Origin of the sequence: Planomicrobium stackebrandtii, assembly GCF_030814955.1 — a bacterium.
Taxonomy (GTDB): domain Bacteria; phylum Bacillota; class Bacilli; order Bacillales_A; family Planococcaceae; genus Planococcus; species Planococcus stackebrandtii.
This window is the reverse complement of the sequence record NZ_JAUSWB010000003.1, coordinates 173,015-230,685: the sequence shown is the minus strand read 5'-3', so window position 1 is coordinate 230,685 and position 57,671 is coordinate 173,015. Positions and strand designations below refer to the sequence as shown.

General features: G+C 45.6%; 55 protein-coding genes and 1 pseudogene (2 of these 56 running past the window's edge). 13 read left to right on the top strand and 43 right to left on the bottom strand.

Annotated elements, in window-relative coordinates; translation table 11 throughout:
- The 9 genes from QOZ98_RS07170 to QOZ98_RS07130 all read right to left on the bottom strand — a co-directional run.
- Positions 1 to 470, bottom strand: partial view of a 2-hydroxycarboxylate transporter family protein gene (locus tag QOZ98_RS07170; RefSeq protein WP_308786798.1) — the 5' portion only. It extends 841 nt beyond the left edge of the window; the window shows 470 of its 1,311 coding nt (coding positions 1-470); the start codon lies at positions 468 to 470; its stop codon lies beyond the left edge, outside the window.
- A gap of 163 nt (positions 471 to 633) precedes the next feature.
- Positions 634 to 1,350, bottom strand: coding sequence for a response regulator (locus QOZ98_RS07165; protein ID WP_308786797.1), 717 nt, complete (start codon positions 1,348 to 1,350; stop codon positions 634 to 636).
- A complete protein-coding gene (dcuS, locus tag QOZ98_RS07160; RefSeq protein ID WP_308786796.1) occupies positions 1,347 to 2,951 on the bottom strand; it encodes a DcuS/MalK family sensor histidine kinase in 1,605 nt (534 codons plus the stop codon). The genes QOZ98_RS07165 and dcuS overlap by 4 nt, the downstream gene beginning before the upstream one ends.
- Before the next feature lie 259 nt (positions 2,952 to 3,210).
- On the bottom strand, positions 3,211 to 4,209 hold the full coding sequence (locus QOZ98_RS07155) for an SPFH domain-containing protein (RefSeq protein WP_308786945.1): 999 nt from the start codon (positions 4,207 to 4,209) through the stop codon (positions 3,211 to 3,213).
- A 32-nt stretch (positions 4,210 to 4,241) separates the two neighbouring features.
- Positions 4,242 to 5,021: a TPM domain-containing protein gene (locus QOZ98_RS07150; protein WP_308786795.1), complete on the bottom strand. Its 780-nt coding sequence runs from the start codon at positions 5,019 to 5,021 to the stop codon at positions 4,242 to 4,244.
- The gene (locus tag QOZ98_RS07145) at positions 5,018 to 6,046 is read right to left on the bottom strand and encodes a TFIIB-type zinc ribbon-containing protein (protein WP_308786794.1); all 1,029 of its coding nucleotides are present in this window, start codon (positions 6,044 to 6,046) and stop codon (positions 5,018 to 5,020) included. The genes QOZ98_RS07150 and QOZ98_RS07145 overlap by 4 nt, the downstream gene beginning before the upstream one ends.
- A gap of 48 nt (positions 6,047 to 6,094) precedes the next feature.
- A complete protein-coding gene (locus QOZ98_RS07140; protein WP_308786944.1) occupies positions 6,095 to 6,811 on the bottom strand; it encodes a PspA/IM30 family protein in 717 nt (238 codons plus the stop codon).
- Positions 6,812 to 7,004: 193 nt separating this feature from the next.
- Positions 7,005 to 8,204: an acyl-CoA dehydrogenase family protein gene (locus QOZ98_RS07135; protein ID WP_308786793.1), complete on the bottom strand. Its 1,200-nt coding sequence runs from the start codon at positions 8,202 to 8,204 to the stop codon at positions 7,005 to 7,007.
- 170 nt (positions 8,205 to 8,374) lie between these two features.
- Positions 8,375 to 8,578 carry a hypothetical protein gene (locus QOZ98_RS07130; RefSeq protein WP_308786792.1) on the bottom strand — a complete coding sequence of 68 codons (204 nt, stop codon included), beginning with the start codon at positions 8,576 to 8,578 and terminating at the stop codon, positions 8,375 to 8,377.
- Positions 8,579 to 8,760: 182 nt separating this feature from the next.
- Between QOZ98_RS07130 and QOZ98_RS07125 the strand changes: the two genes are divergently transcribed.
- The 4 genes and pseudogenes from QOZ98_RS07125 (at position 8,761) to QOZ98_RS07110 (ending at position 11,303) form a co-directional block, all read left to right on the top strand.
- Positions 8,761 to 9,135 (top strand): GntR family transcriptional regulator, encoded by a 375-nt coding sequence (locus QOZ98_RS07125; protein ID WP_308786791.1) that lies wholly within the window; start codon positions 8,761 to 8,763, stop codon positions 9,133 to 9,135.
- Entirely contained in the window at positions 9,135 to 10,007 is an 873-nt protein-coding gene (locus QOZ98_RS07120; protein WP_308786790.1) for an ABC transporter ATP-binding protein, read from the top strand. Before QOZ98_RS07125 ends, QOZ98_RS07120 begins: the two co-directional genes overlap by 1 nt.
- A 1-nt stretch (position 10,008) precedes the next feature.
- A complete protein-coding gene (locus QOZ98_RS07115) occupies positions 10,009 to 10,728 on the top strand; it encodes a hypothetical protein (protein ID WP_308786789.1) in 720 nt (239 codons plus the stop codon).
- A gap of 184 nt (positions 10,729 to 10,912) precedes the next feature.
- Positions 10,913 to 11,303, top strand: a pseudogene (locus tag QOZ98_RS07110) (hypothetical protein).
- 67 nt (positions 11,304 to 11,370) lie between these two features.
- Here QOZ98_RS07110 and QOZ98_RS07105 read toward each other — a convergent pair.
- Positions 11,371 to 11,967 (bottom strand): TetR/AcrR family transcriptional regulator, encoded by a 597-nt coding sequence (locus QOZ98_RS07105; RefSeq protein WP_308786788.1) that lies wholly within the window; start codon positions 11,965 to 11,967, stop codon positions 11,371 to 11,373.
- A 156-nt stretch (positions 11,968 to 12,123) separates the two neighbouring features.
- Between QOZ98_RS07105 and QOZ98_RS07100 the strand changes: the two genes are divergently transcribed.
- Entirely contained in the window at positions 12,124 to 12,906 is a 783-nt protein-coding gene (locus tag QOZ98_RS07100; RefSeq protein ID WP_308786787.1) for an SDR family oxidoreductase, read from the top strand.
- Positions 12,907 to 13,152: 246 nt separating this feature from the next.
- Here QOZ98_RS07100 and QOZ98_RS07095 read toward each other — a convergent pair whose 3' ends face one another.
- From QOZ98_RS07095 to QOZ98_RS07060, 8 genes are all read right to left on the bottom strand, one after another.
- Positions 13,153 to 14,214, bottom strand: coding sequence for an aldose epimerase family protein (locus QOZ98_RS07095; RefSeq protein ID WP_308786786.1), 1,062 nt, complete (start codon positions 14,212 to 14,214; stop codon positions 13,153 to 13,155).
- Positions 14,215 to 14,266: 52 nt separating this feature from the next.
- A complete protein-coding gene (locus QOZ98_RS07090) occupies positions 14,267 to 15,406 on the bottom strand; it encodes an ROK family transcriptional regulator (RefSeq protein ID WP_308786785.1) in 1,140 nt (379 codons plus the stop codon).
- A 238-nt stretch (positions 15,407 to 15,644) separates the two neighbouring features.
- Positions 15,645 to 17,411: a glycoside hydrolase family 2 protein gene (locus QOZ98_RS07085; protein ID WP_308786784.1), complete on the bottom strand. Its 1,767-nt coding sequence runs from the start codon at positions 17,409 to 17,411 to the stop codon at positions 15,645 to 15,647.
- A 22-nt stretch (positions 17,412 to 17,433) separates the two neighbouring features.
- The gene (locus tag QOZ98_RS07080; RefSeq protein ID WP_142828157.1) at positions 17,434 to 18,267 is read right to left on the bottom strand and encodes a carbohydrate ABC transporter permease; all 834 of its coding nucleotides are present in this window, start codon (positions 18,265 to 18,267) and stop codon (positions 17,434 to 17,436) included.
- Positions 18,267 to 19,196: a carbohydrate ABC transporter permease gene (locus QOZ98_RS07075; protein ID WP_308786783.1), complete on the bottom strand. Its 930-nt coding sequence runs from the start codon at positions 19,194 to 19,196 to the stop codon at positions 18,267 to 18,269. Before QOZ98_RS07075 ends, QOZ98_RS07080 begins: the two co-directional genes overlap by 1 nt.
- A gap of 124 nt (positions 19,197 to 19,320) precedes the next feature.
- Complete coding sequence (locus tag QOZ98_RS07070) at positions 19,321 to 20,598, bottom strand: ABC transporter substrate-binding protein (protein WP_308786782.1); 1,278 nt, start codon at positions 20,596 to 20,598, stop codon at positions 19,321 to 19,323.
- Positions 20,599 to 20,643: 45 nt separating this feature from the next.
- Positions 20,644 to 21,639, bottom strand: coding sequence for a family 43 glycosylhydrolase (locus tag QOZ98_RS07065; RefSeq protein ID WP_308786781.1), 996 nt, complete (start codon positions 21,637 to 21,639; stop codon positions 20,644 to 20,646).
- A gap of 217 nt (positions 21,640 to 21,856) precedes the next feature.
- Positions 21,857 to 22,777, bottom strand: coding sequence for an ArsR/SmtB family transcription factor (locus tag QOZ98_RS07060; protein ID WP_308786780.1), 921 nt, complete (start codon positions 22,775 to 22,777; stop codon positions 21,857 to 21,859).
- 301 nt (positions 22,778 to 23,078) lie between these two features.
- Between QOZ98_RS07060 and QOZ98_RS07055 the strand changes: the two genes are divergently transcribed.
- The 4 genes from QOZ98_RS07055 to QOZ98_RS07040 all read left to right on the top strand — a co-directional run bounded on the left by QOZ98_RS07055 (position 23,079) and on the right by QOZ98_RS07040 (position 27,438).
- Positions 23,079 to 24,257 (top strand): galactokinase, encoded by a 1,179-nt coding sequence (locus QOZ98_RS07055; RefSeq protein ID WP_308786779.1) that lies wholly within the window; start codon positions 23,079 to 23,081, stop codon positions 24,255 to 24,257.
- A gap of 2 nt (positions 24,258 to 24,259) precedes the next feature.
- Complete coding sequence (galE, locus tag QOZ98_RS07050; protein ID WP_308786778.1) at positions 24,260 to 25,255, top strand: UDP-glucose 4-epimerase GalE; 996 nt, start codon at positions 24,260 to 24,262, stop codon at positions 25,253 to 25,255.
- A gap of 2 nt (positions 25,256 to 25,257) precedes the next feature.
- Positions 25,258 to 26,736 (top strand): UDP-glucose--hexose-1-phosphate uridylyltransferase, encoded by a 1,479-nt coding sequence (gene galT / locus QOZ98_RS07045; RefSeq protein ID WP_308786777.1) that lies wholly within the window; start codon positions 25,258 to 25,260, stop codon positions 26,734 to 26,736.
- Positions 26,737 to 26,874: 138 nt separating this feature from the next.
- Entirely contained in the window at positions 26,875 to 27,438 is a 564-nt protein-coding gene (locus tag QOZ98_RS07040) for a DUF4256 domain-containing protein (protein ID WP_308786776.1), read from the top strand.
- 106 nt (positions 27,439 to 27,544) lie between these two features.
- On the opposite strand, the gene QOZ98_RS07035 is transcribed toward QOZ98_RS07040, so the two are convergent.
- The 8 genes from QOZ98_RS07035 to QOZ98_RS07000 all read right to left on the bottom strand — a co-directional run bounded on the left by QOZ98_RS07035 (position 27,545) and on the right by QOZ98_RS07000 (position 37,741).
- Positions 27,545 to 28,357, bottom strand: a complete 813-nt coding sequence (locus tag QOZ98_RS07035; protein ID WP_308786775.1) for an alpha/beta hydrolase — start codon at positions 28,355 to 28,357, stop codon at positions 27,545 to 27,547.
- Positions 28,358 to 28,558: 201 nt separating this feature from the next.
- Positions 28,559 to 30,499 carry an LTA synthase family protein gene (locus QOZ98_RS07030; protein ID WP_308786774.1) on the bottom strand — a complete coding sequence of 647 codons (1,941 nt, stop codon included), beginning with the start codon at positions 30,497 to 30,499 and terminating at the stop codon, positions 28,559 to 28,561.
- A gap of 287 nt (positions 30,500 to 30,786) precedes the next feature.
- Positions 30,787 to 31,149 (bottom strand): hypothetical protein, encoded by a 363-nt coding sequence (locus tag QOZ98_RS07025; protein ID WP_308786773.1) that lies wholly within the window; start codon positions 31,147 to 31,149, stop codon positions 30,787 to 30,789.
- 40 nt (positions 31,150 to 31,189) lie between these two features.
- Positions 31,190 to 31,783: a hypothetical protein gene (locus QOZ98_RS07020; RefSeq protein WP_308786772.1), complete on the bottom strand. Its 594-nt coding sequence runs from the start codon at positions 31,781 to 31,783 to the stop codon at positions 31,190 to 31,192.
- A 259-nt stretch (positions 31,784 to 32,042) separates the two neighbouring features.
- Positions 32,043 to 32,558 (bottom strand): hypothetical protein, encoded by a 516-nt coding sequence (locus QOZ98_RS07015; protein WP_308786771.1) that lies wholly within the window; start codon positions 32,556 to 32,558, stop codon positions 32,043 to 32,045.
- Between the two features lie 101 nt (positions 32,559 to 32,659).
- A complete protein-coding gene (locus QOZ98_RS07010) occupies positions 32,660 to 33,022 on the bottom strand; it encodes a hypothetical protein (RefSeq protein ID WP_308786770.1) in 363 nt (120 codons plus the stop codon).
- Positions 33,023 to 33,204: 182 nt separating this feature from the next.
- Entirely contained in the window at positions 33,205 to 33,963 is a 759-nt protein-coding gene (locus QOZ98_RS07005; RefSeq protein WP_308786769.1) for a hypothetical protein, read from the bottom strand.
- Between the two features lie 4 nt (positions 33,964 to 33,967).
- A complete protein-coding gene (locus QOZ98_RS07000; RefSeq protein ID WP_308786768.1) occupies positions 33,968 to 37,741 on the bottom strand; it encodes an AAA domain-containing protein in 3,774 nt (1,257 codons plus the stop codon).
- A 259-nt stretch (positions 37,742 to 38,000) separates the two neighbouring features.
- On the opposite strand from QOZ98_RS07000, the gene QOZ98_RS06995 reads away from it, so the two are divergent.
- The gene (locus QOZ98_RS06995; RefSeq protein ID WP_308786767.1) at positions 38,001 to 39,869 is read left to right on the top strand and encodes an SEC-C metal-binding domain-containing protein; all 1,869 of its coding nucleotides are present in this window, start codon (positions 38,001 to 38,003) and stop codon (positions 39,867 to 39,869) included.
- Between the two features lie 133 nt (positions 39,870 to 40,002).
- On the opposite strand, the gene QOZ98_RS06990 is transcribed toward QOZ98_RS06995, so the two are convergent.
- From QOZ98_RS06990 to QOZ98_RS06935, 12 genes are all read right to left on the bottom strand, one after another.
- Entirely contained in the window at positions 40,003 to 40,260 is a 258-nt protein-coding gene (locus QOZ98_RS06990; protein ID WP_308786766.1) for a Txe/YoeB family addiction module toxin, read from the bottom strand.
- A complete protein-coding gene (locus QOZ98_RS06985; RefSeq protein WP_308786765.1) occupies positions 40,261 to 40,518 on the bottom strand; it encodes a type II toxin-antitoxin system Phd/YefM family antitoxin in 258 nt (85 codons plus the stop codon).
- A gap of 165 nt (positions 40,519 to 40,683) precedes the next feature.
- On the bottom strand, positions 40,684 to 41,964 hold the full coding sequence (locus tag QOZ98_RS06980) for an SMI1/KNR4 family protein (protein WP_308786764.1): 1,281 nt from the start codon (positions 41,962 to 41,964) through the stop codon (positions 40,684 to 40,686).
- A 16-nt stretch (positions 41,965 to 41,980) separates the two neighbouring features.
- Positions 41,981 to 42,424, bottom strand: coding sequence for a hypothetical protein (locus tag QOZ98_RS06975; RefSeq protein WP_308786763.1), 444 nt, complete (start codon positions 42,422 to 42,424; stop codon positions 41,981 to 41,983).
- Between the two features lie 244 nt (positions 42,425 to 42,668).
- Positions 42,669 to 43,133 (bottom strand): hypothetical protein, encoded by a 465-nt coding sequence (locus QOZ98_RS06970; protein ID WP_308786762.1) that lies wholly within the window; start codon positions 43,131 to 43,133, stop codon positions 42,669 to 42,671.
- 50 nt (positions 43,134 to 43,183) lie between these two features.
- The gene (locus QOZ98_RS06965) at positions 43,184 to 43,738 is read right to left on the bottom strand and encodes a restriction endonuclease (protein ID WP_308786761.1); all 555 of its coding nucleotides are present in this window, start codon (positions 43,736 to 43,738) and stop codon (positions 43,184 to 43,186) included.
- A gap of 94 nt (positions 43,739 to 43,832) precedes the next feature.
- Entirely contained in the window at positions 43,833 to 44,087 is a 255-nt protein-coding gene (locus QOZ98_RS06960) for a hypothetical protein (protein WP_308786760.1), read from the bottom strand.
- A gap of 229 nt (positions 44,088 to 44,316) precedes the next feature.
- On the bottom strand, positions 44,317 to 45,726 hold the full coding sequence (xylE, locus tag QOZ98_RS06955; RefSeq protein WP_308786759.1) for a D-xylose transporter XylE: 1,410 nt from the start codon (positions 45,724 to 45,726) through the stop codon (positions 44,317 to 44,319).
- A gap of 249 nt (positions 45,727 to 45,975) precedes the next feature.
- Positions 45,976 to 46,965, bottom strand: a complete 990-nt coding sequence (locus QOZ98_RS06950) for an Ltp family lipoprotein (RefSeq protein ID WP_308786758.1) — start codon at positions 46,963 to 46,965, stop codon at positions 45,976 to 45,978.
- Positions 46,966 to 47,290: 325 nt separating this feature from the next.
- Positions 47,291 to 48,796, bottom strand: coding sequence for a phytoene desaturase family protein (locus tag QOZ98_RS06945; RefSeq protein WP_308786757.1), 1,506 nt, complete (start codon positions 48,794 to 48,796; stop codon positions 47,291 to 47,293).
- A gap of 275 nt (positions 48,797 to 49,071) precedes the next feature.
- Positions 49,072 to 50,421 (bottom strand): GntP family permease, encoded by a 1,350-nt coding sequence (locus tag QOZ98_RS06940; protein WP_308786756.1) that lies wholly within the window; start codon positions 50,419 to 50,421, stop codon positions 49,072 to 49,074.
- Position 50,422: 1 nt separating this feature from the next.
- Positions 50,423 to 51,565: a glycerate kinase gene (locus QOZ98_RS06935; RefSeq protein WP_308786755.1), complete on the bottom strand. Its 1,143-nt coding sequence runs from the start codon at positions 51,563 to 51,565 to the stop codon at positions 50,423 to 50,425.
- Between the two features lie 132 nt (positions 51,566 to 51,697).
- On the opposite strand from QOZ98_RS06935, the gene QOZ98_RS06930 reads away from it, so the two are divergent.
- On the top strand, positions 51,698 to 52,774 hold the full coding sequence (locus QOZ98_RS06930) for a CdaR family transcriptional regulator (protein ID WP_308786754.1): 1,077 nt from the start codon (positions 51,698 to 51,700) through the stop codon (positions 52,772 to 52,774).
- An 84-nt stretch (positions 52,775 to 52,858) separates the two neighbouring features.
- Here the strand turns inward: QOZ98_RS06930 and QOZ98_RS06925 are convergent, their stop codons facing one another.
- Positions 52,859 to 53,443 carry a TetR/AcrR family transcriptional regulator gene (locus QOZ98_RS06925; protein ID WP_308786753.1) on the bottom strand — a complete coding sequence of 195 codons (585 nt, stop codon included), beginning with the start codon at positions 53,441 to 53,443 and terminating at the stop codon, positions 52,859 to 52,861.
- Positions 53,444 to 53,455: 12 nt separating this feature from the next.
- Positions 53,456 to 53,878 (bottom strand): VOC family protein, encoded by a 423-nt coding sequence (locus QOZ98_RS06920; RefSeq protein ID WP_308786752.1) that lies wholly within the window; start codon positions 53,876 to 53,878, stop codon positions 53,456 to 53,458.
- 186 nt (positions 53,879 to 54,064) lie between these two features.
- Here QOZ98_RS06920 and QOZ98_RS06915 point away from each other — a divergent pair, with 186 nt between their 5' ends.
- Entirely contained in the window at positions 54,065 to 54,574 is a 510-nt protein-coding gene (locus tag QOZ98_RS06915; protein ID WP_308786751.1) for a glycine/sarcosine/betaine reductase selenoprotein B family protein, read from the top strand.
- 15 nt (positions 54,575 to 54,589) lie between these two features.
- Positions 54,590 to 54,829 carry a hypothetical protein gene (locus QOZ98_RS06910; protein ID WP_308786750.1) on the top strand — a complete coding sequence of 80 codons (240 nt, stop codon included), beginning with the start codon at positions 54,590 to 54,592 and terminating at the stop codon, positions 54,827 to 54,829.
- A 132-nt stretch (positions 54,830 to 54,961) separates the two neighbouring features.
- On the opposite strand, the gene QOZ98_RS06905 is transcribed toward QOZ98_RS06910, so the two are convergent.
- The 3 genes from QOZ98_RS06905 to nadX form a co-directional block, all read right to left on the bottom strand.
- Entirely contained in the window at positions 54,962 to 56,176 is a 1,215-nt protein-coding gene (locus QOZ98_RS06905) for an amidohydrolase (RefSeq protein WP_308786749.1), read from the bottom strand.
- A 265-nt stretch (positions 56,177 to 56,441) separates the two neighbouring features.
- On the bottom strand, positions 56,442 to 57,419 hold the full coding sequence (locus QOZ98_RS06900; RefSeq protein ID WP_308786748.1) for an alpha/beta hydrolase: 978 nt from the start codon (positions 57,417 to 57,419) through the stop codon (positions 56,442 to 56,444).
- A gap of 37 nt (positions 57,420 to 57,456) precedes the next feature.
- Positions 57,457 to 57,671, bottom strand: partial view of an aspartate dehydrogenase gene (gene nadX, locus QOZ98_RS06895; protein WP_308786747.1) — the end only. Its footprint extends 565 nt past the window's final position; 215 of the gene's 780 nt are visible here — the last part of the coding sequence; the start codon falls outside the window, past its right edge — the gene reads right to left on this strand; its stop codon occupies positions 57,457 to 57,459.

Sequence of the window (57,671 nt, the reverse complement as noted above, 5' to 3'; positions counted from 1 at the left end):
ACGACTGCTCCTGCAACTGCCGCAAGCAAAGGCAATGCGTAACGGACGCCCGCTTTCACAAGCACTTTCGACTCCATACCCAAAATACTGCCGGTAATCAACGCAGCGATATAGAAGTTCAAAAAGTCACCATCTTGCATAAATTCCGTAATAATCGTCGAGGTGGTTTCCGGCATCAAGCCGCTATAGACCATATAGGCTGAACCGAATATAGCCACAATCGCACCGCCGCCTAAAAATGTGCGGACAATCGGGGTATGGTCTCCGATCCATCCGAGCAGTTCACCGAGGACCATGATGATCAATAGTGCTCCAATCATCCCTGCAGGCAAGTTATCTGTATACATCGCATAGAGGGCGATTGCTGCAAAAATACCAAACCATAAAATTGGGACATTAAAAATCGAGAACGTACCTAAGTTTTTTTTCATCGGCACATCTGCCGGCACTTTTCGTTTTGTTTCTTCCATTTTTTCAGCTCCATCCCGTTTTCTTTTCTTTATGATTGACGGCTATCAAAGGAAAGCGCTTTCAATCTGTTGATACCAATCATAGTTAAATAGTCAGAAAACGGATACCTTATGAAAGTATTGAACTTATTGTAATTAAAAAAAGCAGCCGGAGTGGCTGCTTCTACACATACGGTGTTATGCGGGATTGGTTGTCTTCTTTAACGAGATAGCGATAAATGGGACGCCCGATACCGTAAACAAGATTTTCCTCGAGATAGCCGATTTCGGTCAGGAATTTCAAGTACTTTCTCACGGATACTCTTGATATCTGGCTGATTTCCGCGATATCTTCTGTCGAAAACGTATTCGTTTCTAACTGTAATATCACTTCAACGATTTTTTTCAACGTCGTTTTTGTCAGTCCTTTCGGTACTGCACCAAAGTTTTCGGTTTCTTGAACAGGCTCACCCTTTTTTTGAAGCATCCGGTCAAGCTCCTGCTGATCCACTTTTTCCTTATCATCAAGGCCATAATATTGGTTTTTGTATTGCAGCAACGCTTCCTGGAAGCGGCTGAACTCAAACGGCTTGATTAAATAATCGACTGCCCCAAGCCTCAGTGCCTGCTGGATCTGACTGATTTTAGAAGCGGCTGTAATGAGGATGACGTCCAGATCCTTTTTTTCTTCCCGGAGCTGCCGCAAAAAATCCAGGCCGTTCATGCCGGGCATGTGGATATCAAGCAGCAGCAAGTCCACTTTTTCCGCAGCCAGCAGCTCGAGGGCTCCCACCGCATCGGCCGCGTGCCCGGTCACGGAAAAGCCATCCACCTTTGCAACATATTGGCGATTCAGTTCTGCCACCATCGGGTCATCTTCTACGATCAGCACCTTAATCATTGTTTTTCACCTCCCGCTTCATAGGGAACAACGATGGAAAACACGGCTCCATCCCGTTCCGATACAATGTCAATTGAGCCTTCCAGTTTTTCGACACTATTTTTCACCAAGTATAGGCCGAATCCTCGGTCGTTGCCTTTTTTAGAAGAAAAGCCTTTGGAAAAAATAGACGTTTGCATTTCTGTAGGAATGCCCGGTCCTGAATCCGCTGCAGTCAGCTCCAGCAACTCATCAATATAGGAAAAATGAACGGAGATAATCCGCTTTTCCATGCCCGACACACTATCAATCGCATTGTCGATAATATTGCCGAGAATTGTGATGAGTTCATGTGTAACAGCCGGATCTTTGGGCCGCGGAATCTCTGTTTTGCATTGGATAACAAGTTCAACATGCGCTTCTCTTGCATAGCTGATTTTCCCAATGATAAATCCCGAAAGAACCGGATCTTTTATGTGCTGTGTGACAGCCCCGACTTCATGGGCCTGATGATCGGTAAGCTTGGCAATAAATTGCTTTACCTGCCCATACTCTTCGAGCTTGATCATGCCGAGCAGTACATGCAGCTGATTCATAAATTCATGGGATTGCGCACGCAGCGTATCGGCATATAACTGGACGCCTGTCAGCTGTTCCGCCAGCTGATTCACTTCTGTCTTATCGCGGAATGTGGCAATCGCTCCAATTACGTGATCATTAACCACCAGCGGTACGCGGTTTGAAATGACAGAAACACCGTTGAAACTTTGTTCCTTATCTAATTCCGGCTGCCTTTGATCCAGCATCCGCTCCAGCATAGCGCCTGGCAAAAACTCGTTGATATCCATGCCGATTGGTTCTTTGGCCATCAATCCTGCCTGATGAAAAATCCGCCTCGCCGATTTGTTGACCAGCACAATCTTCGCATCCGCATCAATTGCAATAACCCCTTCATAGACAGACTGCAGCATTTGGTTCCGCTCTTCATGGATGCGGGCAATGGCATACGGCTCCAACCCAAACAGGCTTTTCTTAATATACCAGGCCAGCCAGAAAGCGCCGATAATGCCGACCAACAAGCCGATGGCAGAGCCAGTCAGGATCTTCAGCAGGCTCTGGTCGATGGAAGATTGGACCTCATCGAGGGAAATTCCGACCGCTACTGCACCAATCTGATTTTCCTCTGCGTCCAGGATAGGCGTAAAAGAACGCAGGGATTTTCCGAGCGTCCCTTCAGCACGCGATGTGTAGTCTTCGCCCAACAGCACCTGCTTTTCATCTGCGCCAACAAAAGGCTGTCCGATTTGTTGAGGATCCGGATGGGATTTCCGCAAACCTTCCATATCCATGACAACAATAAACAGTACGTCTGTCGCTTCCTGAATAGTTGACGTGTACTCTTGTATCTCTGTCTCTAGCTCAGTCCGCAGCAAGCCGTTTTGAACTATTTGTGATTCTGCAACCGTGCGTGAAAGAGTAACTGCTTTTTCTTCTAGTTGGCTTTCTATATTTTCGCTTGTCATATCAGTAATGAGAAGAATTGTGATTGACAGGGAAATCAATACTACAAGACAGATAAAGAAGATGATGATCGAACTCAATTTAAAGCGTGATAAATTCATTCACTGCCGCTCCGTTCCTGTTAATGCTCGCTAGTTCGGCTGTACCTGAAAACTAAATCCCTCTATCGGCCTAAAGCCGAGCCGAACCCTTCTGCTATTCTACTATATAAGAAGGATGAAAAAAGCAGATTTTGAAACCGCTGAAAAGGAACGAGGCAGAAAGAAGTTAAAGTTCTGCAAGCATGGTGTCCACATTTTGCTATATTACTCAAAAAACCGCTGCCAGGATTTTCATCCCGGCAGCGGTTTTCCTATCTATTTATCCAAGCTTCTGTCCACAATTCGGGCAGAACTTGGCGCCTTCGTTTTTTTGGCCGCAGTTTGGGCAGAATTTCGGCACCGTCTTTTCGCTGCCGTCGGATTGAGCAGCTGAATCGCCCGAACCTGCACCGGCTGTGTTTTCCTGACTGCCTGCACTTGATTCTTTTTGGTCGTCCATCATTTCTTTGGCGATGTTCATGCCCATCATCATGCCGGCCATGTCGGAAGCTGTGTTGGATCCGGATGATTTGCCCATGGCATCGGCTACTGACATCTGCTGGTACTTCGCCACGTCGCCGACCATGCCGTGCGACGCGCTTTTGTTGATCATATCCTGGATTTCTTTCGGATAGTTGAAGCTCATGACCTGGAAGCCCGTAACTTTCATACCGTCATCCATGAGCTGCATATTCAAATCATCCTGGATGCCTTGGCCAATTTCGTGCGCGTTGGCCTGCAGATTGAACATATCCTTACCTTCTTTTGTGATCCAACGCATCAACAGCTGGTCCAAAATTGCCGTGATGCGGATTTTTACATCATCCACAACGTAGCTGTTCCGGACACCCGCAATTTTATCAATCAAGCCAACATAATCGCTGACCTTGAACTGAAAGGTGCCGTTTGCGCGAATCGGCATGCCGCCTGGCAGCTGGGGCGCCGGGATGTTGATCGGATTCTGCGTCCCCCATTTGACCGTGAATTCTTTGGTGTTCACAAACAGCACTTCCACACGCATGCCGCTGTTAAAACCAAAGCGGAATCCTTTCAGCGTCGACAGGAACGGCACAATTTCCGATTCAATGTCGTACTCGCCTTCGTCTTCAAAAATCCCTTCAACCTTGCCGTTGTTGATAAAAATGGCATCCTGCCCAGGACGAATAATTAGCCGGCTGCCTTTTTTGACTTCGTTGTTGGTCCATTTCCAGAAAATCATGTCTTCCCTGAACTCTTCCCATTCCACTACATCTGCAAATTGACTGCTGAAAAAACCCATTCTGTCCATTCCCTCCTTTGGTCTAATCCAATCTAGAATTTACGGCCACCGCCGCTAAATGAGCGTCCGCCTCCTGTGCTTCCGCCGCCTCCAAAGCCTCCGCCTCCGCCGCTTTTCTTCGGAACCTTACGGCGTGATATGGTTTTATTGCGGAACTGGTCGAGCTTACTGGTCACTTTTGTGTGATCGTCGTCAAAATAGGTTGTGGGAGTCGTGGTCACACGTCCACCTGAATTATAGAGCATGAAACCGACAATGCCTGCGCCCAACAGCAATGCAATCGCCACTTGGAACCAGGTTTTAAAGAAAATGTTTTCCGGATTGACACCGGGACGGAATTCCATGTAGCGGCTCGAAGTTGTCACCGTCTCATGGAAAGCACCCGCGTAGTCGCCCCGCTGCATTTCCGGAATGATCCGGTCCAGCACCAGATCTACACGCTGGTTATCCAGTGTCCTTTCCGCTGTTCCAAAACCCGCCAGATAAACATCACGCGTTGCGATATTCATCGACAGCAAAACGGCATTTTCCTGATTGTTCTCCTCGGCCCAAGTATCATAAAAATCGCCCATATCATCCTGGATGTAAAGCGATTGTTCATCTGCAGTAGTCCAAAACAGAAAGTCCGTTCCGTGCTTCCGGCTATGTTCCGCTGCGACAGCTTCCAATTCTGCAATTTCCGATTCACTCAGCAGATCGGCGTTGTCGTAAACGCGCTGATCCACAGCAGCCGACACGGTAAACCCGCCGAGTCCACTAAAAACCAACAGGATAGAAATCATTAACAGCCATTTCACTTGAATATCCCTCACCACAGAACACCTCCTACAGCGAATGAAATCACTTTCATCACTGCAAAAGTTGAAGCGGCAATGCCGGTAAACCAGGCAGCCACTTTAAAGGGACTGATTGGCGGCTTGCCAACCACTTTTCCCGTTTGGCCGTTCATCGCAAAAGTGTGTTCCTTATTTTCAAAATCGTAATAAACCATCCACACCGGAAACAAGGTGTAGTAGACATTTTTTTTATTCGTTTGGATCTGTTTGTTCGTGTAGCTGACAGTCGAGTAGCCGGAAACGGTGCTGCTTATGTACGAATCGATATACGGCACAATCTTGGATTCGATTCGTGAGAACAGCGCCTCGTCGTCATAGTCGTATTTTTCGGCGAGATAGCCCGCCAAGTAAGGCATTCTAAAATCTTTCAGTTCCTCATAATTATAAGGCTCGAGCTTGTCCATCAGTTCATCGTCCATTTTTTCAGAGGCATCTGCGGGTACTTTCAAATAGCTGAGATCCATTTGCCGGCGAACATCATAAAAATCAGTCTCTGTGTAGATTGTATCGCCTCGCGTATAGCTGCGCACCCTCGTCGCAAGTGCTGCCACGTCCGCTGTTCCATCAATGTCATACAGCCAAAATGGCACATACATGCCCGTCATTTTTTTGATCCGGTCGCCGCTCGTAAAACCTCTCGGCGTTAGCCGTCCGTTTTTTGTCCATTTCTGAAAAGCGGCGACCGCTTCTTCTTTGCTGATGGTGAAGGGAATCACTTTGGCAGGAGCCAAGTCACCGCTCAGCCGGTCCGCTATCAGCACTGGCGCCCCGCAGAAGCTGCAATGGGTTGCAGTGGTTTCCGCTTCAGTCAGAATGACGGCTCCACAGTTTTCGCAATGGTATTCTTTTGCTTCACCCGGGTCGAACTTCCGCAGGATATTGGTTTCTGGAAATGTCTCAATTTCATCCTGCCTGCCGCAACTTGGACAGGACAGGTGGCCAGACTCGCTGTCAAACGACATGTCCGCACCGCAGTTCGGACACTTATACTGAATGACCATTCCATTCGCCTCCTTTCAGCTTAAAGGAAACTGTTCGTACAGGAGCCGTCATTCATTTTTGCCCAACTGGCTTTTTAATGCTTCCAGTTCGTCGTCCACGTTGATGCCCGCTTTCAGGGATTCCAGGTCGTCATCGACAGAAGAACCGCTGTCGTATTTTGAAGCAAGGTCTTTGATGTCCGTTCCTGAACTTTTGTTCAACTCCGACATCGCGATGGCTTCATCCAGCTCCTGGTTGATTTTCTGCTCCATTTTGTCGAAAGCGGAAATCCGCTCGCCAGCTCCGTCCACAGAAGAAGCGAAATCGTTCATGCGTTTTTGCGTCTTTGCTACAGACGCTTTGCCTTTTAGCTCAGAACGGCGGGATTCAAGTTCACCGATATCCGATTCCAGCTTATCGTGCATTTGGCGCATCTGTTGCGTATTGGCCGCCGAAAGTTCCACTGCAGTTTGTTTGTCTGTCAGTTTTTCGGAAAGCTCTGCCTTGCGCTGCAGGAATTTCCGTGCGTCGTCTTCGTTGCCGGCTTCCAACGCTTTTACCGCATAGCGCTGCATGTCGCCAATTTCGTTTTCAAATTCTTCAAGCTCCCGGCGTTCCCGTTTTTCAGCTGCCATAATCGCTGCAGTTTCTGATTTCACTTTTCCCAGGTCGCTGTTCAAATCACGCAAATACTGGTCAATCATCTTTTCCGGATCTTCTGCCTTGTCCAATAAAGCGTTAATGTTGCTTGTCATAATGTCTTTGAATCGTTTTAAAATTTCCATCATCATTCTCCTCTTTTTGTGGTTTTTGCGGGACTGCCGAGCAGCCGCTCTTTCTTAATGAAAGAATTACCCTATAACTGCAGAGATTAAGCATACAACCCAATCAAAATCCCTGCTGTTGCATATGCAAGATGAAAAGATTTCTCCAATACAGTGTATCCCATTATGCACTTTAGGTAATATTTTGAAAAAACTATTCGGTTTGCTGTTCCCATGCCGGTAATGTTTTCGGCAACGCTTTGTCTTCCTTGTAGCCGAGTACATATTCCGCTTGCATAATGGTATGGATTTCCCGCGTCCCTTCATAGATGACCGGCGCTTTGGAATTGCGCAAGTAGCGGCTGACCGGGTATTCATCCGAATAGCCATAGGCACCGTGGATCTGGAAAGCGTCGTCTGCTGCCTGATTGGCAAAATCACACGCCTGCCATTTTGCCAGGGACGTTTCCCTCGTGTTGCGCTTTCCCTGGTTTTTCAGTTCACCGGCACGGTAAACAAGCAGCCGGCTCATCTGAAAGCCCGCTTCCATATTTGCGATCATTTGCTGGACCAGCTGATGCCGACCAATTTCCTTGCCGAACGTCTGGCGTTCATGGCAATAGCTGATGCTTGCTTCTAGGCATGCCATAATCTGCCCAACCGCTCCGGCAGCAACCGTGAATCGGCCGTTATCCAGCGCCGACATTGCGATTTTGAATCCTTCGCCTTCTTGACCCAGCAAATTCTCTGCCGGGACTTGGACGTCCTCAAAAAACAACTCACCGGTATTGCCTGCCCGTATGCCGTGCTTGCCTTTGATGGCCTTGGAAGAAAAACCTGGCCATTTGCGCTCTACAATAAAAGCGGAAATTGCCCCGTGCTTTTGCGACTGCTCACCCGTGTAGGCAAAGACCAGGAAATGATCCGCCACGTCGCTGAGAGAAATCCAGGTTTTCTGTCCGTTGAGCACATAATGGTCGCCCATTCTTACAGCTGTCGTCTTCATCGCCGCCACATCAGATCCTGCTCCAGGTTCTGTTAAACCGAAAGCTCCGATCTTCTCGCCCTTTGCCTGAGGAATAAGATACCGTTGCTTTTGTTCTTCCGTCCCCCATTGAAGAATGGTTAAGCTGTTCAAACCAGTATGGACAGAAACAGCAGTCCGGAAAGCCGTGTCTCCACGCTCCAGTTCCTCACAGACAATCGCCAAAGAATTATAATCCATTCCGCTACCACCGTATGCTTCAGGGATGCAAACGCCCATCAGTCCAACATCGGCCAGCTTGCCATAAATCGCCGGATCCGATTTGCCTGCACGGTCCCACTCCTCGATAAACGGCATGATTTCTTTATCTACAAAGCTCCGTGTTGTGCGGCGCAGCATCTCTTGTTCCTGTGTGAATGAAAAGTCCATCTTCAATCGCCCCTCTCATTTGTTTTATTCTGCAGAACTGGCAGACAATCCTTTTTTGAAGAGTATAAGTTGGTGCCTGGCACCCACACAATTGAGAATTTTGTAAGCACATATAAAAGGCACCGCCGATAACCCAATGGGATACTTGCGATGCCTTGCATTCTGTATTCTTAATCTTTTCGAGTCTTTTTATCTGTTATTCCCTTAGAGTGCTCTTTTGCCTCAGCCATTTCATCTTCACCGTCTTTATAATCAGTCGCTTTATTATCACCGTCTAATGCTTCTTTCGTTTTCTTGACGACTTTATCGATTCCCGACTCTGGAGGAGCCGATTGTTGATCAGGTGATCTGCCTGCTGTACCTTTTCTTGTCATTGATATCCCTCCGGTTTTTAAAGATTTACTAATTGTTTACCCATTGTGTCCAATATTAATCACTTTGTGTAATTGTGTTGGTGCCTGGCACGAAAATCATTGACAAATAAATAAAAAGGTAATATGGTTATACACATAAGTATATAACCATATTACCTAACTCAAATAAGGAGGTGTTTGCAGTGAGCAAAGTGTTTGATTCGAGCAAGCCGATTTTTATGCAGGTCCGTGAGTTGATTGAAGATCAGATTGTCAACGATCAACTGAAAGAAGGCGATCAGGCTCCATCGACCAATCAGTTGGTCAGCTTCTATAAGATCAATCACGCGACCGTTTCAAAAGGGATCAATCAGCTGGTGGAAGAAGGAATCTTATTTAAGAGGAGAGGGATTGGGATGTTTGTAGCTGAAGGTGCGAAAGAGACATTAATGGGGCAGCGAAAAGAGGCGTTCGTCGATAATTATGTTAAAAGCCTTATGCAAGAAGCCAACAAGCTCGGTATTACGCAATCGGAAGTTATTGAACTGATCAAAAATACGAAAGGAAGTGAATTCTAATGGCTGCCAAGATCAACCTGAACGATGTCACATTGAGATTCGGGAAATTTGAAGCTTTGAAAGATATTTCCCTGACACTTGAAGCCGGCAAGATTCACGGACTGATTGGACGCAATGGTGCCGGCAAGACCACCCTTCTATCTTTGCTCGCCGCATTCCGTGAACCGACACAGGGACATGTGGAAATTGATGGCGAAGCTGTTTTTGAAAATCCGGAAAAGATGCAGCAGGTTGGTTTTATCTATGAAAAAAACTATGCAGACGAGTACCAAAAGATTCCAGCCATGCTTGAATTCCCGGAAAGCTATCGTCCAAACTACGACAAAGCGTACGCTGACTATCTGCTGAAACGCTTTAATCTTCCTCTCGATAAGCCCATTTACAAATTGTCTAAAGGAATGCAATCAGCACTGAATGTCGTCATTGGACTTGCCAGCCGTACGCCGATTACGATTTTTGATGAAGCATATATTGGAATGGATGCTCCGGCTCGCGAAATTTTTTACCAGGAGATCTTAGCGGATCAGGCAAAGCATCCGCGGACCTTCATTCTTTCCACGCACCTTGTTTCGGAAATGGATTACCTTTTCGATAATGTTGTCATCATCGATCATGGCCGATTGCTGATGAACGAAGATTATGAAACCATCTCTGCTCAAGGAGCTTCCATCACCGGAGCAGCCGATCAAGTTGATGCCTTCGTCTCTGGTATGAAACTCTTGAATGAACAAAAACTTGGAGGTACAAAATCCGTAATGGTTTACGGCACGCTGAGTGAACAGCGCCAGCTCGCTGCCCGTCAGCAGGGTCTAGAAATCGGCCCCGTGTCACTGCAGGATCTGTTCATCCACTTAACAGAGGAGGCACGTTAAAATGAAATCAGTCAAACTCTATCCAAAAGTTGCATTCGACCTCTTTTACGAACAATTCAAATGGGCCATTTGGTTTTTCTCATTCTTGATTGCAGGCCATATAATCGGAATGATTATTGTCGCCAGAAACGACACCAGCATCCAACAGTTTTTCGTCTTTTCCAGCCAATCCGTAGCCATTTTCATGCTGGTTTGCGGAATCATTGCAGCCTATGCCTTCATGGGCTACTATGTACAGCACGGCATCACCCGCAAAGACCTGTATGTCGGGACTGTCATCTCTACACTGGCATTGGCGCTGGCTGTCACTTTGGTGCCGCTCGCAGTGAACGTCATTGAACATCTGATTTCCAACTTAGCCGCATTGCCGATCGATACAGACGCCGCTCCTTTATACGATCCGGCATCTGGCTGGTTTTCAGCCGCAGGCATTTTCTTCCTGAATGCCTTTACCTATCACCTAATCGGTTGGCTGATTGGCGTCGGCTATTACCGTTTTGGGTGGGTCATCGGTTTCGGTTTTGTCGGCATTGCAATAGCAGCACTCAGCCTTAATGGCTATTTCTGGGGAGACGGCGGCTTAAGTTCTGTTATTCCATGGGTGCCGGAGATTCCAGCTGACGCCAGTCCTTTCCTGGCACTCGCCGGTTCGCTGCTGTTGATTGCGGTATTGCTGGTATCTACGAGAATGTTGACGAAACGCATTTCGATAAAAATGTAAGAAACACCAAAGGCCTTGCCGCTTCCCGATTTAGGGTTTTGGCAAGGCTTTTTTCGAAATTCTATCCACACAAAAACGGAGCGAAGTATCATTTGAGCTCCCAATATATTAGGATAAGAGAGTAAATTCATTATCAGCTTTGCGGCATTGCAATCTGAAACAATCATAATTTGGAGGTACCCTCATGGAAAAAACTTGGAGTCTTCGTTTAATACGCTTTTCGGCAATATTCGGCTTGTTCGGCACCTTTCTCGGTTCGCAAATGGCTGGGGAAATGGATTATGCCCTGCGCCCGATCCATTGCCCACATCCTGCTCGTCGGCTGGCTATCGGTGTTTGCTTGGGGGATTTTCTACCGGGTCTACACAATCAAATACAAAAAGCTTGTTGCTATTCATAGTGTCCTTGCGATGGTCGGTGCTTTTGCATTGACTGGCGGCATGTGGCTGTATAACCTCAATCCATTCAATTGGAACGAAACCTTAGTCATGATCTTGTTCATCGTCGGTGGCAGCATCCTGCTGATAGCGTTCCTGCTGTTTGCAGTAATTACATTTTTGACAGAGAAAGAATAGAAAATCCCCTGAAAAAGAACAGAACTCTTTTTCAGGGGATTTTTTATTGAGTAGAATTTTTTGTGAGCTATTCAACCTGGAAACCGTCTGCAAACGCCTGCAGAATTCCAATCAATTCCTCCGTCACTCTCCGCGGGGATTTCTGATAGCCTTTAGCAGCCCAATCCAGCAAAAGCCCTGCAGTTCCATGAGCCATATACAGCTTGAACTGCGATGAATTGATATCGTGGTCACCTGTCGGCGTAAACGTAAACTGCTCATCCAACAATTCGAAAATCGCCCGCGGCAAATCCTGATGCAGTCCCGGTATGGTATCTTCTTTCAAGTAAAGATTAAAAAAAGACCGATTATCGTAAATGAATGTCGCCAATTCAAACGAATCCGCATCCATCGACTTTGTCGCCACCAGCTTTCCAAGAGCATAGCGCTCTTTGCTTGTCCGCTTGGTCTGATAGAACATCTCATTTTTCAGTTCTTTGGTAATATGCTGTTTGTCAACGTAATAGAGGTAAAAAGTCGCCCGGTTGTATTGTGCCCGCTGCACAATATCCGTCACCGATACATGGCTGAACCCTTTTTCATTGATCAGCTCGGTGAACGCCTGTTTAAACTGGCGCTTTGTCCGCTCGGCTTGCGGTGAAAGATTTTCTTTTCTCTCTTCCATGATTTGCTGCCCCCAGAATCGACATTTTTTAAAGAACTGTCGAATTACTCGACAGTTTCGGATTTTCTACTGATTGAACCCTCTTTTGTAAAGGTTTACACTAAATTCGAACCTTAAATCCAGTTTAGCATATCAATGAAAAAGGAGAGATCATTCATGATCAGTTATACAGATAAAGTCATTATCATCACAGGTGGAGGATCCGGTCTGGGATATTCAGCAGCACTTTCCATCGCTCAGTTAGGCGGCAAATTGGTGCTCGTCGATATGAACAAAAAGTCACTTGAAGAAAGCAAAAAACAAATCCTTGAAGTGGCTCCAGAAGCGGAAATTGTGCTTGTTGAAGCCAACGTAACAAGTGAAGAAGATGTGAAAAACTATGTGCAACTCACGATGGACACATTCGGACGAATTGATGGCTTCTTTAACAATGCAGGCATCGAAGGCAAACAGAACCTGACTGAAGAATACGGCTCTGACGAATTCGAAAAAGTGGTGAGCGTTAACTTAAATGGCGTTTTCTACGGTATGAAATATGTATTGAAAGTTATGAAGCAGCAAGGCCACGGCTCGATCGTCAACACCGCTTCTGTCGGCGGCATCCGCGGAGTCGGCAACCAGTCCGGCTACGCAGCCAGCAAACACGGCGTTGTCGGCTTAACCCGCAACTCGGGCATTGAATACGGCCAGTTTGGCGTCAGCATCAATGCCATCGCACCTGGTGCTATCATGACGCCAATGGTCGAAGGTTCCTTGAAGCAAATGGCAGGCGACGACTGGGAGTCTGCAGGCAAAGAGTTTGTCAGCGTCAACCCAATGAAGCGTTTCGGAAAGCCCGAAGAAGTCGGCAACCTTGTCGCATTCCTGCTATCTGATGCAGCAAAATTCATCAACGCTACTGTTATCCCGATCGATGGCGGACAGTCTTACAAATACTAATCGCAAGTAAAACTTTACACTGCAGCTCCCATTTTGAATATGGAGCTGCAGTTTTTTTATTTCTTAATTAAAATAAAAACTGTTTAAAAGTGGAAAACTCCTTTTAAAACAGCTTTATCTATTAACAAATCCCGAAGCGACATCAGAAGTGATAATTCTTAAGTGTAGCTTATTCCAATTCACTTGGCATAACCAACTATTTTCACTAAATTCTTCTAAAAGACGGTAAACTGTAAAATAAAATAGTTAGCCATTGCTGATGCTGGAGAACGTATAAGTCGTTTCCGATTTGAACTCTTCATCTGCTTTGAGAATGGCGGATTGGAAGTGCGGGTGACGCAATGAATCCGGCGGACTTTGCGTTTCGAGGCAAAGTGCCAAATAATCCTCGGCTTGTGTCCCTCGAATCGAATAGGATCCCCCGATATCATTTCCTGTATACAAAACAACTGCAGGTTCTGTAGTTTCCACAACCAGTTTCCGGCCACTTACTGAATCAGTAAGTTTGATCCCAGATTGTTCTGCACGATCCAACAAAAAGGGGTGGTCATAGCCGTTGCCAGCCAGTTTGTTTTGTGGATGATCCGACATTGTGGCTTCCCTGATGCTTCTGCCGTTTCGGAAATCAAACAGCGTGTCGTCTGCAACCGGAACCAGATTGCCCGTCGGCAGCAGTTCCTCATTCAACTCCAAATAATGATCACTTTCCATCGTCAATTGATGATCTAAGATGGTCCGTTTGAAATTGCCGCTCAAATTAAAGTAAGAGTGGTTGGTTACATTCAACACAGTCGTCTTGTCAGATTTTCCTGAATAGGATATGACAAGCTGATTGCTGTCATTCTTAAGGGTATAGCGGACCGTCATGGACAAGTTGCCAGGAAATCCTTCTTCGCCATCCCGACTGAAATACGTAAATTCGACTGTTGCTTCATTTTCCGTTTGGATCACTTTTGAATCCCAAAGAGCCGAGTGAAAGCCTTTGGCACCTCCATGCAAATTATGGCCGTTAGCATTCTTAGGTACTTGATAATCTATCCCTTCGATTGAAAACTCCCCATCTTTGATTCGTCCGGCAAAGCGCCCCACCAATGCTCCGAAAAAGAACGGGTTGTTTTCGTATTCTTCAAGCGTATCAAAGCCTAATACGACATTTTCCAGGTTTCCATTGCGGTCTGGGCTGATAATTTCAGTAATCACACAGCCATAATCGATACAGGACATTTGAAACCCCTGGTCATTTTCCAATGTATATAATTTTATCGGCCGATCGTTTTTATGATCAAATATTTTTTCGCTAACTTTCATTTTTTTCATCCTTCCATCTGTTTGTTATCCCTTTTATTTTACTAAGCTCTTTTTACTTTACTTCAAAGATATCCACCAGCAGCAGGGTGATTGCCCCAATCAGTGTGGCATCGTCTCCAAGCTTGGATACTTCCACTGTTGTTTGGCTTGCTGCGGGCGTCAGTGCAGAAGTTCTAATCGTTTCCCGTATGGCAGGCAAAATAAACTTTTCGGCTTTTGATACTCCCCCGCCAAGGACGATTTTTTCCGGATTGACGATGTGGATCAGGTTGGTCAGCCCGACGCCCATCGCTCTTCCGGATGCTTTCAAAATAGCCGCACACTCTTCATTGCCGCTGATGGCTTGCTCAAATACGTTTTCTGCTGTGAGCAAATGATTTCCAGGTGCCTTTCTGGCGATGGCAGGACCGGTAACAAATGTCTGCAGACACCCCCGGTTTCCGCATTCACACGTTTCCCCGTGCAAATCGATTGTCATATGGCCTATTTCTCCAGCGATATCTGAAGCGCCGTGGTACAGTTTGCCCTCGATGATGAGTCCTGCACCTACACCGCTGCCGATGTTCACGGCCAGCATGCTTTCCAGTTCTCCGTGATCGCCAAACCAGTATTCGCCCAATGCCATTGCCCGTGCATCGTTTTCCACTTTCACTTCCAGACCAAATGCCTGTTCCAACTGTTGTTTGATGGGAATGTTGCTCAAGCCCAGATTGGGTGCGTACAACGAAGTGCCTGTTTCAACTTCCACCACGCCATGCATGGCCACACCAATGCCTACGACTTGTTTGTCAGTTTCCAGCACTTTTTTAATAGAACTTTTTAACGCAGCAATAAACTCCTGGTTGGTGATTGGCAGCTGTAACTTTGTTTTTGACCTTTTAAGCACATTTCCAGCAAGGTCTGCCACAATGCATTCAATGTTTTCTGGACCTGCATCCACACCAATTATGGAAAATGCCTGGTTGTTAATCACCAGCATCGTTGGTTTCCTGCCGCCTTGCGACTGGCCGATATCGCTTTCCTCGACTATCTTCTCTTCTATCAACTCTTTTACGTTGCTGCTGACAGTCGGGGGCGTCAAGTTTGTTTCTCGTGCAATTTGCGCTCTCGATATCGGACCATCTTTTCTTATTTTATTGAGGATGATTGATTTGTTCATCGACTTCATCCACTTAAAGGTGCCTTGGCGCATCGAAATCCCTCCGTTTATCAGATTCGGGCAGTTTGGAGCTGCTTCGAACTCTATTAGTTAATAGTTTAACAAATCTCTGGAATCTTTGTTAATTAAATTAACTTATTGTTTTGGAGGAAAAACTCTCACAGCCAGAGAAAAACACCTTTTTATCGAATGGTGGGTATTTTTCTACCCACTTTTCAACGAAAGGTGTTTCTCAACTTATTGCATCACAGCAAACTCTTTTTCAAAATCCTCATTTGCCATCGTTGATTTTTTTGATTTCGGACAAATCACATTTCGGCTTGCGGTGATACGTCAAAAGTCCATTAATTTCTTGTTCGACGTCGGTCAGCTGCGTGTAGCAAAAACCTTGGACCACTGAAGAATCGAGCAAGGCTTTTGTATTTTGACGGTAGGCTTCAATTAATTCTTCGCCGCCCTGAACCGCTGAATAACCCCATCCATTTTTCTGATCGATTTCTTTCGTGTCATAGGCGATTCCACCATATTCGGTGATCAGAATAGGTTCTCCTCTGTATCCAAAGCCTTCCGCATAGATAGGACGGTCTGCAGGCGTAGCCGCAACCGCACTTTCGACAGTTCGGTAGGCTTCCGCCATCTTCTCAGGAGACTGGTAATTATGAATGCCGCATAAATCCGAAACCGTGTGTTCCCAGCCTTCGTTTGAACAAACGGGACGGGTTGGGTCAAGGGATTTCGTTAAATAGTACATAGCGAGTGAATGGTGCTGCTGCTGTTTTTCCCTAGCGACACGGGAAATTCCCCAGCTTTCGTTCAAGGGCACCCAGACCACCAAGCTTGGGTGGCTGTAGTCGCGTTTTACCGCTTCTATCCACTCTGCTGAAATCCGTTCCACAGCTTCTTCGCTGTATTCCGCGCAGTTTGCCATTTCCCCCCATACAAGGTATCCGAGCTGATCGGCCCAGTATAAAAATCGTGGATCTTCCACTTTCTGATGCTTGCGTGCACCGTTGAATCCCATTTCCTTGGCAAGCACAATATCTTGCTTTAACGCGTCGTCCGATTCTGCAGTCAACAGACCGCCTGGGAAATACCCTTGGTCAAGAACGAGCTTTTGATAATAAGGTTTGTTGTTCAGCATAAACGTGCCATTTTCAATGGATACTTTCCGCATTCCAAAGTAACTTGTTATGGTGTCGACTGCTTTTTCATCCGCAATCAATTCCACTCGAGCATCGAATAAATTCGGATGCTCCGGGCTCCAATACCACCCCGGCCCATGAATATTGCTTCTATCCGGAAAGCGTCCACGGATGTTGATGCTGCGTTTAATATGCGGCTGAAAAACGGTAACTTCTTCGCTTAAGACGGGTTCTCCCTGGAACGACACAGTTATTCGCAGTTTTGTATTTCCGCTGATTTTTCCAGCAAGTTCGGTTTCAAACTCAATGTCGCCGCGATCTATTTCCGGCGTCCAGCGTAAACTTTTAATCGAAGTTTCCGCCACAGGTTCCAGCCAAACCGTCTGCCAGATTCCCGTTGTGCGCGTATAAAAGATTGAAGCCGATTCTTCGTGCCAATATTGTTTGCCGCGCGGTATGGTCGTATCTTCAGAAGGATCTTCAACTCTCACGGTTAGGCTGTTCTCTCCTGCTACTAGCAAATCGGTAATATCGGCTGAAAAAGGAACATTTCCACCTTGGTGATAGGTTGCTTTTTCTCCGTTTACATATATCCAAGCTCGGTAATCAACGGCGCCAAAATTTAACTGAATTCGTTTGTTTTGCCAGTCTTCCGGCACTGAAAAGGTCCGGTTGTACCAGACCACTTCATGGAAAGAAGGATCTCCAATGCCGCTGTTTTCAGTCTGGTAGGCAAATGGAACTTTTATGGTCTGTCCTGCGGGAAAGTTTTGGTACCACTTTTCCTGTAATCCAAGTTCTTGATCGTCAAAAGAAAAATTCCACTCCCCGTTCAGGTTCAACCAGTCCTTTCGTTGAAATTGCGGTCTCGGGTATTCTGTTTGTAAGTTTGCCATATGTTTGCGCTACCTCCGTCACTTATTTGATGCCTGACTGCGTAATGCCTTTGATCAGTTGTTTCTGTCCAATTAAGAAGACAATTAAAATTGGGATAGTGGCGATCGTTGTCAATGCCATGAGTTTCCCATAAGAAGACGTAAAACTTCCTTGCTGCATGATGGCAATACCGGTTGTGATTGTTCTCATGTCCGGTGAATTTGTTGCCACTAACGGCCATAAGAAATCGTTGTAGATTCCCATGAAAGAGAAAATTGCCAATGTCCAAATGATTGGTTTTGCAGAAGGAATGACGATTTTAACGAAAATCTGCCACTTGTTCGCTCCGTCCAATTTCGCTGCTTCTTCCAATTCTTTCGGGAAAGATTTGAAGAATTGATAAAGCAAAAAGACACCGAATGCATTGGCTGTGTATGGAAAAATCAATACAGCATACGTGTTCAATAAACCAAAGTTGCTGAATTGCATATACATGGGTAGAAACGTGATGACAAAAGGAATCATTAATGTACTGATAAATAGTGGAAATAAGTATTTTTTGAAAGGAACATCCAACCGTGCCAAGCCATAAGCAGCGAGCGCGTCAATTGCGACGATGATTGCTGTTCCAGCCAGTCCTGCAAATAACGAGTTGAACATCCATCTGAATATCGGAACATCCACTCCATCACCCGTCAGCGTGTATAAATAGTTTTCAAAAGTGAAGTTTTCCGGTATCCAGTTTAATCCTCCGGCGATGGCTTCAAAATCATTTTTAAAGGAAGTGGAAATCATCCAGATAAGAGGAATGAGAAACAAAAGCCCTATTACCGAAGCAAGTACAATCAGCCCAATCTGTTTTCCATTCTTTTTCATCAGTTTTCCCCTCCTTGTTTGTAGTTGGCGATTTTAAATTGAATAACGGAAATGACAATCATGATTAAGGACATAAGCAAAGCCATTGCCGATGCAACGCCTAATTCACGTTCCTCAAAAGCCAGGTTGACAATTCCCATCAGCAGCACTTCCGTTGAGTCTCCAGGACCACCGCGTGTCATTAAGTAAGGCTGCCCAAAGACGTTGAACGAGGCAATGGTTGAAGTGATGATAACGAATAGCATAATAGGCCGGATTGTCGGCAAAGTGATATGAATAAACTTCTGCCAAGCACTTGCGCCATCAATGGCACCCGCTTCATACAATTCTTCCGGCACTTCATTCAAAGCGTTGATAAAAATAATCATATTAAAACCGAGCGTCCACCAGATCGTGGCTCCGATAAGAGAAATCCACGCAAACGGCTGTTTTGTCAGCCACGGAATGGCATCGAAGCCCAAGTCCATTAAATACATATTCAGCAATCCGGAATTTGTATCGAGTATCCATAGGAAAATAATAGATACTACTGAAACCGATATGGCATAAGGGATAAAGTAGATCGTACGGAAAAATGTTCTGAGTTTTCCGGGGATGCTATTTAACAGCAACGCCAGACCCAATCCAATCACTACCAGTAAAGGCACTGAAAAAATGACAAACTTGACCGTGTTCCCCAGCCCTTCAAAGAACAGCGAATTCATCGCGGAATCCGGATTGAAAATAGTCGCGTAGTTTTCAAAGCCGATGAAAGGCTGCACACTCGACAGTAAATTGTAATCATGCAAACTGATGTAGATACCGTAAACAAGCGGGATAAAGAGGAAAGCTAAAAACAACAGTAAATAGGGCAACACAAACAGGAAGGATGTGAATTTGGAAAGTCTTTCTTTTTTTGCTTTGCTCGCAGGCAATTTTGCTTCTTTCATTGCTTTCTCACCTCATTCTGGGTAACTTAATGCTGTTGATCCAACCGGACTTTTTCGTTCAGTTGAAGCGGGATAAAAATAAAAAGTAAGCAGTGCAGACTCCACCTGCTTACTTTTTAATTTGTTATTCTAAAGCATTCGCAGCTTTTTGCTGTGCTTCTTCCAATGCCTCTGCTGCATCTTTTTGTCCTAAGAGCACTTCATTGACTGCTTCCATCAAAGGACTTGTTGCCTGCCCCCAGTTTTCCACATCCGGACCAAACTTAACATAGTCAAACTGTTTCGCTACTTCTGGAGATTGTGCATTTACTTCCTGGAACTCATCGCTTTCATACACAGCTTTTGAAGCTGGTGCCTGACCGGACTCTGCCCAAGCCAACGCATTGTCTCCTACATAGCCTAAGAAGTTAGTAATTCCATCCAACTTCGCCTCGTCTACACTTTCCGGAACTACAAAGTTATGCGAGTTCGCATAGACGCCTTCTTGTTCTGTACCTAATTGCGGTACTGGGGCTACCCCGTAATTAAGGCCTGAGTCTTCCCATTGCTTCATCATCCACGGACCGTTCATATGCATGCCGCTTCTTCCTTGCAAGAACATGGTTACTTCTCCATCCTGCTGAACATCGCTAGGAGAAACCGCATATTCGTCAATTAAAGATCGTTCAAATTCCAAGGCTTCCACAACTGCATCAGAAGTAAACTGAACTTCTCCATCGGCATACAATTCACCGCCGTTTTGGAAAACGATTGTTGGGAAAATAAATTCTTGTGGCCACAAAGTTGGGACAACATATCCAAACTGGTTTTCATCTTCATTTGTTAATGCCTGTGCATACTCGATAAATTCTTCACGATTCGTCGGCGGCTGTTCTGGATCTAATCCAGCTGCTTCAAACATATCTTTGTTCCAATAGAATAGAAGCGGATGTATATCCAAAGGCACACCATACAACGCTTCATCAACTGAAGCGCCTTCAATGGCATTCGGATGATATTCATCAACCGAAATCTCTTCACCCATTAAATCGCCAAGATCTCTTATAATACCTTTTTCAGCGTACGTAAACATTTGATCGCCGTGCATAACCATTACATCCGGCATATTCGACTCTCCATTAACAGCCAAATCTACCGTTCTGTAATACTCTGTTTGCGGAACTATTTGGAAGTTAACCGTATACTCGTCCTGTGATTCGTTGTATTCATCGACAATTTCTTTCATAAACGGGCCATCGGGGCCTGAAAACGGTGCCCAAAGTGTGATTTCAGAGCTGTCTCCAGAGCCTCCTGAATCTCCTCCGCCTTCTTCAACTACCCCACTATTGCCGCTGCACGCTGTCAATAAAACTGCAGAACATGTTACTGCCAAAGCACTCCATCGTTTGTTCATCTTCTTCATTTTCCCACTCCCTTTTCTTAGTTAAAGCGCAGTTATTGAGTATGTTTAGTCCATCACTGGAACTGGTATTTCTTCTTCACTTGGCTGTCCGCCTTCGATTGCCGGCCAGCCGTCTTCCCAAATAATCGGATCAATCATTAACGGCCTTCTTGAAGCGCCCGTCCATAACACAGGATCGGCTTTTTCAATGGCATGATAGACAAGCCAATCTTCTCCTGCCTCGTCTTTGATAACCGAATTATGTCCAGGACCGGCAAACTTGCTTTCTTCATCGGAAGATAAGATTGTCGTCCCGCCATTGTCGAGCAATGTCTTTCCTTCGCGGTCAACATATGGGCCTTTAAAATTCTCTGACCGTCCAACTGCTACATGATAAGTGCTGTCTTGTCCATCACAGCAGGAACCTTTGGAACCGAAAAAGTAATAAAATCCATCCCGTTCGATAATATAGGGCGCTTCATAATCTTCCCCAGCCAGCTGAAACTTTTCGCCAACTGTCGTCAATCCATCTTGTGACAGTTCAATTCCATAAATGCCATGAAAACTTCCCCAAGCAAGATAAGGCACTTCATCTTCAACGTAGAAAAACGGATCAATCGAGTTGTCTACACCAATTTCCTCGCTTGTGAACAGCTTTCCTTTGTCTTCAAAAGGACCTGCTGGACTAGCGGCAACTGCTACGCCGATGCCAGGATTTGAATCTCCCCATAAGGACAAAGAGTAAAAGAGCATATATTGATCATTGTAAAATTGAATATCCGGCGCCCAGAGATCTCCTGCTGTTTTCCAGTCAGGCTTTTCTTCAAATGCTTCGCCAACAAACTCCCAATCAATTAAGTTTGTGGATCGGGAAATTGGAACTAACTTTGTTTCAGAATCATCGCCCCACGCATCTTCTGTCCCATACGCGTAGTAACTGCCATCCTCCGCTTGTATAATCGAAGGATCCGCCAACACGGGTTCATACACAGGGTTGGCAAAGGATTCTGTTTCTGCAGGCTGCTCAGCTTCCTGAGAACAGCCTGCCAAAATGATTGCCAATAAAAAGACTCCAAAAATCGAAAACTTATAAATTGTGGAATCAACTCCTTCACCTCAATTTATGAAAGCACTTACATGAAGCCATTGTAATACATAAGTTTGTTTCATTACAAGTATATCTGTAATAAAAAATAGATTTTTTTTGCTTTCTCTTTTGTAAACAGAAAAAAACAAGATCCACAGTGGCTTTCTGTGGATCTTGTTTTTATAAGTTCATTTATTTATGTTCTGTCAGCAAGCGCATAACAATTCCTTGCCGGTAATTTCCGAATTTGTGGCCGAATAAGTTTATTCCACCTACATTGACTGCATCTTCTTTGACACCAATTTTAAACGATATGTAAGGATTATCGGCGATTTTTAACGAGTCTATTGTACAGTTACTGTTGACGAGTTTGTCATCCAAATAGCAGCCGTCTTTGTTCACTCGCCAGTTTTTCAACAATCCATATTGCGTATGGTTCGTCATCCACCATTTTGGCGTAAGAAACCCTCGCTCCCCTCCAAAGTCGCTTGGCGACGTCCAAGTGGCAATTTCATGCCCGTTAATCCAAACAGTTATATCGGAAGGCCAATCCAATTTGAATAACGGAGCCTCTGAACAAACTTCTGCACTAAACTTGATTTGATCTGCTTTTTCACCACGAGGAAGACGGTTTGGAAACCGATACTCCAAATAACCTGTTTTGAAGAAAATTAGTTGTGCTTCGTCCCTGCCTACTTCATAGAAAGCACGTGGATCGTCATGTCCATTGATATAATCAGACTCACCCACTAAACCACAGCTTGGTTCAACGCTGCTGTCAGAAAAGTGGCCGATGGGCATATCGTAAATAATCGTTTCTTCAATTTCTTTGGTTTCTTGCGGTGCAATATCGATGATAATTTGATCGTATTTTTTTGTGTTGATTTTTTGCGTGCCTCTGCCTGGCAACAGCTCCGTGGTAATAAGGTCGACGTCTTCAAGCTTTTTCACATTTACAGCAGTTGTAGAAAAAGGCAGGCCGAGCCGCTCCGACAGTTCGTTGACGTTATGCGGCCGCTCACTTAAAAGACGCAGTATCGCCATCCTGTGTTTATTGGCCAAGGCTTTACATACTTCAATGGATTCTTCGAAATTTAGCTCTAAGGTTCTCATGGGCATATCCTACTTTTACTCTAAGTTTTATTGTAATAAAATTATAACACTCTATTGATGAAGTCAAGCACAGAGAAGTGAATAAAATCTGACATCCGTTAATATTCCAGCCGAAAAGTTGTTTGGCAGATGGAGCTTGCCTCGATCCTTTCTGCGGATTTAGCGATTACAGCTTTTAAAAAAGGGTTAGGCGTTCTATATAGAATTCATTAGTAATCCCTAAATTCAGGATTGAATAGTTTCACAACATCTACTATACTAAAGTTAATTAAATTAATTTATAAAGTATTGGAGGAATTAGATGAACCGGAGTGAGTTGTCCCAAACTTTCAGCAACATATTCCAGACAGACCAAAATCCACGCTTCTTTTTTGCGCCTGGGCGCATTAACTTGATTGGTGAACATACCGATTACAATGGCGGGCACGTGTTTCCGGCAGCCATTTCTTTTGGCACTTATGCCGTTGCCCGACAGCGCACGGACCAAAAACTACGGTTCTATTCGTTGAACTTCCCGGAAAAAGAGATCATTGAGTGCGATCTTGCCGACTTGTCTTTTAACCCGGACCATGACTGGGCAAACTTTCCGAAGGGCATGATCTACCATTTTATAAAAAACGGATTTTCTGTCTCTCACGGAATGGATATTCTGTTCTACGGAAATATACCGAACGGTGCCGGGCTGTCCTCTTCCGCTTCTATCGAAATGGTAACAGGCGTTGTGCTAGAGGGCCTGTTCAACCTAGAAATCGATCGCTTGCGCATGATTCAGCTTGGCCAGAATGTCGAAAATCAGTATATCGGCGTCAACAGCGGCATCATGGACCAGTTCGCGATTGGAAAAGGAAAAAAAGATTCTGCTATTTTATTGGATTGCCAAACGCTGGAATACAGCTACGCACCAGTCGAACTGAACGATCATGAAATTGTTATCATCAACTCCAACAAACAGCGTACCTTGGCTGGTTCAAAATACAATGAGCGCCGTGCGCAATGTGAAAGAGCGCTGTCTGATCTCCGGACGGAACTTGACGTCAGCAGTCTTGGCGAATTGACAGGGAAACAGTTTGAACAGTACAAACACCTGATTGCAGATAGCACAAACCGAAAACGTGCAAAGCATGCTGTCTATGAAAACGAACGGACCTTGCTGGCACTCAAAGAGCTCCAACAAGGCAATATTGAAACGTTTGGCGAATTGATGAACCAATCACATGTCTCTCTTCGTGATGATTACGAAGTTACCGGTGACGAACTTGATGCCATCGCAGAAACAGCTTGGAACCATCCAGGCGTCATCGGTGCCCGGATGACCGGTGCAGGATTTGGCGGCTGCGCCATTGCGATTGTTCACCAGTCGCAAATTGAAAGCTTTAAAGAAAACTTAACAACGAGTTATACCGAAAGATTTGGTTTTTCTCCTTCTTTTTACGAGGCCAAAATTTCGGATGGCGCCAAAGAACTTGTAGAGGAGTTTTGACCATGAGTGTTTTAGTATTAGGCGGAGCTGGCTATATTGGATCACACGCAGTTTTTCAGTTAATCGATCAGGGGCAAAATGTTGTCGTTGTGGATAATTTGGAAACCGGGCATGAGAAAGCCATACACCCGAAAGCTGTTTTTTATAAAGGCGATATTCGGAATGCAGACTTTTTAGACTCGGTATTCGAAAAGGAATCGATTGATGAGGTGCTTCATTTTGCGGCCAATTCACTGGTCGGCGAATCAATGGAAAATCCTCTGAAGTATTTTGACAACAATGTTTACGGCACTCAAGTATTATTAAAGGCCATGATCGATCATGATGTGAAGAAGATCGTCTTTTCTTCTACCGCTGCAACTTATGGCGAACCGGAGGCTGTGCCGATTACAGAAACCATGCCAACCAATCCAGGCAATACGTATGGCGAAACAAAGCTGACCATGGAAAAAATGATGAAGTGGACAGGATTGGCCCACGGCTTGAAATTTGTTTCATTGCGCTACTTTAATGTAGCTGGGGCGAGAGAAACGGCAGAAATTGGCGAAGACCACCGCCCTGAATCCCATCTCGTCCCCCTTATCCTGCAGACAGCACTTGGCCAACGAGAGGAAATCACGGTGTTCGGCGATGATTACGACACGGCCGATGGAACGTGCATCCGCGATTATGTTCATGTCGAAGATTTGATCCGCGCCCACTTGTTAGCATTAGAATACTTGAGAAACGACGGCGAGAGTAATGTCTTCAATCTCGGAAGCAGCCAAGGATTTTCCGTGAATGAAATGATTTCCACTGCTCGGTCTGTTACCGGAAAAGAAATCCCAGTTAAAATCGGCCCCCGCAGAGCAGGCGATCCAAGTGTTTTGATTGCCAGTTCGGATAAAGCCAAACAAGTATTGGGCTGGAACCCAGCCTTTACTTCTATCACCAAAATTATCGAAGATGCATGGAAGTGGCATTCTTCGAACCCCAACGGCTATGAAAAGGACGTGTAAATATGGTCTATGAAAATCTGGAAGGACTTCTTGACAAAGCTCTCGAATCCCGCTTGATCGAAGCGGCAGACACCGATTATGTCCGCAACCAGGTGATGAACCTGCTCGGCTTGGAATCGTTTCCTGAAAACGCGGTCGAACCGGCCGATGACACTATTCCGAACTTGCTGGAAAACTTGATTGCCTACGCTATCGAACAAGGCGTGATCATGGATATCTTTGATGACAAGGAAATACTGTCGGCCAATATTATGAATTGCTTTGTCGCCCGCCCTTCTGTCATCAACGCTGCGTTTAATGAAAAATACGCAGAGTCACCAATCGACGCAACCGATTACTTTTATGAATTAAGCAAAAACAGCAATTACATCCAAATGAACCGGATCCAAAAAAACATTTCCTATAAAACGGATACCGCTTACGGCCAGATGGACATTACGATCAACCTGTCAAAACCGGAAAAAGATCCGGAGCAAATCAGAAGAGAACGCGAAATGAAGCAAACGCTCAGTTACCCGAAATGCCTGTTGTGCAAGGAAAACGAAGGCTACACCGGACGGATTGGCTATCCGGCACGGGCAAACCACCGGGTTGTCAGAATTCCGCTTACGGGAGAAAACTGGTATTTGCAGTATTCGCCGTATGTCTATTACAACGAGCACAGCATTTTGCTGTCTGAAGAACACCGCGACATGAAAATTGACCGCAGCGGCTTTGAACGGCTGCTTGCTTTTACCGAACTGTTCCCCCATTATTTTGTCGGGTCGAATGCCGACTTGCCGATTGTTGGCGGCTCCATTTTAAGCCATGACCATTACCAGGCCGGGCGCTATGAATTTGCCATGACCAAAGCAGAAGATGCCTTTGTGTTTGGCTTGGATTCCTATCCGGACATCACGGCATCCGTTGTAAAATGGCCGATGTCGGTGATCCGCTTGAAAGGGAAAAAGATCGACAGTCTGGTAGATGCGGCAGATGAAGTTTTGCAGACGTGGAGAAATTACTCTGACGAATCAGCAGATGTTCTGGCCTTCACTGGCGAGACACCGCACAACACCGTGACGCCGATCGCAAGAAAGCGCAACGGGTTGTTCGAAATCGACCTGGTGTTGCGAAACAACCGGACAACGGCCGAATACCCATCCGGAATTTTCCACCCTCACCAAGATGTCCACCACATCAAAAAAGAAAATATCGGCTTGATCGAAGTGATGGGGCTGGCCGTTTTGCCGCCGCGCTTAAAAGAAGAACTTGCTGAAATCCAGGAGTTCTTGCTCGGCAATGCCAGCAACGTGGCTCCTTTCCATCTGGAATGGGCTGAACAGCTAAAAGCACAATATGGTAAGCTTTCTCTTCCGGAAGATGCAGAAGCAATCCTGCAGGATGAGCTGGGGAAAAAATTTGTACGCGTTCTTGAAGACGCAGGCGTATTAAAAGAAACAGAGGCATTTCAGCGATTTATTACCACACTTAATAAATGAATGGCCAGCTTTAAAAACAGGATGAGCCCTCTAGATGAGGTTCATCCTGTTTTTGCTGATAATAGATCGTATTCACTCCATTTTTTGACTATACTTAAACTATCAAGATTATCATTCATCTAAAAAGGAGGAAGCAAAATGAGCGAAAAAAACGAGTTAACATCTGAACAGCGTGAAAAATTGCTTACTGCCCTGAAAGAACGGTTCGAGAAGCACATCGATCGCCATGAATGGATGCATTGGGATAAGATTCAGGCAAAGCTTGAAGCGCAACCAGAGAAACTATGGTCTCTCCACGAAATGGAACGGACTGGCGGAGAGCCGGACGTTTTGGAGTTCGATGAAGCAACGAGCGAATATGTCTTTTTCGATTGTTCAGCGGAAAGCCCGAGTGGCCGTAGGAGCGTTTGCTTTGATCAGCAGGCACTGGACTCTCGAAAGAAAAACAAACCTGAAAACAGTGCGATGGCGATGGCCAAAAACATGGGCATCGAGCTGTTAACAGAAGAACAATACCGGGCGATGCAGCAGCATGGCACGTTTGATATTAAAACATCCAGTTGGGTGCAAACCCCTGCAGACATCCGGGAGCGGGGCGGCGCGCTTTTCTGTGATTCCCGCTACGGACATGTCTTTCTGTACCACAATGGTGCAGATTCGTATTACGCAGCCAGAGGGTTCCGGGGCTTATTGAGAGTTTAGGGTTAACAAGAACTGCAAAAAGAAAAGGCATTGCCCGACCCTTCACAGGAACCGGCAATGCCTTTTCTATCCTATACATGAACAACTCATGTTCCTCATTTGCATTTCAATCCTGCAGCCGCTCTTCCATCCATTCAATCATCTCATCATAGATTTTATATTTGGATGGTTCATTGAGTATCTCATGCATCAGGAAAGGATATATCTTCAAGCTTTTGTCCTGTGAACCGATTTCGCCATAAAAGTCCCGCGAGTCCTTTTCCGCGACAAGCCCATCCTCATTGCCATGCAGCACCAGCACAGGTTCGGTAAAATTGGCGGCATGTTCTTTCAGCCAGGCAACGCCCGGGGCAAACGTATTGATCAAGCCCACTGAAATTTTCTTTTCGACAAGCGGATCTTCCCCGTAGGCTTTGACAACTTCCGGATCGCTGCATACTCCTTCTCCGAGCTCATTGTCCAAGTATGTGTCTGCAGGAATATCCATCGGCAGCGGTCCGAAGATTTCCTTGTTGTAGCGGGTCAATGCACCGGAAAGGATGACGCCTACTGCACTTCCAGGATATTTCGTTGCATACGCGGCCGCTGTGAAACCACCCATGCTGTGCCCGATCAAAAAGACCGGCTGTGCTGGATTTTCTTCCTTTGCCCAATCCATAATGGTTTTTAAATCGTCCGGCATTTCGTTGAAATCTTTGAAAAAGGTCCGCTTTCCTTCTGAACGTGCATGCCCGCGCTGTTCATAGCGATACACCGTGAATCCATGCTGCAGCAAGGTTTCGGCTAATGCATCATACCGCCCTAAATGCTCCGCTAAACCATGGGCAATCACCACTGCCGCTTTTTGCTTTTCAGCCTGATCTTTACGGGTAAACAGTCCTGTTCCATCAAATGATTGAATCATTTTTTCTTCGCTCATCCAACATCCTCCATTCCATTAATCTCTTTCCTATTGAGTAGTATTCTTCATCCGCTGAGAAACTACCTTCCTTCTAAAAAGAGGTTTTTTGAAGATACTATTCCAAAGAACTTTGATTTCAATACTTAACCTAAAAAAAGCTCACCCGAGTGACAGTAAAACCGCCTCTGGGTGAGCTTTATAATTCATCAATCATTCTTCTCAATCCAAAATTCCCTGATAGCTGTAATCCGCCGGATCGATTGGTGTAAATCCGTTCGGCGTATAGAACCTCAGCAAATCTCCATTAACCAGTTGGTCGGAAAGCTCCATTTCATAGCTTCCATTCTCCTGGAATTTCTCCGCTTGCTCCAGCTGGCTTTCCTCAATCGGCAACCCGGTTTCCGGATTATAGAAATTTTCGCTGATTGAGTAAATTTCAGGGCTGACATAGTCACCGTTTCTGAAAGTGACCAGTTCCTCATGATCTTCGGACAATAGATCTGTACCAAACTGAATGTAGTTCTTCGTTTCGACGCCAAGCAAATGCATCACAGTCGGCAGCAAGTCTATCTGGCCGCCGTACGTGGAGTTGATGCCGCCTTCCATGCCCGGCACATGGATGAACAGGGGCACTCGCTGAAGTTTGGCATTTTCAACCGGTGTGATTTCTTTCGAAAGCACTTGTTCCATCGCCTGGTTGTGGTTGTCAGAAATACCGTAATGGTCGCCATACATGACAATCATCGTGTTATCAGCTAAACCAGATTCCTCCAGCTGCACAAAGAACTGCTCAATTGCTTCGTCAGCGTAACGAGCCGTCTGGAAGTAATTGTCGACACTGGTGTCGCCTGTTGTCCCTTTATCGATGGTCGCTAAACTCTGATCGATGTTATAAGGGAAATGATGCGATACTGTGATCATTTTCGTATAGAAAGGTTCTGGCAGCGACTCTAAAAGAGGCGCCGACTGCTCGAAAAATGGTTTGTCCATAACCCCGTACTCTGCCATATCTTGTTCTGTCAGGTCCGTGTAGGACTCAATATCAAAGAAATGATCGTAGCCAAAAGATTTATAGATTTCAGACCGGTTCCAAAATGTTCCGTTATTGCCATGGAATACGGCTGACGTATAGCCTTTATCTTTCAGAATCGCAGGCGCAGCCTGGTACGTGTTCTGGCCTTTTGTAATAAATGCGGAACCTTTCGGCAAGCCGTACAAAGAATTATCCAACATGAACTCCGCATCCGCCGTTTTGCCTTGAGCCGTTTGGTGGAAGAAGTTATCGAAATACATCGTGTTTTGTTCTTCCATCATCGAATTCAAGAACGGTGTCACTTCTTCCCCGTTCAATTCGTAATCCATCAAAAAGGTCTGGAACGATTCCAAGTGGAGGTAAACGACATTCATGCCTTCGGCTGCACCGAAGTACTCCTCATTGGCGCTCGCGTTATTCGATTTTGTGTAGTTCAATACTTCCGTCACTTCATCGCTGTCAGCGAGTACGCGCTGGGAAGAAGATTTCACGGTTTCAGCGGTGTCATAGAGCGCGTAATTATACATGCCCAAATACTTGACGATGTAATTCCGGTCAAATCCGCGGGTCAACAGCTCCGGACGATCCGCTTCTGCCAAAGCCAGGTTGAAGAACGAGATGGCCAGCGCGATTGTAATAACCGGCAGGACAGCCTTGGTTTTGAAACTCCCTGACTCTTTTTTAGCTTTTGTCATGACAACCAAACCAGCCAGAATCACGACATCCACAAAGAACAGCAAATCGGTCGGCTGGATCAAAGTCGCTACACTGCCGCCTAAATCGCCGAAATTCTGCGTTTGGAATAAAGTCGGCCATGTAAGGAAATCACTGAAAAATCGGTAGTAAACTACATTTGCATAGAGCATGAACGACATGCCCATGTAAATTAGCAACAGTGAAATGTATTTTCGCGTTCCTTTAAAGAACAGCGACAAGCTTAGTAATAAGAGTGCGGAGCCTAACGGGTTGAGAAATAAGAGAAACTCTTGAATCGTTCCATCTACACTCAAGCTGAATTGTGTTTTTTGGGTAATATAGGTTTTCATCCATAGCATGAACACTGCAAGCACAAAGAACGGAATGAACTTGTTCAGCGTTTTTTTATCCATCGTTTTAATATTTTTCATATTGCACCTTCTTATAATGGGTATTTCACAAGGATTGTGGGACATTGAATTTATATAACTCGAAACTATTAAGTTCAAGTAAACTTTAAGTAAAAATAATGACAAATTCTATTTTACGCTAGTGGCCCAGAAAATGACAGTTTAAGGTTTTTTCAGAATATTCACTAAGTCGAGCCAAGAAAAAGAACAGCGTTAGTTGCCAATGAAAAAGCCACACCCAGACAGGGTTGCGGCGATGTTTGGAACATATAGTATAGGACGATTGGGTGTGTTCAAAGTTCCTTGAATCACGTAAAAATGCCAGCAATTGCCTTAATCGCCAGCTCCAATGATCTGATCCGTTTCTCCAGCAGCGTTCGTTGGGGACTGCCTGACTTCGACTTAGCACACATGCTTTCAATGGACGGCAATAAACCCGCCAGTACCTCACGGGTTTTCGCCAGTTCTTCCTGACTGTATGGATGGGGCTGTTCATGCCAGACCCTTTCCAACACAGCCAAGCCGATGCGAAGAGCTTGAAGCCGCTTTTCTATCAAGCTTGTGCTTGCACCTTTTTCGATCATTTGGGCCAGCGCTTTTTCCAATTTCCGGATAGTTGATTGGAAGGATTCGATTGATTCTAACTTTACTCTCGTCGGTATGTTTTCCATGTTAGGCTAATCTCCTTTGACACAGGATAGATCTAATTTATTAAGGTGTAGCATCTTCAGTTTTTTTCATGATAAACTCTTTATCCTCTATTGAAAGAGGTTTTTTTGCTCCATCCAAAAACACGAGCATCCTTTCCAAATCCACCGGAAGCATTGCTCCGGGGAAAGTCCATAAACTGATGCCGTTCAAATCCGGATCCTCAATAAAATTGTCTAACGGTATAACATTTCTTTCTTCGCCTGCAGGTGCCTCTTTCCACGTCGTATATGCTGCTTTTTCATTTTGAATAAGCCCGAAGGAATACTCCAGAAACTCCGGATCAGTTGTATAAGGAATGGTTTTATCCAATGAGTCTTCGAACACTGTTAATTTCGTAGGAAAAACTTCAAAGTCTTTGTAAATATCGAAGAGACGTTCAACATCCATATGTGCAATTGACATGGTGCCATCTTGATTAAGGAGCAAAGCAAGGCGATTATCATCCAAAGGAAAAACAGTCGCATCTGATGTCTGAACCAATTCCTCAAACGCCGCTTCCGGAGTTTTATGATAATTTGTTTGAAGATAATTGACTGCCCACAGTATAACGACTAGTAAAGAAACCAGTATAAGACTCCGAATAGTTTTTTTCATAACCCACCCCCATTAATCATTTTTTATTCAAAGGTTAAAAAACCCCCCTGCCCGAAAGCAAGAGGATTTCATGGAAGGAGTTTTAAAACAGGACTGTGGTCATCGACCGTCGTTTGCTTTTGGTTGGGAATCGGTAACAGGTAACATCGTAATGGGGTATCGGTCATTGGTTTGCCAGTAGCCATTAAAATTTGGTTGCACCGAAGTACAAAAGAGGTTTCCTTCCATGCCCTGAAGCGGAGTCTCACCGCTCCAAGGATCAGAAATACTTGTCGCTGTCGAAATCCAAAACGATGGAATAGTTTTTGGTGTTGATGGCATTTGACAGCCGGTTGGCCTGCCGCTCCAGTTCAACCGCTTTTACGCGGCATTCTTCAGGATCAAACATGGCCCGTCTGACGATGGGCGTGCCTTCCCCGTAGCCAAATTGGAGATCTTCTTTCACTGCAGTTCCAAACACCTTGAACTTCCGGGCTTTGGCACGAAGCTGGGTAGCCAATTCGATGGCCTCGACAATCGCCAGCTCTTCCCCGTTAAAGCTTACTTCGTTTTCAAAGTTGGCACGGTACATCAATTTATCCAACAGCCGAAAATCTTTTCGGATGTCATCAATCTCTTCCTCGACTTGCGACAGTGAGCGGGCTTGTTTCGGTTTTTTGCTGCCTTTTTCCATTTCCACAAACGCCACCCGGTCCATCTCTTCTTCCAACTCATGAATGCGTTTTGCTAATACAGATTTCAATTTGACAGCTTCTGCCAGCGAAAGATTCGACATGATCCGGTCTCCTTCAATTCATAATGATTCGTATAATGAATAGCGTAGCAGGCCGCCTAGTTTTTTACAATAAAGCGCCAAGTGAAATTTTGATTCTTCGGTTATATTTTAAAGTTATGATCTGTGGAACCTCCCCATTTCAGCTCGACGCTCTCACCTTCCAGCTTATACAGGTGCGTTAAAACATCATCCATGTTCCCAGAACGGATTTGATGGTAGAATTCCTTTTTCATTTTCTTGATGAAGTCCATTTTGCTCAATTTGCTGCTGTCACCATGTGGAGCAAGATCCTTTTCGTAATGGCTCATTTCCAGCAAATCGTTTTTGTCGAAATGATAGGGACTGCCATCCGGAGCAGTTTTTAGGACGAACGGATAATCTTTGATCACACCAAGGTTATCTTTAAATGAAAAATGGTTATGCTTAATTGAAGAAATGTCATGCACAAAAATAGTTTTCTTCATCGCAGTCATCCTTTCTTTTTATCTTCTCTCTTTAATTATAAAAGTCATTATAGAAATTTCAATTCCGAATTTTCAGATTACTATAATCTTCGATTTTAATTACCACGGATAACTTTCGATAAAACACAAAAGAAATCCTTCTGCCTGTTAAGCAGCCGGATTCCTTTTCTATGCAATAATTATTAAACTAAAGCTGAGTTCTTCTCTTCCATCGCCTTCCGCCATTTCACCAGCTCATGCGCCTCGATTTGTTTTTCCAGTGTTTCGTCCCAGTTATTGGACATTCCATTCCAAACGCGGGCATAAAAAACATCCTGCTTCTGGTCATACAATTGAAATTCGATGCATGGGATATAAGCAGTCTCGTGCTCAACGCAGCTCGTAATTCCGCTGACGATTGTTTGAAAGCCTTCTTCTCCGCCCGACACCTCCTTTGAAAGAAGCTCCTGCATGCGGTCTTTGTTCAAACTGCCTTTTACCGGATAGCGGTACACCGGAAGCTCGTCTCCCGCTTCCGAATGGCCGCCGTCTTCTGCCAACCGGTACTGGTAGTGAGCTGCACTATAGGAAATCACGGTTTTGTCCCCGTCCATCTCTTCATCAAAAATGCCTTTGGCCAAATAATCATAGCCTTTCGCCGTCAGCTTATAGCCGGATTTCTCAAGCCCAATCAACCCGGTGCGCTGCATCTTACCGATCAGGTCGCTAATAAACAGCTCTTCCACAAACAGCATATCAGACAAGGTGGCGGCGCGGCGGACATCGGCTTCCTGAAAAGCCAGCAACAGCATTTTCATCAAAATATCCATCTTCAAACGCTTGACCCGGCTAAAACCGACATCGTATAAAACGACCGGCAGCTTCCACACTTTGTCGTTGACGATCGATACGTCCGGATTTTCTGTTACGTGCGTCCGCAGTTCTTCTATCAGCCCATCCACATGTTTACCCCCTGCTCTTCTCTAACAGCTTCAAGCCGTTTTTCTTTTTCACGACGTCTAACACGTGCTTGTACATGTTTCTTGTTTCCGGCTGCTTGGCGCGCTCCGTGAACATCTGGGAACTGCCGACAAGCACCAGCAATTCCTTGGCACGCGACAGCGCCACGTTCAGCCGACGGTAGTCTTTCGCAAAGCCGATATCACCCTGCTTGTTTTGGTTGTTTCGCACCATGCTGAGTACGATGATGTCCCGTTCGCTTCCTTGGAACCGGTCAACCGTTCCTGTTCGGACAGTCAAATTCGGCAAGTGCAGTTCCTGGTCAATCATCCGCTGCAGCCGCTTGACCTGCTCGCCGTAAAAGCTGATGACCCCGATGCTCTTTTGCTGGTCCGCATGAATGCGTCCAGCTCTTTTCGCTTCTCCAGTTGCCTCGTTCAGTTCTACTAATAAAGCGCGGATTTCCTGAAGCTCGGCTGCATTGTACAAACTTTTGCCGCCGCTCATACGTTCTTCAAAATACGCTGGTTCATTCGGCAGATCCAGCCACATGAGGTGGTTGTTCCGCTTCACTGCAGGCGATTCCAACAGGTGGTCGCGATCCCGGTCAGAATCCGCAATGCCGCATTGCAGCTGATCCCTTTCCAGTTTATAGAACGGCGAAATAGTTTCCATGATGTCTTCGTGCATCCGGTACTGGATGGCAAGCATTGTCTTGTTGGCTGCCGGCAAGTTTTTGTAGAGGCGTTCAAACAGCGATTCTTCAAGCAGTTTTTCGAGTTCTTTCTTTTCTTCAAAGCCGTTGTCTTCGTCAATCATTTCCTGGAGCGTTTCCTCCAGCGTGTCGTTGCCAAGAAGCGGCGGCAATTGATGATGGTCGCCGACTAAAATGATCTTTTGGCCTTTCAGCATCGGTAACAACAGCTCTGGCGGCGTGGCTTTGGACACCTCGTCGATGATGACGACATCAAATTCCGGATAGTTGTCGATAAAATCCTTGCGTGCTGATGCCACGCAAGTCGTCCCGATGACATTGGCGTGCTTGATATACAATTTCCGGATCTCGTCCAAATCGTGCTCGTTCGCGCCTGCCAATAAATCCAGCCATTTTTTCTGAATCGATTGAAGCAAGGGCAGATTTTTCATTTCCTGCTTGAGCGATTCCTTGGTGAAAGATAAACTGGCCAGTTCTTTAGCCGCCTGTTCAAGCTGCCGCTCTACATCCGGAGACAAAATCTTGCGTAATGCGAGCAACTCCTCTTCGTGTCCCTTTACAGCCTTTTCAACTTGAAGGATATTGGCATTCATCGCCTCAATCCAGGCATCATTCGTTTCCAGAGCCGCTGTTTTTTGCGTGCGTTCCGTTTGATGATCCATGATTTTCTTTTTAGTCTGTTCATAAAGAGCTTTGTCTTTTTGCAGCCTGGCAAGTTCCGCGGTTGCATCACGGACTGCCGCTTCGAGATCGGCTGGAAGCTCTGCCCGATTTGGCATTTGGCGGTAGCGCTGTTCAAGCGGCGCCATATCTTCCTGCTTTTTCTCCTGCTGCTCCAGCAACTTTTCGTCCCATGATCGGTATTGTTTTTGCTGGTTGCCAAGCTCGTCACATAAATGCTTTTTCAAGTCCTGGAAAGCCCGTTTCGATTCTGCTGCATAAACGTCAAATGCTTTGAGTTTGGCGCCTCTTCTCCACAAATCATTTTGCCGTCTGTACAAACCGTTGAGCGCTTTTTGCAGAACGATGGAGTCATGGTGCTTCGCACTTTTCAACAGTCTCCGCAGCTTCTCCAAATACTCGTCGACTTCCGCTGACGTATACGCTTCTGTCTTGGCCAGTGCCTGCTGTTTCAAATCCGCAACAGAAATGCCGGCAGGTGCCAACAGTTTTTCAATGTAGGAAATCGCAGCGGTGACTTGTTCGTTGTATTGATTGAGCTTGCCCCATTCCGCCATGTTTTCACGGTTCGCTTCGAGCCGGTTGATCAAGTATGTAATGGTTGGTGTTTCCTCAACCCGCTGCTCTTTCAGTACGTGAAGCAGGCCATCAATTTTCTTGATGCTGTCCATTTCACTGACGGCCACTCTTTTTTGTTCGATGATCCCTGCGATTTGGTCGCGTCTTTCCGTGACCACAGCGAGGTCCTGCCGTTTTACCGCCAGGTCTTGCTCAAGCCTTGGAAGCCCGATAACACGCTCATACAGCTTGATTTGCTTATGGATCCGCAGGTGCTCTTCCTGGAACCACGCGCTGTCTTCTTTGCCTTCCATCAAAGCGGAATCCTGATCGATCAAATCCTCAAGCTCATGCAGGCGATGCGCCAGGTCCCGGCTGTCGTTTACAGCTTTGCCTTTTTCGAGTTCGCACGTGGCCAATTTCAACTGTTCTTTTTCAAGCAGCTTTTGAACTGATTGCTGCTGGGCCTGGGCTTGTTTTTTCTCTTCAACCGCTCTGCCTAAGCTTTCGTAAACCGGCTGCAGCTTCACAGTAGCTTGTTCGTTCGCCAACAAATCGCGTTTCAACTCGGGTTCACGCTTTTCACGCAGATCGTATTGCGCTGTAATTTCTTCCAGCGTATGGTCTTTCCAATACTGGCCGACGTTTTCTTCGATAAACTTCTTGCCTTCTTCTTCGATGCTCTCCGTCCGTCCGACACGCAAAATGCGAATATCTTTGTTGGCAAGCAAGCGGCCAAGTGCGTTGTCGACCGCCAAATTGGATTGCGAAGCGACCAGCGTTCGCAACCCTTTTCGGGCATTTTGCAGGCAGATTTCTGAAATAACAGTGGTTTTTCCTGTGCCCGGTGGACCTTGGATGACGTACAGATCTTCTGCTGCCATCGCACCCGATACCGCTTTTTGCTGGAATTCGTTGAGGCGGTTGTGGAAAGACAGCATCTCCAGCGACCGGAGCGGCTTGACCGGCGGTTTTTCCTCGAAAAGGATCCGATCGAGATTTGGGTTTACCGCAAGGCCTTTCTCAAGATTTGCAAAGCCTTGCCGCAGCCGCCTGATTTGGCTCAAAGCCGCAAAGTTGCTGAAGACGACTTCCTTTTTATCGAGTGCCAGCCCTTTTTCCCGGAGCTGTTTGACCATATAGCTTTGGATTTCCACTTCCACTGTCCGGTTGGCTGCTTTAATAACCGTTCCGACATCTCCGGAAATTCCGGTGAGGCGCACAGTTAAACTTTTCAGCTGTTTCCACTCCGTGTCTTTCAGGTGGCAGCCTTTTAACGTGATGCGGCTGAAATCGTGGCTGAACGACAGGCTGGAATAGCTGGTTTTGATGTCCGGAATGTCCATGCCGCGTTCCTGGATTTTCAAATAGCCTTCCCAGCTGCCGATCCGCTTTTTGACATAATCGGAACTTTCCTTCGCCGGTGTCATCCGGTTGATCAGATTGATCAGGGAGACCGGAGCAGGATCCCTCGACCGGTCGAACACCAAGTATTCCTCGCGCTGCCAATTGGTACCGAGCGCCTGATAGGATTTCCGCATGGTCAAGTTGGTGACCAACAGGTTGTGATTGGTGAAGACTGCATGAAGGACGATCGACTCTTCGATATCCCTTCCAGTTAGCCGAATGTTTTCCGCTTTGTCTAAAATTAATGCTACCGAAAGCTCACCATCGGCATTCGACGGATACCGCTCGATAAATACCTTGAACGGTTTATCCGCAACAAAAAACGAGCGTTCGCTGATGCCGAACCCTCCCATTTTTTCCATAGCCGTCTTGGTCAATCGTATTGAAGTTTTGTATGTTGCTCTGTTTGCGTTACCCATTTAATCACCTGTTCTTTTAAAGCTGTATATATTTCATCAAACCGACGGATTCTGCCTGATCTGTTTTCATCTAATCATATCATCTATTAATGGCTATGAGCTTATAATTTGTAAATTTCAGCGAATATACGTTCGTTTTAAATTATTATTTGAATTACCCTGTTCACAGGGCAGGATTTCCTTCCTCCAGAAGCTTGAAATGACAGCTTTTCCCCGATACGATAAAAGAAACAAACAACTAAAGAAATGAGATGGTCCAATGGTTGGAAGAAACGATCCGTGCCCTTGCGGCAGCGGCAAGAAATACAAAAAATGCTGTGGAAAGGAACAAGTCGTGGACTTGCAGGAAGTTATCAGTTCCGAGCTTGAGAGGATTATGGAAGGCTTTGTTGAAGAAGGTGTGGAACCAGCGGATTATTTTGAATTGGAACAGCGAATCCGAAAATGGGAACATGCATTATTAAACACGTTCGACGAAGACCTCTTGGAGTTAGCTGCATTTGAATCCTATCTGTTCATTGACCGTGCAGACGCTTGGAAAAATTACCTAGCCCGGCAAAAAAAACTCCAAAAGCGCCAGCGAATTTTAGATGTGCTGAAGTCGTGGGAACAACCATTTATTCTGCTCGGGGAAATTCAGGCTTTGAAAAACGAACAGCTTATTGTCCGTGATACCGTGACAAATGAACAATACCTGTTCCCCAATAACGGAGAAGCTAAGCCCGGCGAGTGGGTGTTCGGCATTGTTATGCGAAATCCGGCACAAGACAAATCAGAACTGCAGCCAACATCAAGTATCATCTTTATCCCAAAACATCAGGAAGCTGTAGCTAGAGAGTTGAAATTTAAGCTCAAAAGTGGAGTCAGTGATTCGCTGGAGCTGTATAAAACGTTTGCAGAGAAATCCGAAAAGTCATCTTTACCGGAATTCGAGGCACGCGTACTGGGACAAGTGGAACGCTTCACAAAAGAGTTTGGGTTGAATGACACATTGCTTGGGAACTTGGCTTTTGCTTTCCTGCTGGAAGTTCCGCTTACTGCACGCAAGCCTGAAGGAGTCGCCGCCGGCATACTGCAAGCGATAAATGATCTCGGTCTTTTTGGGAATTTTTACGTGACCCAGAAAAACCTGGCTGCCTATTTCGAAATTTCCGTTGCTTCCTTATCGAAATACCGCGTGCTTGCAGAAGACTATCTGGTGAATAAGATTCAAAGTTTGGCTGCAACACTGGAGGGTCCGAATCTGGATTTAGACATAGTTATGAATACGCCACAAATTTTAATTTCCATGGGCACCGATCCGAGAATCACTGAACGCGGCATGTGGCAAATGTTCATGCGCACGTCGCATTCAAAAGCTGAATCGTTGGAAGAATTGGAAAGAATGACACGTGATACGATGAATGATGCATATATGCCAGTGAACGATGCTGAAGCGGCGCAGCTCACGAGCTATCAGGCTTATGACTGTCGGAATGAAAAAGAACGCCAGCAACTCGCAAAGCAGGCGTTCAAACTCGATCCGGAAAACACAGATGCGAATTTGCTGATGGCGGAAATCACGCTCGCCCCAACCAAGAGGCGGCTTCATTACTTGCAGGCAATCGAATCGGGCTACAAGAATTTCGATCAAGAAGTGGATCCGGATTCAGCTTGGGGATACGTATTAAATCGTCCGCTTCTCCGTGCCTTGTTTTCATATGGCGCGTGGCTGATGGCGCAAAAAGAATACGCGGCAGCGATCGAACCGCTCGAAAAGCTGATGGAGTTGAACTCCTACGACCAGCAAGGAACCAGGTGGCTGCTTGCGAGCGCTTATATCCGCGCAGGCGAATGGGATAAAACGGAAGACTTCATGGTAGAATTTCCGCCGAACGATTATGAAGCGCTCGATTTCTATTTTGATTCGATCATGGACATGCATGATGGAACTCTAAATACCAGTGAACTGAAAGAACTTAAATCAGATGCGTTAGAGTGGAACCATCATATACCTCCCTTAATTAGAAAAGGCAAAGATCCAGGTGAATTCCCACGTTCCCTGTCTCTTGAAAGCGGCAATGAGGACGAAGCAAAACTTATTTACTGGCTCATCTTTGGCATGCCGGGAATCGAAAAATTCAGTTGATGCACCAATACTGAAAGAAGCCGCTTCATGAAAAAACAAACGCCACCTTGAAGCTATTTGGCCTCAAGGTGGCGTTTGTTCTATTCCAGTTCAGCAGCTGCTTTCCACTATTCACAGGAGAGGAATTTAGAATCTACTTATAGTGATACTTACATTGCAGAATGTATACATTCTTCTCGTCAATTCGGTAAACGAGGCGATCTGTTTCATTGATCCTTCTGGACCAGTAGCCGTTCAAATCATAACGCAGAGGTTCGGGCTTCCCCATGCCCTCATATCCATTGCGTTGAATATCTTGAATCAATACATTAATTCGCTTCAAGGTTTTCTTATCTTCCTTTTGCCAGTCAGTATATTCTGTCCAAGCCTTTTCTGTAAAGATAATATTCATTCAGTCAAGTTCTACAAGGCTGTGTGATGCGCACAAGCCTTCTTCCAATTGTTTTTTGGACTCCATCAAATGCTCACGATTCGCTTCATTGCCTAGCAAATGCATATTTTCCATCAAATTATTGTATTCTTCAGCAGATATCATAACGACATTTTTTTCGTTTTTCCTTGTAACAACTATAGTTTCAAAATCGTCTGTGACCTTATCCATATACCCTTTGAGATTGTTTCGAAGAGAAGAATAATTGATTGCTTCCATATGATCACCTTCCTTATAAGAATTGTACAATATCTCGTACAATAATTAAAATAGAAATACTCGATTACACCAACTTTTTAGTGCAACGCCGCTATCAAAAATATTAGATGATAAAATGAAAGTGTTTTTTGTATCTGTTAAGCTAATTTTTTTGCAGAGAAAACCTTATTTCATAAGGCTGCTAAACCAAATATCCAGCTCGCTGTCTGTCATGCCGCCAGTAATTTTGGAAAAATCCATTGGGCGTTTCACAACTGGCTGTAACATCCCAAACTGCTGGAAACTTCCTGAAAATTTTCGCAGCGCTGGTGACTCGGCAATTACTTCAATATTTTCGATAGGCGTCCGGATGCACTCCAAGGTTTCAATTTGCGTCTCTTTGATTTCCGTTGCGTCGAAGATTTGGCAATCGATTAAGGTAAGCTTTTTTAGATTTCTAAAGTTCCCCCAAAGATGCATAGTGTAAAATGCACAATGTTCAATCGTCAGCGACTGCAAGTTTTTTATATCCCTGAATAGTCTTAAATCCGGGTGGACCACCCCTACTAACTGTCGAATGTGCAAATGCTCCAATTGAGTCGCCTTCTTTGCAATCTCTTCAAACTGATCGATGCTGAAGATCGACACGTCCAAACTCTTCACTTTGTCCAGCTCTTCACTGCCGTTCGAGAGGATTTTTGTCGGTTCCGCAGGTGCTTTCTGTGAGCTTGTCGTGATGAACTGGCCATCCACATAGACGGTTTCTTCCCACGGATCGCCTGCAAAGCTTTGCGCACGCTTTTTAGCTTGTTCTCTCCGATCCTTTTCCAGTGCTTCTGCTGTGGCTTCAGCCGTTTCAGGATGCAAAACCGGCAGCGGCATTTCTTCCAAGGCATGAAAAAAATGCAGGCTTTCTGCTTGGCTATAGCTCCACGTTCCTTCCCCGTCAATTGTATAAGGGCCTTCCTGAAGCGTTTTCGAAATAAATTCAATTAAATCCTCAACGCTGTGTGCGACGACATGTCGCGTATTTTCCTTGATTCCAAAATTGATAACCTGTCCGGATAGACCACTTGGGCCGGGATCCAAATCCACAGCCAGGAAATTGCCACCGAAATCAGCCGCAAATGGGATCCACTTGCGGTTTATGTATTGGTCTTTGATCGTTTCCGGTGGAACTGCATAGAATGGTACATCGTTCATTGCTTCATCGTCGGCTAATGCTGAACAGGATTGCCATTCACTCAAAACGCCAGACAGAGGTAAAAAAGACATGCCGAAAAACAAACCAGGCTCTCCGTCCAGCTCTCCATTATGCACCTGGTAAAGTTCTCTCAAATCAGTTGGTAGGCTGGTCCCAAGTGTGCGTTCCAGATTTTCAATCTCCTCGATGGTCGCAGGTTGACTTAAAAAGGATCCGAAATGAGAACTCAGTTTTTTTGAAATTCGTTTCATCACTAATTGCATCCGTTATCTCCCTCTCTTAATGCCAAGCGTGATTTTCTAAAAATGCGCTGCAAACCACCGTAAACACTTGGCCCGGAAAAATCCGCTGCTTGTTTTTAAGCTGTTCCTTGCCGGCCGCAATCGCTTCGTCCAATGTTTCGTAATGATTGGGGGGTTCGAATGCTGAAAAAGCAACATGTTCGCTCTCATCATGCTGCTGAACGAAAAGAAAATTTTGATAATGCTTAGCCTTTCCTTCATCCTTTTTTGACAAATCAACGATATTATCCTGTTGAAGAATCGCCATTCTTTTATAGATGATCAATGACGTATACCCCATGGAAATTTCTTCATAGGCCCGGTTGATAATGGTCGAAGGATCATCTGTCAGCAGTGGGAACGTATCCCTCGTCCCCCGATTGGACATCTGCACAAAAAAGTTCCGGTGGTCTTGCTTGTCGATAATTTGTTTTTCAAACATATTCCAGAACCCCCTCTTATGATTTCTATTATATACCAGCTGGTGATTACATACGAAAGATAGTCTGGACCAATGACAACTTCAAACTATCATGTATTTTCAACGCTTACTTCTTCCTATACAAAAATCGGCACGGCAAGTGAGAGTTGACCTTGCCATGCCGATATAATAAACGAACATATTTTGCACCAGCTAAGCTCGCAAATCTTCAGCCTAGCTTCACCGCTGCAATGGTTTCAAATGCTTAGTCTCGTAAGTTCCTTCTATACAAAACCTTAAAATCATGAGTCCAACTTACGCCATCACCTGATTGTTCCCAAGAACTTTCAATCGTATTCCCAGCTTCATCGATTTCCCCAACAAACCGCTGGCAGAAATCAAGCGATGAAAAATCAGGGCTGTCACGCCATAACTTCCAAACACGATCTTCAAAAGTCATTTGATACAAGCGCGTTACACCCCGTGAATCGAAATAATGCTGCAGGTAGCGCCCTGTTTCCGAATGCCATTCATAAACAATCATACTGCTTGGGAATTCAGGTTTCTCAATGTGCATGCGCTGAACGACATAACTGTCATCCAGCCACTCAAAACTGGTGTGCCCTATAATCGGAGTGGGCTCGAGATGCGGATGGGTGATTTCCACTTTCCAAGTACCGATAAAAAAGTCCAAATGCCTCAACATTTCTTTACGAGCAGGTAGTTCCATAAATACCCCTCCCATGCATTGGAGACAGTCCGGTTCAATCACTGTTCTATTCAGCCTGCTTTTTTCGCCAATAAAATCTCAACCAAGGCATCCCGGTTCACCAATTTCACTTTGTTGCTCTGTGCCAGCTCCGCAGCTGCTCTTGTAAAAAAGCTATTGGTAACAACCCATGCTTCGTTCGCTCCGTAATGCAGTTTTGCTGCGGAAATTTCCTGGACGGCTTTGATCCCGACATTGCTTTTATAGCGCTTTGCCTGCACCGCAATCTTTTGCTGGTCTTTTTCCAGAATGAGATCCGCTCCATAATCTCCTTTATAGGGCGTTTTGTGGACAATATACCCCTCCGCCCGGTAACACAAACGCAGAAATTCCTCAAACTCTTCTCCGGACATCCCATCCACCTGAAATATTCCCGACTCGTTCAATTTCTTCCGCTTTTTGAATTGAATCGTCTTAGCAATTGCCAGCATTACCATAAAACCAACGACAAATACCACAATGGTCCCTGTGACTGACTGCGTATAAACAAAAGTGCTAACACTGCCGAGAATCAAAACTCCGGTAAGCAACTCACCTAAATTATCATTCTTTTTCTTTCTGGCCATGTGAAACCACCCTTCACCTGTGTAAGCTGCTTTGGTTCAACCTCACTTATTCATTTAAACAAAAAAGAAAAGTTCTGTTCCTGATTTCCACAGACTATCCCACGCTTGAATAAATCAATTCATGATCAATAAATACTTTGCACTGAATAGCAAAAAAGCCGCCAAGGGTTACTTTGATATTCTTTACGCTCTCCATGCTATTCAGTTTACCGTTTAAGATTCCTCTAAAACTGAGTCCGAGATTTTCGTCCTGCAGATCTCCATCCACAAACAGCTTTTCTCCTTCAAACCACCGATTCTCCACGAGAATATGGCGGCCATTATAAGTAGTCTCAAATGTTTTTTTCATGTAAGCCCTCCTGAAAGAGTGATTTAAAATGAAAAAACCAGTTTCTTACTCAAAACAATTTGCGCAATATATTTATCTGATTATTCCATATCCTTAGTATACCATATCCTTTAAAAATATGGCTTTTATTCCCACTGTTTCTCGTTGGGTGAAGTGATGATTTTATCCATAGAAAAACACCTACCTACTCTCTCCAGAGTATTCCTGGTCAGAGCAGATCGGTGCCTTTTTATTCTTTGACGGTTCGTTCCATGCCTTGCGATTTTTTTAAAATCATTTCTAGTTCTTCCAGAGATTTTCCTTTTGTTTCAGGAATGAACTTCCAGACAAACAGCGCAGAAAGGATACTCATGAGACCGTAAATTCCGTAAGTCATTGTACCACTCACTTCCATCATTGGCGGATAGGTTGAAGACACGAAATAGTTGGCAGCCCACTGGAAAGCGACTGCAATGGCCAATGCCTGTCCCCTGATTTTGTTTGGGAAAATCTCAGACAGCAAGACCCATACAACCGGACCCCAAGACATCATGAATGAAGCAGTGTAAATGATGATGAATACTAAAGTTGCAGTTCCAATCTGCTCGAAGTAAGCCAAGCCAGCAACCCCGAACATCCCGATGGTCATGCCGATCGAACCGATGATCAACAGCGGCTTGCGGCCTACTTTATCGACTGTCACAATCGCGATAATCGTGAAAATGACGTTGACCAAACCCATGACGATAGTCTGGAAAAGCGAAGCATCACGACCGGCGCCCATGCTTTCAAAAATTCTTGGTGCGTAATAAAGCGCGACGTTAATGCCGACAAACTGCTGGAATACCGACAGCAGAATCCCAATGACAATGATTCCTCTTCCGTAAGCAAACAGTTTTTCCTTTTTGTCGTCAAAGGAATTTTTGATCTCGTATAGTGTCGCTTTTGCCATAGTCGTGTCATAGGTTTTCAATAAAATGCTCATTGCCTTGTCGTCTTTATGTTGAGACACAAGATACCTCGGTGTTTCCGGAACGAAAAACAGCAGCAGGAGGAACAGGAATGCCGGAATCGTTTCAGAAGCAAACATGTATCTCCAGCCCACATCGTTGATCCATTCCATCGTCTCGCCTCGTGCAATTCCCCAGTTGACGAAATAAACAACGAGCATCCCGAAAATGATGGCGAATTGGTTTAAAGCGACGAGGCGCCCTCTCAAATGTGGAGGAGCGATTTCCCCAATATACATGGGTGCCACTGCAGAAGCCAGGCCGACGCCGATTCCACCGATGATCCGGTAAAAGTTGAACGTCGCGAGCAAAGCGATTGATGGCTCGCCTGGTGTGAAAAACAAGAACTCAGGATAAGCAGATCCCAATGCGGAAACCAGGAATAAAAATGCAGCTGCGATCAAGGTATATTTCCGGCCAATTCTGACAGAAAAATATCCTGATAAAATTCCGCCGATGATACAGCCAATCAGCGCACTGGAAACCGTCAACCCGTGGATAAAGGAACTGAGCCCTAAGCTATCCGTAAAGTACGTCTGCAGCGAACCTTCTGCCCCCGAGATGACAGCGGTGTCGTAGCCGAACAAAAGGCCGCCCAATGTTGCTACTAATGTAATTCCTACGATGTATAAAAGCTTAACGTTTTTCATTTGGCTACCGAAAGCAGTTTCATGCTACTGCCCTCTCCTCCTCTCAGTTTGTAAGCGTTATCAGCATTGTAACAAAATTCCATTACTTAGTGCAATGACTAAACTAAGTTTTCTTCATATTTTTATTATTATGGAATAAAGCTCTAAGAGATTTCTGCAATTCGAAAAAAATAAGCTGCTACTTATAGTAATAAGTAACAGCTTAAAATAATTTTTTTGTCCTCTTTGATTGTAAGAAACAATATTAAATTAGAGTCCTACGGCATCCACGGCATAAGTAGCATCTGCATTACTGTAGCCCTCAAACTCTAATTGTTCGATCAGACCAGATCTTGAAAAAGGCGTAAACTCCAGGTAATTTTCAGCCGCTTTTACTGCCTGTTCTCTCCAATCTGCACCGATTTGTTCTACCGCATACGCAGCATCCGCATTACTAAACCCTTCAAATTCTAATTGCTCGATCAAACCGGATTTTGAAAAAGGAGTAAACTCCAGATAATTTTCAGCTGATTTTACTGCCTGTTCTTTCCAATCTACACTGATTTGTTCTACTGCATAAGCAGCATCGGTATTACTAAACCCTTCAAATTCTAATTGCTCGATTAAGCCGCTCTTCGAAAAGGCAGTATAATCTAAGTAATTTTCAGCCATTCCTACTGCTTGTTGCTGTGATGCCGTTCCCGCATTTTCTGCCGCAACACGCTCGGCTTCTTCGGCTGCTTCACGTTCAGCTTCTTCTGCCGCAACACGTTCGGCTTCTTCGACTGCTTCGCGTTCAGCTTCTTCGGCTGCTTCGCGTTCAGCTTCTTCGGCTGCTTCGCGTTCAGCTTTTTCGGCTGCTTCGCGTTCGGCTTCTTCGGCTGCTTCACGCTCGGCTTCTTCGGCTGCTTCACGCTCGGCTTCTTCGGCTGCTTCACGCTCGGCTTCTTCGGCTGCTTCACGCTCGGCTTCTTCGGCTGCTTCGCGCTCGGCTTCCTCTGCTGCTTCGCGTTCAGCTTCTCCGTCTGTTTCTTCTTCAGCTTCTGCCTGCTGTACACCGGCAACCTGCTCTTCTACCGGATCCACAGTTATTCCAAATAAAATAAAGAATGCTACTATTGCGGAACCAAAATACATCGCTGCTTTTTTTCTATTTCTTTTAGCTTCCGGAATCCACCTCAATACTAAATCAGGTTTGATTAACCCCACTACCAACGCCAAAATAGAAACAAGAAATAGCAGCAAGAACAAATTGTTCATTTTTTTTCCTCCTTTTTTTTGCATTTAGAGATTATATTTTGTAATTCTTTAGATACTTATACCACTGAATTTTTATCGTTCAGTTTTTGTACCTGTACTTATAATCCACTAGGTTCCATATGCTGTTTTTTTAGTAAGTAATATGGCTTATACTAATTATAATAGTTTATACCTACTAAAACAATCTAAAAATTACAACTACTCAACATGAGCTTTGTAAGCACATGTCAAAAGACCGTTAATTCAAATTTGAATTAACGGTCTTTTTGCTCTTTATTATGTGAATCTTAGCTGACTGAGTTGCTTATTCAGCAAAATGAATCTCTTACTTCTTACACGCCTGATCGCGCTTGACAATCTTATCGCTCACTTGCTGGCCGCTCAGTGTCACCATCGGCATACCGCCGCCAGGATTGACGGTGCCTCCGACAAAGTAGAGGTTGTCGTAAAGTTCGCTTTGTTTTTTGTGCTTAAAGCCGCCGTTCCTATTTTTATCGGAAACGGTGCCGTAAATCGCTCCACGGTCTGAGCCGTATGTCCGTTCAATGTCATGAGGCGTCCAGACGTCACGCGTCACGATATTTTCCCGCAAGCCGTGCAAGCCCATGCGTTCCAGCTTGTCGAGCACACGTTCTTCAAACTGCCGGTACTCCTCCGGCGTAAATGGCTTGTCCTGGATATACGGGATATGCGGCAGGATTTTGATGTTTTCATGCCCGGGTGGTGCCTGCGTTGGGTCGGTTTTGTTGACGTTGACCAAGTAAATGGTCGGGTCGTCCGGCAGCTCGTGCTTTTCAAACACTTTTTCCATTTGTTCATGCAAGTTCTCGGAAAAGAAAAAGTTGTGGTGATTCAGGAACGGATAGGTTTTTTTGACACCGAGATGCAGCACGAGGCCCGAGCTCGACGGTTCGTACTTGTTCACCAGTTTCGTGACAAACTTCTCGTCCGCATCGACCATCTTTTTATAAAACGGAATGACTTCCATGTTCGAAACATAATAATCAGCTGTTTTGAACGAACCATCTTCAAGTCTAATGCCTTCGATTTTTTCGTTTTCATTCGCATGTGCCCGAACCACGCCCATACCGGTATGGATTTGAACGCCTTCTTCTCTCGCAAGCCGCTCCAGCCCTTCCGCCAATTTATGAGTTCCACCTTTTACATACCAGCAGCCTTGTGCATGCTGCATGTAAATCATCATGTTGAGAACCGCAGGCGCGCTGTAGGGCGAAGAACCGACGTATTTCACATAATAAGAAAGCATGTCGCGCAAATGCGGGTTGCTGATGCGCTTGGAAATCGCGCTGTACATGGTGGACGTCAAGTCGAACCCGATTAAGGTGGCCAGGATGCCGTTTTGGGCAACGGCTTCTCTCGGCGACTCAAAGCCCTCTTTTAAATAGCTGTGTTCAGTCGTCTTGTAAATCCGCTGTGCGTATTTCAATAGGGCGTAATACTCTTTCATGTCCTTCTTGGAAAGCGCAGGGTTCGCCCGTTCCATCAAGCGCAAGTCGTGGTACAAATCCAATACCGTGCCATCCGGGAAAAACGACCGCCATTCCAGGTCAAGCCGCTTGAGGGAGATGTAATCAGCCATCCGCTTGCCACTGCCTTGAAACAACTTATCGAAAATATGCGGCATTGTTAAAATTGACGGACCGAGGTCAAAACCGAAACCGTCCTGTTCCAGGCGATTGACTTTTCCGCCAATGTGATCATTTTTTTCGTATAAAGAAACCGCATACCCTTTTTGCGCAAGGGAAATCGCCGCGGACAAGCCGCCCAGGCCTCCCCCAATGACAATTACGGATTTAGTCGCATTCACCATATATGTACCGCCTTTCATCTTTCAAGTATGTTCGTGTTATTGAAGCAGTAAAATCATCGCTATAGTTCTTTTAATTCCCTGCGGATTGGCTTTAAAAACTTTCTTTATATAGTTTTTGTATAATTTTTATACATACTTCATTATAGGAGCAGAATTGTCTGAATGTCCACACTGAAAGACTTTAGTAGAGGAACCTGTCCTCACCTTTTCAAACCAAAAAACCACCTTTCCTAAGAAAGATGGTTTCCTTTTGCCTTGCACATGTATTTTGATCGTTATACAAGAATCGTCCATAAAATCATTGTGAAGACAATTGTCGTAACCCCTTGCAGCAAGGTCGCCATTGTCTGTGCTTTATAAGCATCTGTTACTTTCATTCCGCTGAATTGTGTAATAACCCAGAAGAAGCTGTCGTTGACATGGCTCACGGTCATTGCCCCGGCACCAATTGCCATGACGACTAGTGCTAGTGGCACTGCGCCTTCAACGCCAAGAGTCGGCAAGAGAGGCGCCACTAAAGTTGAAGTGATAACCAGTGCGGCAGTTGAAGATCCTTGAGCCGTTTTCAATGCTGCTGCGATAAAGAATGGAATCAGCAGGAACAATGAACCACCAGCAAGTGCGGACAAGTCCATGCCTGCAATCAAATCCGCCACGCCTGAATTGGTGATAACGCGGCCGAACGCTCCGCCGGCGCCCGTAATCAATAGGATCGGAGCCGCGCTTACCAGCCCTTCGCCAATCCATCCAGACAAAGTTTCTTCGTTCCATTTCGGCAGCAATAAGAAGGCCGCAAACACACCTAGCAATAATGCGACAGTCGGTGAACCCAAAAATCTAATCGTATTCGTCAGTGCATCGTCGCCGCCAAGAACGCTGGCAATCGATCCCGCTGCGATCAGCAACACAGGAAGTGCAAGCGGCAAGAATGCTTTGAATGTAGAAGGCATTTCGCCAAACGATTTGATGACTTCTTCGTAGTTCAAATCGCCGCTTTGGACTGTATCTTCCGGCACTACGATTTTTGAAGCAACTTTGACTGCCCAAATATAGCCGACAATGGCCGCAGGAATCGCGGTGATCAAGCCGATTAAAATGATCGTACCCAGGTAGTTTTCAGCACCGATATTGCCGGCAGCTGCGATTGGGCCCGGGGTTGGCGGCACCAATGTATGCGTCGCGTACAAGCCCGTTGCAAGAGCGACAGACATCGAAGCGATTGAAACTTTCGCACGCTTCGCCAATGCTTTTTTCAAGCTCGATAAAATAATAAATCCAGAATCACAAAAAACAGGAATCGATACGATAAAGCCGATAATCGACATAGCCAGCTGCGGCCGTTTTTCGCCGATCAAACGCAAGACCACTTCCGCCATGCGGTAAGCAGCACCGGACTTTTCTAAAATGACACCAATAATGGTACCCGCGACAATAACGATCCCGATGCTGGTCATTAACCCGCCAAAACCTTCATTGACACTGAGCACAACATCCGCCAATGGCATGCCGGATGCGATTCCCATGAAGAATGCCCCGATTAACAACGATAAGAATGGATGGACTTTAAAGACCGCAGTCAATAACACAACCAATACAACACTTAAAGCAATAATGAAAAATAACATGTCAGCACCCCTTTTGTTTTTTCAAATAAACTCCAACAACCGTTTGCGTTTTCATCTTCAGCCGGTGGTACGGGTCGGCGATCGACTGTTGTGCCGTAACCGTCCCATCCACGACCGCATGGATTTCGGTGAAATAAGGCTCCACCAGCCCTGAACTCTGACTGTCAATCATTCCTGAAATCAAAAGAACTGGTTTGCCTGCTTTCTTTCCGGCTTCGGCAATGCCTAAAGGCGTTTTTCCGGATAAGGTCTGGCTGTCTGTTTTGCCTTCTCCGGTCACAACCAAATCGACCGTGTCCATATGGGCTTGAAACGAGATGGCCTCCAAAACAACATCAACGCCGCGCTTCATTTCTCCTGCAAAAAATGCCTGCATCGCTCCGCCGGCACCTCCCGCAGCACCGGCTCCTTTTTTATGATGGAGCGCCATGCCTGTTATCCGTTCGGCAATGTCCGCAAAATTTTGCAGGTTGGCGTCGAGCTGCCGGACCATAGGAGGTGATGCCCCTTTTTGGGGTCCAAATACCACTGATGCACCGTGTTCGCCAATCAAGACATTTTCCACATCACAAGCAATCAAAAAGCGGCTTTCCGGAATGCGGTGGTCAAAACCGGAAACATCCAGTTCTGCAAGCTCGGCAAGTGCACCGCCGCCGCGCGCCAAAATCTCTCCACTCCGGTCCAAAAACTTCATGCCAAGCGCTTCGAGCATCCCGGCACCGCCGTCATTGGTGGCACTGCCGCCAAGCCCGATGATAAAGCTCCGAAAACCGGCGTCCAACGCATGCCGGATCAATTCTCCCGTACCAAAAGAAGAGGCTGCGAGTGGATTTCGTTCGTGCTTTTCCAGCAAGGTCAACCCGGATGCTTCCGCAATTTCAACGACGCAGGTTTTGCCATCTCCAAGAATCCCATAACAGGCAGAAACGGTCCGCCCAATCGGATCCTGGACCTGGTGAGCGACCAATTTTCCGCCAGTCGCTTCCACCATGGCAGTCATCGTACCTTCCCCGCCATCCGCTGCCGGCAACAAAATGGTTTCTGCTCCGCTGCCAAGTTCTTGTATCGCCTCTGCCATTGCCTGCGCTGCTTCCATTGCAGATAAGCTGCCTTTAAAAGAATCGGGTGCTACCATGATTTTCATTGCCAAAACCTCCTTACCGCATTATTAAAGCGCTTACATAAAATTATAATGAAAAGAAGTTGTGGATACATTATACTGAGTGTACATATTTTTACCGAAATATTTAGAATATATATACCAAGGGGCGCATTTATGATTACAAGACAGCTGGCAGAAGAAATTGTCGAACAAACCATGATCCGCTTGAACCGCAACTTAAACGTCATGGATCCCAACGGCATGATTTTGGCATCAGGCGAATCAGAGCGAATCGAAAAAATCCATGAAGGTGCGGCGCACGTGGCCAGAAGCGGCGAAACCCTTTCCATCACAGAAGCCGATTTAGCGGAATGGCACGGGGTAAAACCCGGTATCAATATGCCGATCCATTTTCAAGGGAAACTGGTCGGCGTCATCGGAATCACCGGCAACCCGGAAGAGTTAACGGAAATATCTACACTGGTTCAATTGACAACAGAAATGATGGTCCACCAGTCGCTCATCACCTCCCACATCGAATGGAACCGCAAGCGCAATGAACTGATTTTTGAAGAACTGACAAGCGGCAAACCCTTATCCGCAGCAGTGCATGAACGGATTTTCCAGATGGACTTCGAAGGCAAAATGTCTTTTGTCACACTGCTGATTGAATTGAAAAAGCCGCCTTCCCCTTCCCACCGGATCATCGAACAGCTGGAAGGCCATTTCCAAAAACAAACCGTTGTCGCTGGACATTCCCAGCTGAACGAAATCTTCCTGTTGGTGGCAAATGAAGAGCCATCCCTAATGGAAGAAGAATTGTACGGTTTGCTTCATTTTCTGCAGAAAAGTGCGCCTGGGAGAATCGGAGTCGGTGTAGCCGTCGACAGCATTTTTGATATCCGGACGTCTTATTTGGCTGCGCGCAATGCCTTGGACTTTGGCGCCCCTGGCCAGCAACTGGTTTATTTTGAAGACGTGGAATTGATGGCGCTCCTGAAGCGCAATCCCCAAGACGATCTCGCCAAATTTACCGGCAGAATCTTAGCTGGGCTGAGCGAACCCTTATGCGAGACGCTGACTGCTTACTTTGCCTCTAACAAAAGCCATACCGAAACCGCTGACCGGCTAAAGATCCATCGCCATACCTTGAGCTACCGCCTGAAAAAGATCCTGGACATCACGGGGTTGGACCCATCGGAATTCCAGGATGCGGTTGTTTTGCATTTGGCATTGGCTATTCGGATTTAAGATTTTGTCTATAGTACTCCAGAACGCAAGAGGCATGGCCAACAACCTTTACGGTTACTGGCCATGCCTCTTTTCTTTAAGTATTTATTTTCGAAAGCCATTCAACATTACGTCAATCACAGCCAGTACTTCGTCTTTGGCTTGTTCGGGATTTTCAGCATGGGAAACCCACAAGACTGCTTCGTTCAAAGACCCCGATATGACGGTCGTCAGTGCTTTAACAGAAATCGAATCCTTGATCAGGCCATCTGCTTTCAAATCGGTTATTTTTTGCAATAACCGGGATTCTGAATGATGTTCGTCAATTTCTGACCACTCATTCCATCCCAATACTGCCGGTCCGTCAACAAGCAGAATTCTTCTATTTTCTATTAGTAAAGCCGCGTGAACAAAGGCATGGCATCCAAGCACTAACTGCTCCCAGGAATTCTCTGACTTTGCTGATTCCTGCTCGATCGACTCAGCTATTCCCCTTTGGACCACTTCGACTACTGCTTTAAACAAACCAAGTTTATTGCCAAAATGGTGATACAGCGCACCTCTTGTAATATTTATTTTGCCGACAATTTCTTCAAGAGACGTTTCAGCGTATCCTTTCTCTGTAAATTGCACGCGAGCTGTGTTGATCAAACTGTTTTTTGTACGTTCCGCTAATTCCTGATTTTTCATAAATCCATTGGCTCACTTTCCCTCTTCTTTTTGATACATCGCTTCAAATTCTTTGCTTGGCGGAATCACTTGGATTACATCGACCAAGAGGCCCGCAGGATCCGAAACGATAAAATGCCGTTGTCCAAAATCTTCACTCCTGATTTCCATTACAGGAGGGATTTCTTTCATAATTTTTTCATAGACGTCATCTACATTATCCACTTCCAGATTGATGATAACGCCTTTCGACTTTTCTCTGTAGTTATGAGGGACAGTAGGGTGCTTGTAATCAAGGACAGCCAGCTCAAAATCCGTATCGCCTTCCGTATTCGACAAACTGATATACCAATCCGAAGAGAAAGTGGCTTTAAAATCAAAATGAGTGATATAAAAATTGGCTACATCCTGAGGGCTTTCACACATGATCACGGGATAGGAACTGTTGATTTTCATCGCTATTACCTCCTCATAGTCTTGCTTATAATATAACATACATACAGAATGTATGTAAATAATGAATGTAAACAATAGATTTTTTTAAGGCTTCTTTAGCGCAAAAAGAAAAAATATACACAGGAATTTCCACCCCGTCAGCGAATACTATCCAATAGACTATTTGAACTGGAGGAATGGCTGATCATGAAAATGAAGACAAAACTCAAATCAAAGCTGTCACGGACGTTTTCCAGTAATTTCACGAATGCCTACCAGAAATTCACCATGAGCCACATGACAGAAAACAGCAGCTTGCCCGAAGCTTATTTACAGAAGCCGTTGGACCAATGCAAAGTGGCACTGGTTTCAACCGCCGGTGTTCACTTGAAGTCGGACGAACCGTTTGATGTGGATAATCCGGCCGGAGATCCTTCGTTTCGAATCATCCCGGCAGACGTCACCGAACGCGAACTGACAGTGACGCATATTTATTTCGATACAAAGTTCGCCAAAACCGATCCGTCCATCGTCTTCCCGCTCCAGCAACTTAAAGAATCCGCGGCGGACGGAAAGATTGGTTCTGTTTCCGGAGTCCATATTGGATTGAACGGCGGCATCTTGGACACGACGATAGCTGAACAAAATTTTATACCGAAAGTTGTCAAACTGTTCCATAACGAAGGAATCGATGCCGCGCTCTTAGTGCCTGGCTGAGGATCCTGCCATAACGTGCTTGGGCTGTATGCCCGGGCTTTAGAAGCTTCACATATTCCGACTGCCATGGTCACCTTGTTTCCGGAAATCACTGACAAAGTCGGCGCTCCCCGTACACTCCATGTGCCATTTAAAATGGGGCGGCCGTGCGGCGAACCGTTCGACTTTGAAACGCGAGGAAAAGTGGTGGACCAATTGCTGGAGCTGTTGACCCTGCCTTCCGGATCAAGGGAAAAATATCGAGAAAAGCCATAGTTACAAGGCTTAAGTTGACGAGCCTCTTATCTTTGCTGCCAGGACTGCTTTCTGGGGACGTCCTCCATCGATGTTAAACTATAAGCAAAAAACAGCCACCCTTGAAAAGGATGGCTGTTTTTGGTGTCTTCATTATTCGATATCGCTGTAACTGCAAACGACATGGGCAACCGCCTTTGCCGATACAAGAAGCGCATCTTCATTAATATCAAATTTCGGATGGTGATTCATATAAATTTCTTCTCTTCCCTCCGGTTTGCAGCCGATGTTGAAAAAGAGTCCGGGTGTTTTTTCCAGATAATATGCAAAATCTTCCGAGCCGGAAAATACCGGAAACTCGATTACGTGTTCAATCGTTGAATCATCCGCATTTTTCAGGATGGACACAACGTTCTCAGTGACTTCCGCATCGTTGCAAAGCGGCGGATAATCCGCTGTATAGGTCAAGTCGCATCCAACATCAAACTCCAGCTCAACCCCTTTGACAATGCGCTGGATTTCGCGGGCGATAAGCTCTTGCGTTTGGTCGTTCATATAACGCACGTCCCCTTCTATCTCAATGCTGTCCTTGATGATATTGAAGGAGCCTTTGGCGTCAAAAGAACCGATGGTAACGACCCCCATCTCGAATGGATTCAAGCGCCGGCTGACGACCGTCTGAATAGCTGTAACAAAATGGGCACCGGCAACTATCGGATCATTGGCTCGATGAGGCGTTGATCCATGGCCTCCCTTGCCTTGGATTTTGAGTTTGAAATACGTTCGGCCGGCCATCGCGTAACCGCTTCGATAACCGATTGTGCCGACCGGATGGCTCGGAAACAGATGTGTTCCGAACACATAGTCCAAGTCATCCAGAATTCCGGATTCAATAATGCTTTTCGCTCCGCCAGGCGGCGTCTCTTCCGCATGCTGATGAATGATTTTAATAGTCCCAGAAAGTTCGGATTTCAGCTGAATCAAACAGTCTGCCAAAACGAGCATATAGGCGGTGTGGCCATCATGCCCGCAAGCATGCATGACTCCTTCATTCTGCGATTTGAACGGCACATCCGCTTCCTCAAAAATAGGCAGGGCATCAAAATCCGCACGCAGCCCGATTGTTTTCCCAGGTTTTCCTCCTTTGATGGTGACAATGACACCGTAGCCATTTCCGGCATGTGTATGCACTTCCACATCTTTTCCTTTATAAAACTCTGCAATAAACTCAGCGGTTTTTTCTTCTTGAAAAGAAAGTTCAGGATGCTGGTGCAAGTGGCGGCGGATCTGAATCATTTCGTCTTTCCGGCTTTCCAGCATATCTAGTAATTGCTGCTTTGTCCCACTCTTTTTAATCGGTTGAGTCATGTATTCATCTCTCCTTAAGTTAATTTACCTCTCCACGGAGTGAAGATTTCTTTATGCTGTTGCTTTTTCTTTTTTTTCTTGTCCACTAACAAACATATCACTGCGGTCTCTAAAATACGTAAAAAGCTTTTAATTAAGTCTGGAAATTCAGAGGATATTTACACGTTCCATTGATTTACAGCTGCTATTTCACGCTTTTTATGAAAAGGAAAATCCAGCATTCGCTTAAGGCGTGATTTGTGCTCAAGTAAAGCTGTTGCGTCAATTAGCTAAGTTGGTGTGCAAAATAATGTTTGGTTGCATAGTTAAAGGATTCCATCAGAAAATCCCTTGCCGCTTTGCTGATATCCGCTTCTGGGTGGATGATGTCAAACCCGTGGTAAGCGCCTTTATAGATCTTAAAATCGACCGGAATGCCTGCGGCTCTCAAACGTTCCACGTACTGGATCGTTTCATCGCGGAACGGTTCGATATCTCCGACGAACGTGACGGCTGGCGGCAAGTTGCTATAATCCGCTGCCCGGCCAGCTGCTGCATAGATCGGCACCCGCTTTCCAAACAAATTACCGAGATACAGTTTCCAGGCCCAGCGATTCGTAGCTGAATTCCAGACATAGGCGTTGTTGTCTCTCACAGATTCCGACAGCATCCGGTCATCGAGCATCGGATAAAGCGGCATTTGAAAAGCCAGATTGATGTCTCCTCTATCTCTTGCAAGCAACGCCAGTGCAGCCGTCAATCCTCCACCCGCACTCTCACCGCCAACCACAAGCTGATCGTCGCGAATTCCCAGCTCTTTCGCATGAATCTTCATCCATATCAAGACTCGATAACAATCATCCAGCGCCGCCGGATAAGGTGCGTCGATCGACAGGCGATAATCCGGTGCAATAATGACACAATCGCTCGTGTCGATCAGCCGTTTGTACATATCCCCGCTCATCTCTGGAATCCCCTGCGCATAGCCGCCGCCGTGACTCCACAACACGCCCGGTACGCCTTTCACGGGGTCGAGCGGTTTGTAAATACGCACGCGAATCGAAGAACCATCCCCGCGGCTCACCCATTCTTCGCTGCAGGCCAAGCCTTCCACGTCTTTTCCTTTAAACCGCTTCTCCATCAGTTTTTTCGAGTTGTGCATTGACTCGATAAACGTTTCTTCGGTCGATTTTGTCACCAGTCTATTTAACAGCATTCCTCTGAACCTCAATTGCTTATTGACCATTTTGCGCGTTACGTCCAATGCCGAATCCCCCTTTAAACTCTTCCAACATGAAAACTCAATTGCCGATCCTTAATGCCCCATCTTTATTCTGCAGCACAGCTAAAATACTCAATGCGGCAAGAAGGCTCGTCTTCGGATTGCTCGGCATCGGATTGTTTTCGACTTGCAGATGCAGCTTCCCGAAATCCCCTTCAGCTTCAATCGAATGCGTATTCCGTTCAATATCCGGATCGACAATGATGCGCACCTTCGTTTTCTCGACGCCGACTC

What these genes read in the sequence shown, in the direction of transcription:
- QOZ98_RS07165 (WP_308786797.1), bottom strand. Translation starts at nt 1,350, where the DNA reads ATGATTAAGGTGCTGATCGTAGAAGATGACCCGATGGTGGCAGAACTG.
- dcuS (WP_308786796.1), bottom strand. Translation starts at nt 2,951, where the DNA reads ATGAATTTATCACGCTTTAAATTGAGTTCGATCATCATCTTCTTTATC.
- QOZ98_RS07155 (WP_308786945.1), bottom strand. Translation starts at nt 4,209, where the DNA reads ATGGGTTTTTTCAGCAGTCAATTTGCAGATGTAGTGGAATGGGAAGAG.
- QOZ98_RS07145 (WP_308786794.1), bottom strand. Translation starts at nt 6,046, where the DNA reads ATGGTCATTCAGTATAAGTGTCCGAACTGCGGTGCGGACATGTCGTTT.
- QOZ98_RS07140 (WP_308786944.1), bottom strand. Translation starts at nt 6,811, where the DNA reads ATGGAAATTTTAAAACGATTCAAAGACATTATGACAAGCAACATTAAC.
- QOZ98_RS07135 (WP_308786793.1), bottom strand. Translation starts at nt 8,204, where the DNA reads ATGGACTTTTCATTCACACAGGAACAAGAGATGCTGCGCCGCACAACA.
- QOZ98_RS07130 (WP_308786792.1), bottom strand. Translation starts at nt 8,578, where the DNA reads ATGACAAGAAAAGGTACAGCAGGCAGATCACCTGATCAACAATCGGCT.
- QOZ98_RS07120 (WP_308786790.1), top strand. Translation starts at nt 9,135, where the DNA reads ATGGCTGCCAAGATCAACCTGAACGATGTCACATTGAGATTCGGGAAA.
- QOZ98_RS07115 (WP_308786789.1), top strand. Translation starts at nt 10,009, where the DNA reads ATGAAATCAGTCAAACTCTATCCAAAAGTTGCATTCGACCTCTTTTAC.
- QOZ98_RS07105 (WP_308786788.1), bottom strand. Translation starts at nt 11,967, where the DNA reads ATGGAAGAGAGAAAAGAAAATCTTTCACCGCAAGCCGAGCGGACAAAG.
- QOZ98_RS07100 (WP_308786787.1), top strand. Translation starts at nt 12,124, where the DNA reads ATGATCAGTTATACAGATAAAGTCATTATCATCACAGGTGGAGGATCC.
- QOZ98_RS07095 (WP_308786786.1), bottom strand. Translation starts at nt 14,214, where the DNA reads ATGAAAGTTAGCGAAAAAATATTTGATCATAAAAACGATCGGCCGATA.
- QOZ98_RS07090 (WP_308786785.1), bottom strand. Translation starts at nt 15,406, where the DNA reads ATGCGCCAAGGCACCTTTAAGTGGATGAAGTCGATGAACAAATCAATC.
- QOZ98_RS07085 (WP_308786784.1), bottom strand. Translation starts at nt 17,411, where the DNA reads ATGGCAAACTTACAAACAGAATACCCGAGACCGCAATTTCAACGAAAG.
- QOZ98_RS07080 (WP_142828157.1), bottom strand. Translation starts at nt 18,267, where the DNA reads ATGAAAAAGAATGGAAAACAGATTGGGCTGATTGTACTTGCTTCGGTA.
- QOZ98_RS07075 (WP_308786783.1), bottom strand. Translation starts at nt 19,196, where the DNA reads ATGAAAGAAGCAAAATTGCCTGCGAGCAAAGCAAAAAAAGAAAGACTT.
- QOZ98_RS07070 (WP_308786782.1), bottom strand. Translation starts at nt 20,598, where the DNA reads ATGAAGAAGATGAACAAACGATGGAGTGCTTTGGCAGTAACATGTTCT.
- QOZ98_RS07060 (WP_308786780.1), bottom strand. Translation starts at nt 22,777, where the DNA reads ATGAGAACCTTAGAGCTAAATTTCGAAGAATCCATTGAAGTATGTAAA.
- QOZ98_RS07055 (WP_308786779.1), top strand. Translation starts at nt 23,079, where the DNA reads ATGAACCGGAGTGAGTTGTCCCAAACTTTCAGCAACATATTCCAGACA.
- galE (WP_308786778.1), top strand. Translation starts at nt 24,260, where the DNA reads ATGAGTGTTTTAGTATTAGGCGGAGCTGGCTATATTGGATCACACGCA.
- galT (WP_308786777.1), top strand. Translation starts at nt 25,258, where the DNA reads ATGGTCTATGAAAATCTGGAAGGACTTCTTGACAAAGCTCTCGAATCC.
- QOZ98_RS07040 (WP_308786776.1), top strand. Translation starts at nt 26,875, where the DNA reads ATGAGCGAAAAAAACGAGTTAACATCTGAACAGCGTGAAAAATTGCTT.
- QOZ98_RS07035 (WP_308786775.1), bottom strand. Translation starts at nt 28,357, where the DNA reads ATGAGCGAAGAAAAAATGATTCAATCATTTGATGGAACAGGACTGTTT.
- QOZ98_RS07030 (WP_308786774.1), bottom strand. Translation starts at nt 30,499, where the DNA reads ATGAAAAATATTAAAACGATGGATAAAAAAACGCTGAACAAGTTCATT.
- QOZ98_RS07025 (WP_308786773.1), bottom strand. Translation starts at nt 31,149, where the DNA reads ATGGAAAACATACCGACGAGAGTAAAGTTAGAATCAATCGAATCCTTC.
- QOZ98_RS07020 (WP_308786772.1), bottom strand. Translation starts at nt 31,783, where the DNA reads ATGAAAAAAACTATTCGGAGTCTTATACTGGTTTCTTTACTAGTCGTT.
- QOZ98_RS07015 (WP_308786771.1), bottom strand. Translation starts at nt 32,558, where the DNA reads ATGTCGAATCTTTCGCTGGCAGAAGCTGTCAAATTGAAATCTGTATTA.
- QOZ98_RS07010 (WP_308786770.1), bottom strand. Translation starts at nt 33,022, where the DNA reads ATGAAGAAAACTATTTTTGTGCATGACATTTCTTCAATTAAGCATAAC.
- QOZ98_RS07000 (WP_308786768.1), bottom strand. Translation starts at nt 37,741, where the DNA reads ATGGGTAACGCAAACAGAGCAACATACAAAACTTCAATACGATTGACC.
- QOZ98_RS06995 (WP_308786767.1), top strand. Translation starts at nt 38,001, where the DNA reads ATGGTTGGAAGAAACGATCCGTGCCCTTGCGGCAGCGGCAAGAAATAC.
- QOZ98_RS06990 (WP_308786766.1), bottom strand. Translation starts at nt 40,260, where the DNA reads ATGAATATTATCTTTACAGAAAAGGCTTGGACAGAATATACTGACTGG.
- QOZ98_RS06985 (WP_308786765.1), bottom strand. Translation starts at nt 40,518, where the DNA reads ATGGAAGCAATCAATTATTCTTCTCTTCGAAACAATCTCAAAGGGTAT.
- QOZ98_RS06980 (WP_308786764.1), bottom strand. Translation starts at nt 41,964, where the DNA reads ATGCAATTAGTGATGAAACGAATTTCAAAAAAACTGAGTTCTCATTTC.
- QOZ98_RS06975 (WP_308786763.1), bottom strand. Translation starts at nt 42,424, where the DNA reads ATGTTTGAAAAACAAATTATCGACAAGCAAGACCACCGGAACTTTTTT.
- QOZ98_RS06970 (WP_308786762.1), bottom strand. Translation starts at nt 43,133, where the DNA reads ATGGAACTACCTGCTCGTAAAGAAATGTTGAGGCATTTGGACTTTTTT.
- QOZ98_RS06965 (WP_308786761.1), bottom strand. Translation starts at nt 43,738, where the DNA reads ATGGCCAGAAAGAAAAAGAATGATAATTTAGGTGAGTTGCTTACCGGA.
- QOZ98_RS06960 (WP_308786760.1), bottom strand. Translation starts at nt 44,087, where the DNA reads ATGAAAAAAACATTTGAGACTACTTATAATGGCCGCCATATTCTCGTG.
- xylE (WP_308786759.1), bottom strand. Translation starts at nt 45,726, where the DNA reads ATGAAAAACGTTAAGCTTTTATACATCGTAGGAATTACATTAGTAGCA.
- QOZ98_RS06950 (WP_308786758.1), bottom strand. Translation starts at nt 46,965, where the DNA reads ATGAACAATTTGTTCTTGCTGCTATTTCTTGTTTCTATTTTGGCGTTG.
- QOZ98_RS06945 (WP_308786757.1), bottom strand. Translation starts at nt 48,796, where the DNA reads ATGGTGAATGCGACTAAATCCGTAATTGTCATTGGGGGAGGCCTGGGC.
- QOZ98_RS06940 (WP_308786756.1), bottom strand. Translation starts at nt 50,421, where the DNA reads ATGTTATTTTTCATTATTGCTTTAAGTGTTGTATTGGTTGTGTTATTG.
- QOZ98_RS06935 (WP_308786755.1), bottom strand. Translation starts at nt 51,565, where the DNA reads ATGAAAATCATGGTAGCACCCGATTCTTTTAAAGGCAGCTTATCTGCA.
- QOZ98_RS06930 (WP_308786754.1), top strand. Translation starts at nt 51,698, where the DNA reads ATGATTACAAGACAGCTGGCAGAAGAAATTGTCGAACAAACCATGATC.
- QOZ98_RS06925 (WP_308786753.1), bottom strand. Translation starts at nt 53,443, where the DNA reads ATGAAAAATCAGGAATTAGCGGAACGTACAAAAAACAGTTTGATCAAC.
- QOZ98_RS06920 (WP_308786752.1), bottom strand. Translation starts at nt 53,878, where the DNA reads ATGAAAATCAACAGTTCCTATCCCGTGATCATGTGTGAAAGCCCTCAG.
- QOZ98_RS06915 (WP_308786751.1), top strand. Translation starts at nt 54,065, where the DNA reads ATGAAAATGAAGACAAAACTCAAATCAAAGCTGTCACGGACGTTTTCC.
- QOZ98_RS06905 (WP_308786749.1), bottom strand. Translation starts at nt 56,176, where the DNA reads ATGACTCAACCGATTAAAAAGAGTGGGACAAAGCAGCAATTACTAGAT.